Raw genomic sequence first — 56361 nt, 5'->3', positions numbered from 1 at the left:
TTCAGGGAGGCGGCGGCGAAGACAGTGACGGTTCCCGCGAGCTGGCCGGTGGACGTGGACGGTGATGCCGCCGGCGCCGTGGAAGCCGGGGCGCAGGCGGCGAGGCCCAACAGGATGGCGGCGGAAACCATGGCGGTTTTCATGTGCGTGCGGGTGCTCATGCGGAGCCCTTTCCCTGCGGGGTTTCGATGATGACGGTGGTGGCCTTGACCACGGCGGTGGCCACGGAGCCGAGTTCCAGGCCGAGGTCGCGGACGGCTTCGCTGCTCATGAGCGAGACCACGCGGAACGGGCCGCACTGGAGTTCCACCTGCGCCATCACTTTGTCCGCGGTGATGCCTGTGACGAGGCCGACGAACCGGTTGCGTGCGGAGCTGCCGCTCCGGTGCGGATCGTCGGGAAGCTGCGCGAGTTTCCGGGCGTGCCGGGCCAGTTCCAGCCCGTCCACTGCCAGCCGGCCGGCGTCGTCTTTTATGGCGGTGAGGGTGCCGTTGTCCGTCCAGCGCCTGATGGTGTCATCACTGACACCGAGGAATYTGGCTGCTTCGGAGACGCGAATAGTGGGCATTTGTCCATATTAGTCCGCATTTGCGGTTTCTGAAGGCTATTTGAGGTTTTCCGGCAGGTGTTCCGGCCCGGGCGGGAGGTTGGTGGTCGCGGGCCCGTGGATGACCGTTCCGTCCGTGACGAATCGGGAACCGTGGCAGGGGCAGTCCCAGGTGGTTTCGGCAGCGTTGAACTCGACGGTGCAGCCCAAGTGCGTGCAAACGGCTGAGAGGGAGTGGAGCTGTCCGTTGGCGTCTCTGTAGACCGCGGTGCTTTCGCCGGCGACGTCGATGACTGTTCCTTCGCCGGGGGCCAGTGTGACCTGGCCGGGCTGCAGGCCGGCTGCATCGGTCAGGGCCGGGGCTTTGTTCGCTTCTCCCAGCCCGCCCGCCCTCGTTGCCGGGACGGTTCGGTTGCTGTTAAACACCGCGGCCCAAGGGTTCTCCCGGCCGCCGATGATGTCTGTGAGGAGGAGGGCCGCAGCTGTTCCGTTGGTCAGGCCCCATTTGCGCAGTCCGGTGATGACATACACATGCTTGGCGTCAGCGGACATGAGCCCAACGTAGGGCAGCCCGTCCGCCGGCAAATTGTCCTGTGTTGACCAGCGGTGGGTGACTTCACTGACGCCGAGCCTGTCACGGGCAAAGGCGGCAAGCCTGCCGTACCGCCCGGCGGTGTCACCTGCCCCGGACGCGGGATGGCCCTCCCCGCCGGTCAGGACATAAGTCTGGCCATCGATGCCGACGGTCAGGATGGAACGCATCGGTTCGTCGACGCTAATGAACGTGGCGTCCAGCGGCGGAGTGTCCACGCGTCCGGCCACGATGTAGGAACGGTGCGGCTGGCACCGGGCGTCGAAACTGCCCTGGTCGGCGAACGGCACATTCGTGGCGACGATGATGTCGCGGGCCCGGACCGTGCCGCCCTCGGTGTCCACCACACCCGGGGCGCCGTCCTGGACCCGCAGCGCCCGGGTCTGTTCGAAGACGAAGCTGCCATCGCCCTGGACTGCACGCGCCAGGCCTTGGAGGTAGTTCACCGCGTGGAACTGTGCCTGCCCGTCGAACCGGACCGCGCCCTGGACCGGGAACGGCAGCGGCACGTCCGTGGTGAAAGTCGAGGGCAGGCCGAGGCTCGCCGCGAGATCCGCTTCGGCGCGGACTTGTTCCAAAGCCTCGTCGGTTTCGGCATAGGTGTGGTTGGTGACGACGCGGAAGTCGCAATCGATGCCCTCCGCAGCCACCACCCGCCGTATGTGTTCGATTGCGCCCCGGTTGGCCTGGCCGTAGATGCGGGCAGTGTCCATGCCGTGATTGCGGGCGAGTTCCGTGTAGACGAGCCGGTGCAGGGACGTCACCTTGCCGGTGGTGTGGCCGGTGACGCCGGTTCCCACCCCTGCCGCCTCGATGACCGCGACCGTACGCCCGGCTCGTTTGAGGGCCAACGCGGCCGTCAGCCCGGCGACGCCGGCTCCGATGATCGCCACGTCCGCCTCGATCTCCCCGTCCAGCGCCGGGTAGCCGGTCTCCCCGGCGGAGGCGAGCCAGAGGGATACCGGTTCGCCTTGCAGCGGGCCACCGCCTGATATCTCCATCGATATCTCCCCTCTCACCGAACGCCTGGCGACATGTGTGCTGATCATCCGCCTTCCTGGGTGGAATATCAACGGTCCGGCATCCCCCCGGCGGGCAGTATCCGCAGGTCAGCGGCCGGCCGCGGAACATCCAGTAGCGGCGGCGCCGGCGGAGGTCATGCGGGCGCGGCCACACCGCCGGTCACCCGCAACGCCGCCTGGGTGGCGGGGCGGAATAGACTCTTCCCATGGCGATTTATCTGGATCCGCCCCTGTGGCCTGCCCACGACACGCACTTTTCACACCTGATCTCGGACACGTCCCTGGCGGAACTCCATGCTTTCGCCGCTGCGGCCGGCGTCCCGGACCGGGCGTTCGACGCCGACCACTACGACGTCCCGGAGCGCCGGTTCGATGGCCTCGTGGCCGCAGGCGCCATACCGGTGGAAGCCCGGATCCTGGTCCGCAAGCTCATCGCCAGCGGGTTGCGAATCCCTGCCAGGCAGCGCAGCAAATCCCTGAAAGTCCCGCTCCTGAAACGCTGGGAAAGCATCATGCCCGGCCACGACGCCCTCTTCCTGGACCTCCTGGACCGGTGGGGTGAGGAGCACCGCAAGTACCACGGCCGCACCCACCTGTTGGCTGTGCTGGAGGCCCTGGATCTACTCACTGATCCCGATGATCCGCCGCGGACCGTGCTGCTGGCGGCCTGGTTCCACGACGCCGTGTACCGCGGGGTCGCGGGCCAAGACGAGGAGGAATCCGCCCAACTCGCCGAGGACCGGCTGGCCGGGGCCGGGCTCCCGGCGGCTGAGGTCGAGGAGGTTGCGCGGCTGGTCATGCTGACGTCGGACCACCGCCCGGAACCAGGCGACGACGACGGCGCCCTCCTCTGCAACGCGGACCTGTCGGTCCTCGGCGGCGAACCGGAGCCGTACGCCCGGTATGTGGCCGCCGTCCGGGAAGACTACGCGCACATCGGGGACGCCGATTTCGCAGCCGGACGCGCCGCCGTCGTACGCCAGTTACTGGAACTGGACCCGCTCTTCCACGGCGAGCGGGCACGGAAGCTGTGGCTCGACGCCGCGCGCCGGAACCTTCAAGGCGAACTCGCCTGACGCTCAGGGGCGCTGCAGTGGCGCCAGCGGGGACCAACGGTCCGGCCGGATGATTCGTCCAGCCGCACCGTCATGGAAAATCCTCAGTCCACGACCCTGACCTGACCCACCATCCCCATATAGTCATGCAGTGCGCAGATGTATTTGAAGGTCCCGGTCTTCATGAACGTGACCTCGAAGGTCGCGCCTGGCGGCATGAACCCCGAGTTGAGGTCGCCACCGCTGAACTGCGTTGGATCGCCCGCAGGGACAAAGATATTCGCTGGTTCAGCGCCGAAGGTGACCGTGTGGGGCGCATCCATTCCCGGGTTGCTGAACACCACTTTGTCGCCCACGTGCACGGTCACAGTCGGCCGGACGAAGCGCATGACCATCGCAACGCCGTCGTCGCCGCCGGTCAAGACCAGATGTTTGCTGGCTTGTTCGGCCAAGGAATCATTTAACCGGTGTCCGTCACGAAGTATGGACCGTTCCTGTGCCCGGGACGAGCGATCATAGTCCCGCTGGGTGTAGGGGTATTCCGCCCCTGCTTCCTGGACATGGACCGTCCCCTTCATGGCCATGCCGTGAACCACGCAGTAATACGTAAAGTCCCCCACCTTCGGGAATGTCAGGCTATAGCTCTTCACGACAGTAAAACCCGGAACTTCAACGTTGGACATGAGCCCCGAGTTGTAATAGGACGTCCCGTCGTAACTCGTCGTGCCCCTCAGCCCCAATTGATTGGGGTCAAACGGATCAAAGGGCTTCAGCGCTTGGCCCGCGGCGACGAACGTAACAGTGTGTATTTCGGCGCCGTTCGCCTCCCAGTTGATCGTGTCCCCTGCGTTGACTGTGATGTCTGTGGGGAGGAAGGCCATGCCCTGAATTGCCTGGTCCCATGATTCGGAGCCGACTTGAACTGTCCAGGAATGCGTCCCCCAGCTGGATGCACCTGCGGGACCGGCGACGGCCACTGATGTTGCCAGCGCAGCGGCGGCCGCAATAATGAACGGGAGTGTGTGGAATCTGGTGCGAATGCCCTTTATATGCTTCATCGCAATGCTCTCTTTAAACCGTGTCCGGCCATCACTGGCCGATGGATCACCGTGACCGGTTCACCCCAGCCGGGAGGCATCCCAAACTGGTCACTGTTTCTCGGCGGGCGGACCTTCGGGCGCTCCTGCAAGAGTGCAGGAGCATGGCAACCAGCAAGATTCACGCGCCGGAAAAGCACCACTTCCGTGGTGCGGCGCAGATTTTCTATTTTGATCCAAGCGCCTTCGCTGGCGTGCGTGATAGCCGACGGGCGGAAGCTGGGACGCAATTATTACACTCCTCCTGCGACCCCAATTTGTCGAGTCTGATGCCCGGCCGACGGCGTCAGCCCGGACCTGCTCTTCCTGAAGGTACCCGAGCGGAAAGAGCTAAGAAACAGGCTGCACCTGGATCTGCGGCCGGGCGATCGGGCTGAGGAAGTGCAGCGGCTGGAAGCCTTGGGCGCCACCCGTGCCTCTGTCGGGCAGGGGCCCGAGGCGACTTGGGTGGTCATGGCCGACCCTGACGGCAACGAATTCTGCGTGCTGCGGCCGTTGCAGTCGGAGGAACTCGAAGCCCAGGGACTGGTGCCTGGGGCGGACGGACCGGGCGTCTGACACCGGGCACCTGACACCGGCCGCCTGACCGCCACCGGCGCAGTCGGATTTGAAAGAATGACCTTTTCCTGACAAACTGTCGGAAAGATGCCGACATCTTGTCAGCAACTTAATTCTTTCACCCAAACCTAGGATTGCCAATGTTCCTTGCACTCCGCGAATTGATCTTCGCGCGTGGCCGCTTCAGCCTGATGGGCGGTGTCATCGCGCTCATCGCCGTACTGATGGTGATGCTCTCCGGCCTTTCCTCGGGCCTCGTCAACGATGGTGTGTCAGGCCTCAAGTCGATGCCCGTGACCGCATTTGCCTTCGACGAGGGCACCAAGACAGACAACGCCTTCTCCCGCTCCGTGATCGATGACCAGCAGCTCACCGCCTGGCGCGGCGTCGAGGGCGTGGCCGCGGCGGAGAAGATGGGCGTCGGCATGGCCAACGCCACCACCGACTCCGGTAAGCAGGTGGACCTCACGCTTTTCGGCATCGAACCCGGATCCTTCCTGGAGCCCTCCCGCTCCGAGGGCGCTGGACTGGGCGCCGCTGACGGCATTGTGGTGTCCTCGACCGCAAAGGCTGAAGGGATCGACCTCGGCACGGTCGTCACACTGGACCGGATCGGTACGACGCTCAGAGTAGTTGGCTTCACCGATGGCCAGGCCACGTTCGGACACGTCGATGTCGCCTACCTGCCGTTGAAGACCTGGCAGTTGATCACTTCAGGCCAGGCCGCAGCCGGAACTCCCACCGCCGCGCAGCTGTCCGCAGTGGACTTCGATACCGCCAGCGTCGTCGCCGTCCAGGCCAAGCCCGGCGCCAAGCTGGACCTTGCCGCGGGCGACACCGCCGCCGGAACGTCCAGCAAATCCCTGTCGGCCGCCTTCAATGCATCTCCCGGTTATGAGGCCGAAACCATGACCCTGAGCATGATCCAGGTCTTCCTCTACGCGATCTGCGCCCTCGTGGTCGGCGCGTTCTTCACCGTGTGGACGATCCAGCGGAAGCACGAGATCTCGGTACTGCGGGCCATCGGGGCCTCCACCGGCTACCTGCTGCGGGATGGGCTGGCCCAGGCCGCCATTCTGTTGGTGGGATTCACCGCGCTGGGCGTAGCCGCCGGCCTGGGACTGGGCGCCGCCATGCCGGAAGCCATGCCGTTCGCTCTCGAGGCCGCTCCGATCGCCACCGCTACGGCTCTCACCATTGGTCTGGGCCTGATCGGTGCCGCCGTGGCCGTGGTACGCATTTCCCGGATCGACCCGCTCAATGCCCTTGGAGGACAGCGATGACCAACCCCACGTTCCCGACAGCCGGCGCAAGCCGGGCCGCTCTCCCAGCGACCGGCCTTTCCATCCGCCACGCGGTGATGGAACTTGGCGACGGCGACACCCGGGTGACCGCCCTTGATGACGTCAGCCTCGATGTAGCTGCGGGCGAGTTCCTCGCCATTGTGGGGCCGTCCGGTTCCGGCAAGTCCTCATTGCTGGCCGTCGCCGGCGCCCTGGCCTCCCCCGATTCCGGAACGGTCACGGTCAACGGCCAGGACCTTTCCCAGCTGAGCCAGGGCAAACGGGCTGCGTTCCGGCTCTCCAACATCGGCTTCGTCTTCCAGTCGGGCAACCTCATTCCGGCACTGACCGCGGCGGATCAGCTCCGGCTGGTCAACCGGCTCGCGGGCGGTCCGACGGCTTTCGACCCTGTTGCCCTGCTCGACTCGGTCGGCATGGCCCACCGTGCCGGCAACCGCCCCGGCCAGCTTTCCGGCGGCGAACGCCAGCGCGTCGGCATCGCGCGGGCACTCGTCTCCGGAGCGAAACTCCTTCTCGTGGATGAACCGACCGCATCCCTGGACAGGGCCCGCAGCCGCGAGGTTGTGGAACTCCTCGCACGGCAAAGCCACGAGCACGGCGTCGCAACCGTCATGGTTACCCACGACCATGACGTCCTGGGCTACTGCGACCGCGTCCTTGAAATGGTGGACGGCCGCTTAGGGGCCCCAGCCCTGGTCCCCTAACACGCCCGGCCCCGGGCACGACGACGGCGGCCTGCTCAGCAGGCCGCCGTCGCGCGCCGTACCCTTGATGGGTAAGTCAGCCAGTGTCAAAGGATCCCCGAATGCCCAGAATCAGTGCCGCCACCGTTGCGGAGCACCGCGCCGCGCAGGAACGCGCGCTACTGGACGCTGCCCACGAACTCCTGCAGGAAACCTCGGAAGCGCCGACCATGGCCGAGGTCGCCTTGCGGGCCGGACTCTCGAGACCCAGCGTCTACCAGTACTTCGACTCCCGGCAGGACCTGCTCCAGGCCCTGGTCCGGGACATCTTCCCGCGCTGGACCGAGCGTGTCACCAACGCCATGGCCAACGCCCCCACCAAAGCAGACCGCATCCTGGCCTACGCCACGGCCAACGTGGACCTCGTCGCCGAAGGAGCCCACGCCGTCGGGGCGGCGCTAGCCGCGCTGACCCCGGGGGCCGAACTCAACGAGCAAGCCACCCGGATGCACCGCCAGCTCCAGGAACCGCTCGTAGAGACGCTCACAGAGCTTGGGGTTGCTGATCCCGCATCCCTGGCCGAAATGATCAACTCGGTCGTCCACGCCGGCACCCGCATGCTCGAATCCGGGCAAACACTGGAGCAAGTCCACTCCCACCTCAGGACGCTGCTCGGGCCGTTCGTGACGAAACACCAAGGCGCCTAAAGCCGCTGGGAGTTGAGTCCCTTCCGGACACCGCGCCGTACCGGCTTAAGGGTTAATGACGGTAGGCCGTGATGAATGGGGTGTTGGTGGGCACAATCTGCTTGCCCAGCGGCATCAGGCTCACTGGGATGAGCTTCAGGTTGGCGATGGCCAGCGGGATACCGATGATGGTGACCGCCATGGCGAAGGCCGTCACCACGTGACCGATCGCGATCCAGATGCCTGCCACCACCAGCCAGATGACGTTCCCCAGCAGCGAGAACACGCCGGTTCCGCCAGGCTTGTCCACCACCATCCGGCCGAAGGGCCACAGCGTGTACGCCGCGATCCGGAACGAGGCGATGCCCCAGGGGATGGTCACGATCAGCAGGCAGCAGATGATGCCCGCCGCGAAGTAGCCCAAGGCGAGCCAGAATCCGCCGAAAACGAGCCAGATGATATTGAGCAGTGTCTTCATCTGTCCATTGTGCCCTGCAGGGACGGACAAAAATGTAGGGGTCTGCCCTGATTGGTCCCTGAAATAATGGCCGGAATCGAAGTGGTGGCCTAGTCCTAGGGTCAGCCCTTGGCGGCCTTCACGAACGCTCGGATCTTGTCCAGATCCTTCACGCCACGTGAAACCTCGACGCCGGAGGAGACGTCCACGCCCCACGCGCCCGCGGCTGCGGCGGCCTCGCTGACGTTGCCGGGATTCAGCCCGCCAGCCAGCAGCCAGTCGCGGCCCTCAAGCTCTGTTACGTCCAGCATGGAGGCGTAGTCCCAGGTCTCACCGGATCCGGGGACGGCGGCGTCGATCAACAGGATGTCCTCGCCCCAGTCGGCGAACGCGTCCGCAGTGGCCGCCATGGTGACCGCCCTGATCAGCTTCATGCCGGCGTCGTGCACTGTGGTGACGTCTCCCGGGGTGAGGTCCCCGTGGAGTTGGATCCACTCGAGTCCGGCGGCGCGGGCGATTGCCACGGCATCGACCACGGGCTCATGCCGGAAAACGCCGATGGCGGTCACCCCGGCAGGCACATCGGCGAGGAGCGCGGCAACCTGCGACGGCGAGACTGCGCGGGGGCTCGCAGTCAGGACAAACCCGACGGCGTCAGCCCCGGCCTCCACGGCGACACGGACCGATTCCGGCGTACTGAGACCACAAATCTTGACGAACATTCCCGGCTCCTTCAGGCTTTCTTCGCGATGTCCCCCGGGAGGACACTAGCAGGAATCGGGGTCCGCGCCGGTGGCGAATGTGAACTCAGCTGTCTGCCAACACACGCGCCACCATGTTCCTTCCGGATTGTTCAAAGGCGGCATCCCCAACCTGGTTCGCCCATACGACGGTGCCGATGGCTTGATTGATGTTCTCCAAACGCCACATATCGGCCTCGGCGGGCGTCACGATCTTGCCCAGGCCGTCATGGAAAGCTGCCGCCAGTCCGGGCCGGCCAACGAACTGCTGATGGCTCAGACGGAGGTTTTGGCGGTCAGGGCCTTGGCGTACTGGGAGGAGGCGCCAGCAGCCCGGTGGATTTTCGTCAGGAGTGCCCTGGCTTGGCGATACGTTTCAGGGTCGTCCTTGGCTGCCGTCCCCTCCACCAGCGTTCCGGGCAGGAACCCGGTCACCAGGATCCCGGCCTCCGCCGAGGCGTGCCGCAACTCGGGCACGCGGCCGGCCAGGTCTTCGAATCCAACGCCATGGGCTGCGATTTCGCGGCGGATGTGGTGGCTGGTGGTGCTAGCCTTGACGATCAACTCTTCGCCCGCTTGCGACACAACGTGGAGGACGGTGGTGTCCTGCAGGGGCCAGCTGTAGTCGCACACCACCTCGTAGGAGCCGAGCCACATGACCAGCCGGCGGCTTTGTTCGTCCGTGATCCCGTGGCGCATCCACCCAGCATGCCACGCGCGCCCCGTCCGTCCATCGAACCGGCCGGACAAACTAGGCTGGACGGATGGAGATCATCCGCTTCGCAGAACTCAGGTCCGAACCGTGGCGCAACGGCGGCGGGGCAACCCGCGAACTGGCCAGCCATCCCAAGGCAGCCTCCGCGCAGGACGGTGCCTGGGACTGGCGCGTCAGCATCGCCGATGTCACCAAGGCCGGGGATTTCTCGGCGTTCCCTGGCATGGAGCGTGTGCTGACCGTGGTGGACGGCGAGCTCCTCCTGCTCACCGTGGACGGCGCCGAGCATCCGCTGGAAAAGTATCGGCCCTTCAGGTTCTCCGGTGACGCTGCTGCGCACGGTGCGTTGCCCACCGGTGACATCCGGGACCTCAACGTCATCACCCGGGCCGGTTCATTCAAGGGCTTCACCTCCATCATTGAGCTCTCCAAAAAGCGCGCGCATCCCGTTTTTGCGGGTCAGCTCGCGGTGCTTTTGCAGGGCCAGGCCACCGTCAGCCCCGGAACTGCCGGGGCCGACGCCGCTGCCAGCGCCGAGGCAGGCGCCGACGGCGAAGCTGCCGCGGCCCCCACGGCACCCGAGGCACTCAACCGCTATGACGCCGTCGTCGGTTCCGATGACCACTCCCCCGAGGTCCTGGGCCGCGGCTTCCTGGCCGTGGTGTCGATCGACCGCGTGGCGGGCTGACGGGCTGCAGGCCAGCCGTCATCGACTACACATTTGGCGAGCTGGAGCCTGCCGTGTGGTGCGAGAAAAGCGTTAGGGTGGGACACGAAGACCTCCGTTTGTGGAACTGGACTCTAGACAAGCCCCACTCCACTCGGAGGTCTTCTTCATGTCACCCCACCACGCCGAACGTCACTAACGTCCGTGGTCAATACAACTAGGTAGCAGCAGGTGTCGTTTTGAGAGCTCATAACGACATCTACTGCTACCTACTTGGGCCCGGACCCCGGCGGTGAGGTTGGCCACCACCTTGCCACCCGCCGTCGGGGGTTTGCTACGCTGGAAACAAGGCCCCGCAACGGGCCTCCGGACGACGGTTCAGTACCCGGCACGCGACAAGACTGGCCAAAGGATCTGTCATGTCGTGGTTAATCCTCGTTCTTTCCGGGTCACTGGAGGCCGTCTGGGCCGCCGCCCTGCACCGGACCTCCCAGGTCACCGGCCGGCGCCGCATCGGCCCCGCGCTCCTCTTCCTGGCCTCCGTCCTCGCCAGCATGGCTGGCCTCGCCCTCGCCATGCAGACCATCCCCACCGGCACCGCCTACGCCGTCTGGGTCGGCGTGGGCGTGGTGCTGACCTCCGCCTACGCGATCCTCACCAAGGCAGAACGCCCGACGACGGCCCGCCTGCTGCTGCTGACCGGCATCGCCGCGTGCGTGGTCGGCCTGAAGGTGGTGGCGTGATGAACCCGCGTTCCCTTGCGTGGCTGCTGCTCCTCGGCTCCGCCGTCCTCGAGGCCGTCTGGGCCACCGCCCTGGGCCTGTCCGACGGCTTCACCCGCCCCCTGCCCACCGTTGTCTTCGCCGTGACGGCCACGCTAAGCATGATCGGACTGGGACTTGCGATCCGCAGCATCCCGCTCGGCACCGCCTACGCCGTCTGGGTGGGAATCGGCGCTGCCCTCACGGTCGGCTGGGCCATGGCCACCGGCGTCGAACCCTTCAGCCTGTTGAAGGTGCTGTTCATCGCCGGGATTGTGGGCTGCGCCGCAGGACTCAAGTCCCTGCCCGCCGATGCCAAGGTCCGGGAGGACCAGCCGGTTTAGGCTTTTGCCATGGACTCCTCCGAAATCGCCGCTGCGATCGACACGCTGAGGCACAGGCTCCACGACGGCCGCCGGACCTTGCTGGGCATCACCGGGGCTCCCGGGTCCGGCAAATCCACGTTTGCCGCCCGCCTGCAGCAGGAGATCGGCCCTGAGGTTGCCGTTGTGGTGCCGATGGACGGCTTCCACCTGGGCAACGCCATCATCGACGGCACACCGCTGCGGGAGCGCAAAGGGGCCATGGACACGTTCGACGTCGGCGGTTACCTGTCGCTGCTGCAGCGGCTGGTCCGGCGGGACGAGTCAGTGGTCTACGCGCCGGAGTTCCGGCGCACCCTGGACGAACCGGTGGCCGCGTCCATCGCTATCCCGGGGTCCGTGCCGCTGGTGATCACCGAAGGGAACTACCTGCTGGCGGAGACACCTGAGTGGAAGGATGTGCGGGAGCAGCTGGATGAGGTCTGGTTCCTGGACACGCCTCCTTCAGTCCGGCTGGCCCGGCTGGTGGACCGGCACGTGGAGTTCGGCATGGAGCGGACCGCCGCGGAAGCCTGGGCCTCGGGCCCGGATGAGAGGAACGCCCGGCTCATCGACGCCACACGCCAGGCAGCGGACCGGATCATCCCTTGGGGCTAGGAAGACTGCTGTGGAATACTGCAGCCGGTGAAGGGGTTCTTGGCTGCGAGACGAGCACACATGGAATGGAGAGAGATCATGACTGCACCATCGGTTCACCTCGGCGACGGCCTCAACGTCAGCCCCCTCGGCTTCGGCGGAATGGCCCTCACCCCGGTGTACGGCGACGTGGACCCGGGCGAGGCCCTCAAAACCCTGCACCATGCCGTGGACGCCGGCGTCAGCTTCATTGACACCGCGGACATCTACGGGGGTGGCAGCAACGAGGAACTCATCGCGCAGTTGCTCAAGGACCGCCGGCGCGAAGTCCAGCTCGCCACCAAGTTCGGGCTTGTGGGCACGCCCACGGACGGCTACACGGACATCCGGGGCGATGCCGCCTATGTCCGGCAGGCCGTCGACGCCAGCCTGAAGCGGCTCGGCACGGACGTGATCGACCTTTACTACATGCACCGCCGTGACCTCCGCGTTCCGATTGTGGAAACCGTGGAGGCCCTGGCGGGGCTGGTGCAGCAGGGCAAGGTCAAACACCTTGGCCTGTCTGAGGTGACCGCGCAGGAGCTGGCTGAAGCACACGCGGTACATCCGATCGCCGCGGTCCAAAGCGAATGGTCCATCTGGAGCCGCGACGTGGAACGCAACGTTGTTCCGGCCGCGGCCAGCCTGGGCGTGGGCTTTGTGCCGTATTCGCCGCTGGGCCGGGGATTCCTCACCGGCACCGTGGACGGGTCGAGCCTGGGGGCCAGCGACTTCCGACGCCGGATCCCCCGTTTCGCCGAGGAGGCCGCCGACGCCAACCAGGCAGTAGTGGCGGCAGTCCAGGCCGTGGCCACGGAACTGTCCGCAACCCCGGCCCAGGTGGCGCTCGCCTGGTTGCTGGCGCAGGGAAAGCGGCTGGGCCTGCCCGTGGTCCCCATCCCCGGCACACGCAAGGCGCAACGGATCGATGAAAACCTGGGCGCCTTGTCCCTGGTCCTGACCCCGGCGCAACTGAACGCGCTGGACGAGGCCGCGGACGCCGTCGTCGGCTCCCGTTCGGCTGACCCGAAATGGGTGTCCGAAGGCCGCGAATAAATGGGCCGTGAATAAACTGGGGCCCATGGACACCCTCATTCACGACTTACAGGAAATCACCATCCGCCGGATTGCGGTCAGCGAGATGGACAACAACGTGTATCTGCTGACCGCCAAGGAGTCTGGCGCGCAGCTGCTGATCGATGCCGCGGATGATCTCCCCGCCATCCAAGGACTGCTGCAGGACGCGGCCGCGGATACCGCGGCAACGCCCAAACTTGCGCTGATCGCCACCACGCACCAGCACTGGGACCACGTCCGGGCGCTGAAGGAATTGGTGGCAGCAACGGGTGCCCCGACCCTAGCCGGAACGGACGACGCCGATGCGCTGCCAGTATCCGTGGACCGGACCCTGGATCACGGGGACACCTGTGCCGTGGACGGCTTCGAGCTCACCGCAGTGCACCTGCGCGGGCACACACCGGGGTCCATCGCGTTTGTGTATCGGGACCCGGCCGGGCCCACCCACATCTTCTCCGGGGACTCACTCTTTCCCGGGGGTGTGGGCAACACCCAGAAGGATCCTGCACGCTTCAGCCAGCTGATTAATGACGTCAGTGAGCGGCTGTTCGATGCCTACCCGGATGACACCGTGGTGCACCCGGGCCACGGCAACCCCACCACCCTCGGCGCGGAACGCCCGCACCTCGAAGAGTGGCGCGCCCGCGGCTGGTAGGTGCGGTTAACAACCAATCGAGTGCTCCGCAACTGCCGTTATGAACCTTCTAAACGGCGGTTACGGAGCACTCGATGGTGGTTAATAGCCCTTAGCGGCTGCGGCGTTCGTTGGAAGCCGGAGCCGACGCGCGGCGGGGGCCGCTGCGTGCCGGACGGCCTTCACCGGAACGGCCGCCGCCGTTGCCCGCGTAGGATCCACCCGACGTACCGCCGGTGTTGGAGGACCAAACGGCCTTGTTGCCGCTGGCCGCGCCTGCACCTGCAGAGCGCTGTCCGCCACCGGTCCGGGCACCCGCACCTGCGCCTGCAGTGCGTGCGCCGGCTGCGCGCTGGCCGGTTGCCGGGCGGCCGTTACGCTGTCCGCCGGACGACGCCGGACGACCGGAGGAAGCCGGGCGTCCGGTTCCGCCGCGGGGAGCATCGCTGCGGGTGATTCGGGAATCTGTGCGTCCATCAGCGCTGCGTCCGTCCGAACCGCGGCCAGCCGCTGCACGGCCACCTGCTGCGGGGACGTCGTTGCGATGCGTTGAACCAGCGGCGCCACGGGCGTTGCGGCGTGCAGCTGCGGCCGCAATGGCGCGATCCTCATTCTGCTCAGCTACACGGTCGAATGCTGCCCGCGCCTCGGTGCGGCCTTCGTAAGCCACGGCGCGGCGCTCTGCACGGGGCAGGTCGGTGCGGGGAGCCTCAGCCGAGACGCGTCCGCGGCCGCCACGTCCACCACGGCCACCGGCGGTGGGGCCGTCCTGGCTGCGGCGGGCGCGCTTGCGCTCGGCGTTGGCGCCGGTGGAGGTGCCGCCACCCTGCTGCTTGGCCTTGGTGGCCAGCAGTGCCGCACGGGTGCGGGGATCGATTTTGTCGGCCATTTCGCCCACCAGCTGGGCAACCAGCGGTGAGTTGGCGGTGACCCGCTCGAAGTTGACCTCGACGCCGGCGGCCTTCATCAGCTTCTTGACGTCGGACTGCTGCTCCGGGAGGGTCAGCGTCACAACGGTGCCGTCCGACCCTGCGCGGGCGGTGCGGCCTGAGCGGTGCAGGTATGCCTTGTGCTCTGTGGGCGGATCCACGTGGATCACCAGTTCGACGTCGTCCACGTGGACGCCGCGGGCTGCGACGTCGGTGGCCACCAGGACGCGGACGTCACCGGAGGAGAACTCGGCCAGGTTGCGGTCACGGGCATTCTGCGAGAGGTTGCCGTGCAGGTCGACGGCGGGGATCCCGGCGTCGGTCAGGGTCTTGGCAAGCTTGCGTGCGTGGTGCTTGGTCCGCATGAAAAGTACGCGGCGGCCGGCACCCGAGGCGAGCTCGACGATCAGCTGCTTCTTGACGGTCTGGTCGTTGACCACCAGCACGTGGTGTTCCATGGTGGTCACCGCGGCCTGCGGATCGTCCACGGAGTGGGTCAGCGGGTTGGACAGGTAGCGCTGGACGATCTTGTCCACGCCGTTGTCCAGGGTCGCGGAGAAGAGCAGGCGCTGGCCCTGGCTGGGCGTCATGTCCATCAGCTTCTTGACCACGGGCAGGAAGCCGAGGTCGGCCATGTGGTCGGCCTCGTCCAGGACGGTGACCTCAACGGCTTCGAGGGTCAGGATGCGCTGGCGGATCAGGTCTTCCAGGCGGCCCGGGCAGGCAATGACAATGTCGACGCCGGCGCGCAGGGCCTTTTCCTGGCGGGCCTGGGAGATGCCGCCGTAGACCACGGTGGTGTTCAGGCCCATGGCCTTGGCCATCGGCTCGATGGTGGCGTTGAGCTGGGTGGCCAGCTCGCGGGTCGGTGCGAGGACCAGGCCCATGGGGCGGCCGGGCTTGCGGAAGTGCTTGGCTTCCCGCTCAGCGAGTCGTGCTACAAGCGGGATGGCGAAAGCGATGGTCTTGCCGGAGCCGGTGCGGCCGCGGCCCAGGACGTCGCGTCCGGCCAGGGTGTCCGGGAGGGTCTTCACCTGGATGGGGAACGGCTCAAGAATTCCTTGTGCGGTGAGGGTATCGGCAAGTTCTTTGGGCGTGCCGAGGGCAGCAAAAGTAGTCATAGATTCAAGGTCTTTCAGGCGGTATCCGTGCGGATATCGGCCCCCGATGCCGGTTGGCTCAAGGGTTTCGCCGAAGAAAAGTCAGGTGATCAACCGGGCTGCTGCCCAATTCAGGGCGGCGGCTGGGACCAAATGGAACGCGTTCATCGACGCAGGATGTGCCTCTCACATGAAAAAACCCGCTTCCCAAGAAGTTTGGGACTCCACAAATCCGGGAGCAAGCGGGCATCACTGCACATCAAGTTCCCTAAGCATACCATCCCGCCGCGTCGAGCCCTGCTTTGTCACCACCCGCCCCGATGTAGGTAGCAGCAGATGTCGGTTTGAGGCCTCATAAGAGCATCTGCTGCTACTCAGTTGGGCTGTGAGGTCGCAGGACCGGGACCGTTGCCTTCGAAGGCGTGCCGGGGCAGGCTTGAGGCATGACGCAACAAGGCGAGGGCCACCACCATGGAATGCACGACGGCGACCCTCGCGAAGGGGATCAGCGGCAGCAGACTGCCGCTGAGGCCTGGGACGAAAGATACGGCAGCAAGCCGCAGATCTGGAGCGGCAAACCCAACCGCCAGCTGGTCCGCGAAGGTGCCGGCCTGCGTCCGGGCAAAGCACTGGACCTGGGTTGTGGCGAAGGCGCCGACGCCATCTGGCTCGCGCAGCAGGGCTGGACCGTCACCGCTGTCGATGTTTCCGCCGTCGCACTCGAACGCGCAGCCAGGCACGAAAAAGATGCCCTGGACCGCGAAAGCGTGCACGCGGGTCCTGGCGCCATCGCCAGCCGCATCCACTGGGAACAGTGCGACCTGGACGAGTGGCAGCCTACGGAGACTTACGATCTGGTGTCGTCCCACTTCCTGCATGGCCCCCAGCTGGTATGGCAGGGCCCGCTGCGGACGGCGGCTGCCGCCGTCAAGCCGGGTGGAACGCTGCTGGTTGTCGGCCACCACCCCCACCGCCTGCCACCGTGGGGAAACCACACAGCACCGGAAATGTTCTACACCCCGGCCCAGCTCGTGCAGGAACTGGGCATCGAGTCCCCCGGCTGGCAGGTGGAAGTCAGCACCACGCGGGAACGGGTCGCGAATGGCCCGGACGGGCAGGAAGCTGTCATCGCCGATACGGTGCTCCGGGCCACCCGGCTTTCTTGATTATTGAGGCGGCCGCGCCTTCCCTGCTCCCCCAACCCGCGGCGCGACGGCAACCGCGGCGACGGCCACCACCGCTGCCAGGGCGAAGACCCCCGCAAACGATTCCGCCGTCGTCGTAAATGCCGCAAAAACGATGCCCGTGGTGGCGAGCGCGAGTGCGCCGCCCAGCGAATCCGCGATGGACATCGCCGAACTGTTGAAGCCCTCGTTCTCCTTCGTGGACAGCGCCAGCGTCATCACACTCAGCCTGGGGTAGAGCAGCCCCATGCCGCCGCCGGCGAAGGTCCAGCCGGCAATCGCGACGCCTGCAGGCCAGTGGAGGGATGCCGTCGCCAGCGTGAGCACGATGGCCGCCAGCACCAGGGCCGAACCGATGCGGACTGCATTGCGGTCCTGCAGCCGCGGGCCGAGGCGCCCCTGGATCGCGGCGGCACCGGCCCACGCCACGGCACCCGCAGTAAGGGCCAGGCCGGCGAAGGTCGGTGCAAACCCGTACTGGTCGATCAGCAGGTACGGCAGGTACACCTCCGCCCCGAAAAACGCCGCGGCGGCGAGGCCACGCGTGAGGATGACGCTCGGCAGGCCGCGGCGCGCAAGCAGTGTTCCGCGCGGCACGAGCGGGTGCACGGCAACGAGGGCAATCACGACCGCGGCCGCAGCCAGGAGTGCCGGGGCTGCGGGGACGCCCGCGATGGTGACGTCCGCGGAGAGGTTCAGGCCCAGTACGGCGAGCGCGGCGAGCGCAGCCCAGGCGATCCGGCCCACCGCCCACGGCGGGAGCGTTGCCTGCTCCGCCGGGCGGTTCATGCCGCGGAGCACCGGAACAATCATCACCAGCGCCGGCACCACCAGTCCCACCACGCCGAGGAACACCCAGTGCCAGCTCAGGACCTCCGCCACGATGCCTGCCGCGAACGGGCCCACCAGCGACGGGATGACCCACGCGGCGGAGAAGGCGGCGAAGATCCCCGGGTGCAGGGCCGCAGGGTAGACGCGGGCCACCACCACGTACAGCGCCACTGTCAGCGCCCCGCCGCCAAGTCCCTGCACCAGGCGGCCCGCGACGAGCACGGGCATGGACACGGCCGTGCCGGCGATGATCAGGCCGAGCACGAACAGGGCCACGGAGGCGTAGAGCGGCAGGGTTGGTCCCCGGCGGTCGGACCAGTTGCCGGCCGTCACCATCCCGATCACTCCGGTGGCCATGGGCCCGGCGAAAGCCAGCGCATACAGGCCGGCCCCGTTCAGCTCCCGGCTGACGACGGGCATGATGGTGGTCACGGCGAGGGATTCGAACGCCGTCAGGAACACCAGGGAACACGCGCCAATGGTCACCCACAGGTACGGCCGCTGCAGGATCCCGGCGGTGGTCCCTGTTGAGGGGAGGGTGGAGTCTCGCACGGCACCAGCCTGATCAGTAGTTGGACGCCACGGTATCAGGCAGGTGCAGGATCAGGCAGCAGCCACTACCGGACAGCCAGGGCCTCCTGCACGCTCTCGGCGACTGCCCGGGCGCCGGCCTGGCCCATCACGATTGTGTAATGGTTGACGCCGGGCACCTCGCGGACGCGGAGGGACGGCAGTTTCTCCGCCCACTCGTCAAGATAGCCAGGCGAGTACAGTGCTGCCGGCTCGTTGAGCAGGCCGCGCGGCGCCCGGAGCACCTGGGTGTCGACCGCAAGCTCGTCCAGTGCTTTGAGCAGCGACGCGCCCCGGTGCAGTTCGGCGGTGTCCTCAGCCATGGCCTGGTAGCGGGTGGCCGGCTTCAGTTCCGGCTCCTCCCCCGTCAGGTCGTAGTCCACGTACTCCTCCACAAGCGGGGTCCAGTCCGCGCTGAAGGCCGGGTGCTGCCGCCAGAAGGACCGGTAGACGTCGCGGCTTGGGAACGTGGAGTTCAGGCGTTCCGCGGCCGGGCCCAGCACCGCAGCCACCACGTCCTCGTCCGAAATGCCTGCCGGCACCTGCAAAGGAAGCCCGCCGTCCACCAGCACCAAGGAACGCACCCGCTCGGGGAACAGGTTCGCCAGGACCAGCGCGGCAAAGGCCCCCATGGAATGCCCGACGACGGCCACCGGCCCGGTGGTGAGTGCGGCCAGCACGGCGGCAAGATCGTTGGCGTGCGTGGGCATCCCGTAGGGCCCCGGCAGGGTGTTGCTGCGGCCGCGGCCCCGCAGGTCCGGCGCGATGATCCGGACGCCGGGAAGCGCCTCAGCCAGGTACGGCCATGCCTTGTGGGACGCGGTCACGCCGTGGACGGCGAGGATCGTGGGCGCCCCGGGATCCTCCGGACCCCAGAGGGCGGTGTGCAGGGTGCCGCCGCGGACCTCGACGTCGGTGGTCCGGTAGCCGGTGCTGCTGGCTGCTCGCGTCATGGGGCTTTCCCTTCCTGGGGCGGGGTGGTGGTGGTTTGGGTTGCCCCGGGTGTTGGCGCGAGTGCCCGCTCGATGAACTGCATCATCTCCTCGAACACTTCTTCCGGCACGTCGGGCCGCGCTCCCGCGACGGGGTCGGCGCCTTCCTCGTCCCAGAGCACCCAGCGCATGCCGATGAGTTCGCCGATGCCCATCAGGGCCCAGGCCGCCACGGTGGGATCCATCTCCCGGACCTCGCCGCTGAGCTGGGCGGCCTTCAGCCCGGTGATGTAGCCCTCCACGATCCGGGTGTAGTGCAGCCGAAGGGCGCCGGGGGAAACAAACTCGGCCTGGCGGATGATCCTGTAGAGCGCCGGATGTTCTGCGGTGAACCGGAAGAACGCCCGGAAGCCTGCCCGTTCGGCCTCGAGCCGGGTGCCGGCGCTGCGGGCGGCCTCGGTCATGGCGTGCCTGACCCGCCGGTTGAGGTCCTCCACCACTTCGTCAAAAATGGCCTGCTTGCCGTCAAAGTACAGGTAGAAGGTTCCGAGTCCGACGCCGGCCGCTTCAGTTATTTTGACGATGGAGGCTTCGTGGTAGCCCACCGAAGCAAACACCGTTTCGGCTGCTTCGAGCAGCTTGGCCCGGGTGCGGGTGCCGCGGGCGGTGCGTGGTTGGGCGCTCATGGGCGGCCGCCTTCCGCGTGGGTCATCGGGACGTGGGTCGGCTGGACGGGCTCCCTGCCGGCGATTTCCTGCCGCAGCCGGGCGCGGAGCACCTTGTTCAATGCCGTGCGGGGCAGCGCCCCGACCATCGAGATGGTGGTGGGGACCTTGAAGGCGGACAGTTGGGCGCCGCAGTGTTCCAGCAGTTCCTGCTCGTCGGTCGCCATTCCGGCGCGCACCACAACAAACGCCATGCCGCTCTCGCCCCAGCGCTGGTCAGGCACACCCACGACGGCGGCCTGCGCCACTGCCGGGTGGTTCAGCAGCACCGCCTCGACCTCGGCCGGTGCGACGTTTTCGCCGCCGGAGATGTAGATGTCCTTGAGCCGGTCCACCACCCGGATGTATCCGTCGGCGTCGCGTTCCACCAGGTCACCGGTGTGCAGCCAGCCGCCGGCGAGCACGGCCGCGGTAGCGGCGGGGTCGCGGAAATACCCCGCGAACATCCCGGGGCCGCCGACCAGGAGCTCACCGGTGGCGGCGCCGTCGTAAATTTCACCGGTGACCGGATCGGCAACCGCAACCGCGACGTGCGGGTACGCCTTGCCGGAGTAGCCCACCATGCGTTCGGCGTCCTCGTTGGCCAGGCACAGCACGTTGGGCGAGGCCTCCGTGAGCCCGTAACCCTGGCTGAGTGCCACTCCCCGCCGGTGCCAGATCCGCAGCAGCGGCGCCGGCATGGGCGCGCCGCCCACCACAGCATGGCGCAGGCTGCTGAGGTCGCTCTGCGCGAAGTCCGGGTGCTCGGCCAGCATCAGGTACTGGGTGGGGACGCCCATCAGCATGGTGACCCGGCGCTCTGCGATCAGTTGCAGGACCCGGCCAGGTTCAAAACCCCGTTCCAGGACCACCGTGGCGCCGGCCCACCAGGCCAGCAGCGGCTGGATGTTCCACCCGCCCACGTGGAACTGGGGCAGCACTGCCAGCACAACGTCGGTGCTGGCCATATCCAGGGTCCGGGAAAGCGAGAGATTGGTCCAGAAACAGTTCGCGTGGGTCAGGACAGCGGCCTTGCTGGCGCCTTCGGTACCCGAGGTGAAAATCATCAGGAGGGGGTCATCGTCCCACACTGCCCTCCCCCCGCCCGGCGCCGCGGGCAGCACCCGCGAGAGGTCGGCGTGCGAGGAGACTGCGCGTGAGGGTGCGGGCACGGACTTTTCGACGCCGCCGGGGCCGGGCGCAGCGGTCCGCGGCGGCTGGGGCACCAGGGAGCACGCCGCGGCGGCCAGGGCGTCGAGGTCATCTTCGACCAGCAGCAGCTGCGGATCGGCAAGCCCCAGCTGAGCGGAGAGTTCGCGGGGCGAGAGCCGCCATGAGAGCGGCACCAGAACCAGCCCGGCCTTGGCACAGGCGAAGAACACCACCACGTGGTCCGAGCTGTTGCCCGTCAGGGTGGCGATCCTGTCGCCGGTGACATAGCCGGCAGCCTGCAGCGCTGCGGCGAGGTTGGCGGCCCGCCGTTCCAGCTCGGCGTAGCTCAGGGTGAGGCCGCGGTCGTCGATGGCAATCCGGTGCGGGGTGGCGAGGCTGCGGTCGGTGGTCCAGCGGCCCAGCGTGTGCAGCCCGTCCTGCTGGCCCGGCCCGGCTGTGCTCATCATGCTGCTTCCTCCAGGATCTCGCGGGACTCCTGCATTTTGCTGCCGCCGCCCCGGCTGCGGCGCTGGGCCAGCCGCTGGGCGGCACCCGTCAGGCCGCCGGGCAGGAACAGCACCACCAGGATGAACAGGGTGCCCAGGATGAAAAGTGGTTCTGACAACGGTACGCGCAGGATGTCCGGCAGCGCGTTGATGGCGTCAGAATTCGCCAGCGCCGTGAGCCGCTGGTCCAGGATTGTGTAGAAGACCCCGCCGATCACCGCGCCCCAGCGGGAGCCCACACCGCCCAGCACCACCATGACCAGCAGGGTGATGGTGAGGTCGGCGGACACGGCGCGCGGCACGGCGCCGCTCTGCAGCAGCAGAAACACCATGCCGATGAGGCAGACCAGGACGGCGGAGACCACAAAGATCAGCAGCTTGACCAGATAGGGCTGCAGGCCGAGCACCCGGACTCGGAGCTCGTTCTCGCGGACGGCCGCAGCGACGTGGCCGGCACGTGAGGACTGAACCCAGGTGACGATGATGAACACGGCCACCAGCACGGCCAGCGCCAGCCAGTACAGGTTGCGGGTGTTGACCACGCCTACCAGGAAGTCGGGCAGGTTGTCGGTGCGCAGCGTGAGGCCTTCGTCGCCGCCGGTGGCACCTTCCGGGTTGCGGCCCACCACTACGGAACCGGCCTGGGCGAAGGCCAGGGTGACCATGGCGAAGGGGATACCGCTGACCCGCAGGCTGATGCTGCCCACCACGTGAGCCAGCACAATGACTACCAGGAGAGTCAGGCCCATGGCCGGTAGCAGCGGGATGTCCAGGTTCTGCAGGATGATCGCCAGCCCGTAGACCCCGGCACCGAAGTAAAGGGCATGCCCGAAGGAGAGCAGTCCGGCGACGCCGAGCAGCAGGTGGTACGTCAGGGCGGCGGCGGCCATCAGCATGCACATGGCCAGCAGCTGAAGTGAGCCGGGGGTGTAGGTGGGGCCCGGCAACACGCCGGGCACGGACAGGTTGAGCAGCGGCAGCAGGACCAGAAACACAATCCCCACGATGCCGGCTGCGGCGCCAACCATCCTGCCGCGGGTCAGCCGCAGGCGTGAGCGGCCGCCGTCGTCCGCTAAACCACGGTTCGCTTTACGACGGCGACACAACCCCGCGGGATCTGGAGACTTGCCCTGCGTTTCCTGGGTTTCTGTGGCGTCGGTTTCAGTGGTCATGAGGTTCTCCCGAGCAGGCCGGAGGGGCGGAACAGCAGCACAAGCGCCAGGGCCAGCACCACAACGAAGTCGCCGGTGCCGCCGAGGTAGAAGTTGGCGAACTGCTGCAGGACCGCGACGGCGACGGCGGCGATGGCCGCGCCCGTCAGGGAACCGAGTCCGCCGATGACGGTGACGATGAAGGCAAAGATGAGCAGTGAGCCGCCCAGCAGCGGGGAGACGTAGCCGAAGTAGTGCGAGGCCAGGACCCCGCCCAGGCCCGCCGCGGCGCCGCCGATGGTGAACACGAGGGTGAAGGCTTTGCGGACATCGATGCCGAGGGCGGTCACCATGGAGCGGTTCTCGCCGCCGGCCCGGATGATCATGCCGTACCGCGTGTTCTTCAGGAAGAAGACCAGGGCGAGCAGCACCAGCACGGCGGCGATGATGCAGATGAACCGGTCATTGGGGATGCGGGCGCCCAGGATTTCGGTGGTGTCCTTGAACCAGGCCGGGCCCTGGATGAACACGGGATCGGTGCCCCAGATGCCGTCGAAGAGGGCAACTGCTGCCAGCGACAGGCCCACCGTGATCAGGACCTGCTCGATATGCCGCTGATACAGCCGGCGGATCAGGACGAACTCGGTGAACGCGGCAAACACGGCTCCGGCGACGGCTCCGACCAGCAGGGACAGAAGGAACGTCCACCAGTTGTCGGCGCCGGTCCGCCGGGCTATTTCCCAGCCGGCAAAGGCGCCGAGCGTCAGGAACGCGCCGTGTGCAAAGTTCAGCACGCCCATCAGCCCGTAGATCAGGGACAGGCCGGCGGCCACCAGGAAGTAGAGGGCCCCGAGGCCCAGACCGGTGAACAGCAGGAGGACGACGGTACTCACAGGGCCGCGCCTTTCTCGTGGGATGCCGTTGCATGGGGAGCCGTCCCGTGAGCGGCAGCCTCATGGGGTGCCGTCTCGGTCGAGACGCCCAGCAGCCGTTGTGTCAGCCCGTCGTCGTCCAGGAATTCCAGGGCGTTGCCTGTGTGGACCACCTTTCCACCGGAGAGGACCACGGCGCCTTCCGCTAGCTGGCGGACCACCTGCAGGTTCTGCTCCACCAAAAGAATGGGAACGGTTTTGGCCGCTTCGGCGAGTGTTTCGGCGACTTCGGCCACGATCTTCGGCGCGAGGCCCTTGGTGGGTTCGTCGACGAGGAGGATCTTGTTGGTGTTCAGCAGCGCGCGGGCCAGCGATACCATCTGCTGCTGGCCGCCGGAGAGGGTGCCGGCCATCTGGCCGGAGCGGGCCAGCAGGTCGGGGAAGAGTTCCTCGACGAGCTGCCGCCGGGGCGCGGCGTCGCGTTCGGCCATGCGGAGGTTTTCGGCGACCGTGAGTTTGGCAAACACTTCGCGGTCCTCCGGGACGTAGCCCACGCCGCTGCGGATGATCTTGTAGGTTGGCTCTTTCTCGACCCGGACGCCGTCGAGTTCCACCAGGCCGCTGCGGTCGATCAGGCCGATGATGGCCTTGATGGTGCTGGTCTTTCCGACGCCGTTGCGGCCCAGCAGGGCCGTGATACCGGTCGCCGGCACAGTAAAGGACACGTCCTCCACCACCTGCTGGCCGGCGCTGTGGGCGTTGAGCCCTTCAATTCTGAGAATGGGCTTGCTGGGGACAGGGTCTCTGGGGCTGGGGCGCGGGGCCGTTCCGGGGGTCATACGGGTTCTCCAAGGTAGGCGCTCTGCACGGTGGGATCGGCCATCACGGCGTCGGGGCTGTCCAGGGCGAGCAGGCTGCCGTGGTGCATCACAGCCACCCGGTCCACCAGGCCCAGGACCACGTCCATGTGGTGCTCCACCATCATCACGGTGCACCCGCGGTCGCGGTGCATGCCGCGGATAATCGCGCTGAGGGACGGAACGTCCCCGGACGCGACGCCCGCCATCGGCTCATCAAGGAGGACGACGGCGGGATCGGTCGCCAGGAGCACGGCGATCTCCACTTTGCGTTTCTCGCCGTGCGAAAGGTCCCCCGCCGCCGTCGTGAGCTGGCCGGTAAGCCCTACTTCACTGATGGTGCCGCGGGCAATCCGGGTGGCTTCGTCCGAGGCGGACGGGAAGCGCAGGAGGTTGAAGCTGCCGCCGATCTTCGCCTGCGCGGCGAGGCGTACGTTCTCCAGAACGCTGAGCCTCGGAAAGAGATTGGACGTCTGGAAGGTCCGCCCCAGCCCTGCCTTCGCCCTGCGGTGGATGGGCGCAGCCGTGATCTCCCTGCCGTTCAGGCTGACGCTGCCTTCGGTAGGCCGCATCACCCCGGAAACCAGGTTGAACAGGGTGGTTTTGCCGGCCCCGTTGGGGCCGATGACGCCGATCATTTCGCCGGCGCCGACGGCGAAGCTCACATCCTGGAGGATGCGGGCGCCGCCGATCTGCAGACCGAGGCCGTCCACCGCGAGGGCAGGCAGGGCTGGGGTATTCATTCGCCGGCCCTTTACTTCTTCTCGGGCGGTGCCACCTGGTCGCCCGCGACCACCTTGACGAGCTCGGGCGCCCAGGCGCCGCCCTTCTGCACGAGCTTGACCTGGTACATGTCCTGGACCAGCGCGTGGTCCGAGGCCCGGACAGTCTCCTTGCCCTTGGGGCCGTCGAAGCTGAAGCCCTCCAGTGCCTTGACCATCGCGTCGGCGTCGGAGCCGCCTTCCTTGATGGCCTGGACGATCATCTGGCCGGCCACGAAGCCGTCCGGAGTGAACAGGTCGGCTTTCTGGCCGGCCTTTTCGACGGCGGCGATCATCTTTTTCTCCACCTCGGTACCGGAGGCGCCCGGGAAGTAGTGGTTCAGGAAGCTGATCTTGCCGGTGGCTTCGCCGTAGGCGCCGAAGGTGGACGCGTCGCCGAGGCCGGTGACCACGGGGGCGGCGTCGAAGGCGCCCTGCTGGCTGAGCGTCTGCCACATGGTGCCGGAGGTTGCGCCTGCCCAGGCCACGAAGACGATGTCCGGCTTGGCGTCAACGAGCTGGCGCGCGAACGGGGTCAGCTCCTGCCCGTCCGGGACGAGGACCGATTCCACCGTGGCGCCCTTGGCGCCGAGGACGGCCTTGACGGCGGCAACGTTGCCCTGGCCGAACGCGTTGTCCTGCGCGAAGACCACTACCTTCTTGCCCTTGGTGTCGATGAAGGAGCCGGCGGTGGCAACGTCCTGCAGGCTCTGGCGGCCGGACCGGAAGGTGTACTTGTTGATGCCCTGGATGGCGTCAGTGGCAGCGGGGCCGGAGATGTAGAGAACCTTGTTCTGGGCTGCCTGCTCGGCCAGCTTAAGCGCGATGCCGGAGACCACGGTGCCGCCGATGATCTTGTAGCCCTTGCCGATCAGGTCCTTGGATGCCGTTACTGCCTTGTCCGGATCGCCGCCGTCGTCAGCGTAAGTCAGGTTGATCTTGGCGCCGTTGACCTCGCCGGTCCCGCCCGTGGCGTGATCGATGCCGGCCTGGAGGCCCTCGTAATACGTGGCACCGTAGGCGGCGAGCGGACCGGTCTTGGAGTAGATGATGCCAACGTCCACCGGCTCGGCGGACTTCGTGCTGCCGGACTCTGCCGGCGCGGCGGCTCCGGGGGTGGGCGCGCAGGCGCTGAGGGCAAGCCCCGTGGCCATCACGGCGGCGAGCAGGAACCTCTTTGTATCCTTCACGGGATGCCTTTCCTATTAAAACCGGGGATCTGAGAGTGGGTGCGATGAAAACCATGAGTGAACCTGAAAGGTGATTCACGTTACGGCAAATCTAGGGTGCGGCTCAGTCACTGTCAATGGATTTTCCGGCCGGATGTGCAACGTTCCGGCAACGGTGAGGCAGGAACCGTCGGCGGGAAACGGCTCAGGGACAGGAACGGCTAGGCGTCGATGTACCTGTTCCGGCCGGCGCGGAAGCCGAACACCGCGGCCAATGAACCCACCACCAGGAACAGCAGCCCTGCGGCCGTGAAGGAGCCGGTGGACTGGTGCAACTGGCCTACCAGGAGGGTGCCGGTGGAACCCAGCCCGTAGCCCACGCCCTGCATCATGCCGGACAGGTGCGCGGCGGTGTGCCCGTCGCGGGTCCGCAGCATGATCATGGTCAGGGCCACCGCCGTGAGGCTTCCCTGCCCGAGGCCCAGCAGCCCGGCCCACACCCAGATGAGCTCCATCGGCCCGAAAATGCTCAGCGCGAAGCCGCCTCCGGTCATGAGTGCCACCACCACGTTGATGGCGCGCTGGTCTTTGAACCGTGCCGCCAGGGCAGGGGCGAACAGGGAGCCCAGCATCTGCAGCACGATCGACGCGGACACCATGAGCCCGGCAGTTCCGCCGTCAACCCCGCGTTCACGAAGGATCGGCGCCAGCCAGGCGAACACGCTGAAGGACATCATGGCCTGCAGCACCATAAAAATGGTCACCTGCCAGGCCACCGCGGAGCGCCACACGTTGACGCCGTCGGACACGGCCTGGTGCCGGACGGGGTGCTGGCGGAGCGCCACCGGAAGGAACAGCAAAAGGACGACGGCGGCAGGCACCGCCCAGAACCACAGTCCTGCCGTCCACTCCCCCGTCGCCGTGAAGACCGGGTAGGTAAAGCCGGCGCCGAGAGCGGCAGAGGCGCAGATCGCCGTGGTGTACAGCCCGCCCATGAGGCCCAGCCGGTGCGGGAAATCGCGTTTCACCAGCCCCGGCAGGAGTACGTTGCACAGGGCGATGGCGGCCCCGCAGGCGGCCGTTCCCACCAGCAGCGTGGGGAGGTGGCCGGCGCCCGGCAGCAGTCCGCCAATGTCCGCGGGCCGGAGCAGCAACCCGGCCGTGAGTACTGCCATGGCGCCCAGCAGCACCCGTTCGGCTCCAAATCTGCGGGCCAGGAGGGGGGCCAGCGGCGCGAACACGCCCAGGAGGGTGACAGGCGCGGTGGTAAGCACCACTACCGCCCAGCCCGGCAGGCCGGCGTCGGACGTGATCTCCGGAAGCACCGCCGCGAAACTGGAGAAAACCGTACGGAGGTTCAGGCCTATGAGCACCAGGCAGAGGCCAAGGTAGGCCAGGGCACGGCGGCTGCGGCGCCCGTCCGGGAGCGCGGTGGGGGACGCCGGGGGGACATCGTCGATTTCGGCGTCGACGAGCAGTCCGGGTACGTCAACGTTGTCAGCACGGGTCACGGCACCCATTGTGTCATTGCCCGTTAATGCGCCCGGCAAGCGGAGGAGCCCCGGAGAGGCGGCCAGATGCCGCGGGTATTCTTGAAGGGATGAGCGAATCCCCAGAAACTCCCCAGCCTCCGCATGTCCCGCGGCCGGTGACGCCCGGAACCCAGGCGTCTTTCGGCACGTACGGCGGCAGGCCCGTCAGCTTCGTGCGCCGCGGAACCCGCCTTCAGGGCCGGCGCCAGGCGGCGTGGGTAGAGCACGCCGACCGCTGGGCCGTGGACGTGCCGCGGCACATTGCGAACACGTCGGTCCACCCGGACTACACGTTCGACGCCGAGGCTGAGTTCGGCCGCAAGGCACCGCTGGTGGTGGAGATCGGGTCCGGGCTGGGAGACGCCATCTGCCACGCCGCCGAGCAGAACCCTGGCACCGATTTCCTGGCGGTGGAGGTTTACACGCCGGGCCTGGCCAACACCATCATCAAGATCAACAGCCGCGGGCTAAGCAACGTCCGGGTGGTGGAAGCCAACGCGCCCGAGGTGCTGGCCACCATGCTGCCGGCAGGTTCGGTCAGCGAACTCTGGGTGTTTTTTCCCGACCCCTGGCACAAGTCACGGCACCACAAACGGCGCCTCATCCAGCCGGAATTCGCCGAGCTCGCCGCGCGCGCGCTCGCCACGGGCGGACTGTGGCGGATTGCCACTGACTGGTCCAACTACGCCGTCCACGTCCGTGATGTCCTGGCGGACTCCCCGGACTTCGAAAACCTCCACACCGGTGAACGCCACGGCCCGGAGAGTCCGCTCACCCAGGTTTGGCAATCCGGCGTCGAATCCCTGGTGGGCGGCGCGCCCGTCCGCGAGGGCAGGGCGCCAGTCAGCACGGAGCAGACCGGCCCCAACGAGGGCGTGGATGAAACCGGAGGCTGGGCACCGCGCTTCGAGGGCCGGATCCGGACCAGCTTCGAAGCCAAAGCCCATGAGGCCGGACGGCTGATCTTCGACCTTTGCTACCGCCGGCGCTGACCTTCCACATGTAGGTAGCAGCTGGTGTCGTTTTCAGCGCTCAAAACGACACCTGCTGCTACTTAGTTGGGTCAGGCCACGCTGATGGACGACACGATCTCCTTCAGCATGCCCACCCGTGGTTCAATCTCCGGGTTCACGGAAGGCCAAATCACCACCACACCGATAAACCGGTTGTTCTCCCAGACGCCGACGGTGGCCGCCACCCTCGCCGCACCTTCAGGGTCCGAGTAGCCCACCAGGACGGCGTATGCCGACTTGCCCGGCAGGTTCAGCTCACCTTCGGTCAGCAGGGTACCGGCGCGTTCGCGGTAGAAATCTGACATGACATGGGCCCAGCCGTTGGCGCCGGGGGCATCCGTGACGGAGTTATCATCCTTGATCACGGTGACCAGGACGCCTCCCAGGAGGCCATACTGTTCGGTGTTGGGCCCGGCGGCGGAATCCTCGAGGATTTGCGTGTGCTCGGGAAAGTCTGCGGTAAAACCCAGGGGGGATTCGATGTGCACTGACATGGTTGCTCCTTAGCGGTAAGTCTTGGGATCAGGCACGGCCACGTCAGAGCCGCTCGAGCTTGGTGTCGTTCGCGACCTTAGAGTACGTGGACACGTTGGTGGTGGCCTTGTTCTCCGTCTTGAGCTCCACTTCGCCCGCCTTGAAGTCCACGCCGGCTTCATTGGACACTGTTACCACGTTGTTGACCTGGACGGTGGCCGAGCCTGCCTCGTACAGCTTGGCGGCATCCGCGGCTGCCGCATGGTTGTTGCCAAGCGCCACGTTGCGCATATAGCTGTCGATCACGGGCGCGTTGTCCGGTGTGTAGGCAACGTCGATCTTGACGGTGCTCTGCGTGCCGACCGTCACGTTGGACTCGAGCTTGGCGCCCTGGAGGTCCGGACCGGCGCTGGCGCCCTGCGCTACGGTGCCCTCCATGGACACCGCGATAGATTTGATGCTGCTGTCCTTGTCCAGGTTCACTTCCAGGCCGCCTTTCCCGGAGGCAGTGAACAGCTGGCCATCCAGGTCCAGCTTGCCCTGGGCGGACACTTCGCCGCTGGCCTTTGCGGTGCCGTCGGTCAGGTTCCGCTCGTAGGCAAGGTCCAGTTTCGCGGAGCCGGACGCCGGGCCGGCATCGCCCTTGGCTTCAACAGAGAACGTTCCCTTGACCTTGTCAACAGACCCGGCGCTGCCGTTGTCATTCGCGGCGTCCTCGATGGTGGCCGCGAGGTAGACCGGCGCATTGCTGGCGACCTCCTTGACCTCCCCGATACTGTCCGGCGGAAGGTCCCTGTACATCTGGTTCCGGGCGGCCATGGCCTCTTCAATACTGCCGAATTTGTACTCGCGTGATCCCTCTCCGTTGAGCGTGACGCCAGCAGTTCCGGTGTGGTCATTGACGCCCACCCCGATATTTCCGTAGACCTTGAGCGTGGCTGAACCATCAGCGTTCCCGGTCACCACGGTGCCCACTTCGGCACCTGCGTGGAACCAGGCTATCCGGCCGTCGATGGTGGCCTTGCCGCTCTCGGTATAAACAGCGGTGTCTGAAAGGGCAAGCTTCTGGAGATGGTGGGCAGCCTGCTCCTGGGCGGATTCAGGGATGCCGCCGTCCATCTTCATCAGCTCGGCGGCGAGGGGTCCGTGCTCGCCTTCGCCTTCGATCAGGTACTGCCGGTCCGCCTCGGACAGACCCGCCCACCATTTCGCCTGTTCCTCCGGGCTGCCCTTGAGCGCCTCGTTAAGGCCCTGTTCGAGCTCCTGGCGGTGYGCCTGCGCCTCGGCAGCTTTCTGCATCTGTTCTACAAGCCATGCCTGGGCTCGGCCACCCAAACCCGTGAGCTTGTCCAGGAAGTTGCCGCCGCCGCTCCCGCCGCCGGGGGAATCGGATGCCTTTTCCTGCTCGTTCGCGTGCTGTAGGAGCAGCTTGGAGTTCTGGCGCAGGCTGGACGCCACGCGCTCCAGCGTGGGGCGGTGGCTTCCGGTCCATTCCTGCCGGAACCGCTCGCCGTCGAGGCCTTTCCAAGGCGCGGACTGGATCTGGCCCTGCAGGGAGCTGGCCCGGCTGCTGAGCAGCGTCGCCGCTTTGTCAACGGCCTTCGCCAGCTCACGCAACTGGCTGACGTCCGCGCCGTAAAAAGTCATGGTTTCTCCCCCGAGAGTGATACGAGTGGGTTTATCGCTGAACATATGGTCGCACGGCGGCCAGGGCCCCGCGATGGGGATCACTGCCCATCGGCGCAGCGGGACGGCGGACTGTTGGAGGCAGTCTTTGCGTGGCACGATGGGGATTGTGAGGGAGACACACCATCGCGCCTCCCCGGCGCCGGCCAAAGGAACAGTCATAAAAAGAGAACTCAGGCAGGCCGCGGACGCGGCGGAGGATGTCACCAACTCACACGCTTTGGAACTGCTCGCACGGGCCGGGTTCGCAGCAAGCGGCGTGCTGCACTTTCTGGTCGGGGCCATCGCCATCCGCCTCGCCATGGGCGGCACGGGGAATGCAGACTTCAGCGGGGCTGTATCCGAACTCGCCAGCCAGCCCGCCGGCCCGTTCCTTCTATGGGCAAGCTTCGCCGCCTGCGCTGCATTGGCGGTGTGGCAGGCCAGCGACGCCATCTTCGATTACAACAGGCTTCCCACCAAGAAAAAAGTAAGTGAGAAAGCCAAGGCAGCGGCGCAGGCCCTGGTGTTCACCGGCTTCGCCCTGACGCTCACTGCCTTCGCCACGGGCACAGGCTCAGGGAACGACAACAGGCAAAAAGCGAGCGACCTCACCCTGACCGTAATGAAGGCCCCCGGCGGTGTCGCCCTGCTGGTCATCGTGGGGGCAGGCATCGCCATCACCGGGGCCGTCTATGGCATCCGTGGTCTCAGGAAGTCCTTCGAAAAACACCTGGTCATGCCCTCTTCCCCGGCCGCCCGGACAGCAGTCACCGTCCTGGGCGTCGCCGGTTACATTGCCAAGGGTGCCGTCCTGCTGCTGACCGGGCTGCTGATCGCGATCGCTGCCCTGCGTGCCCATCCGGACGAATCCACGGGCCTCGACGGCGGACTCAAAGCACTCCGTGACCAGCCGTTCGGTGTCTACCTTCTGGCCGCCGTGGGTGCCGGCCTGATCTGTTACGGCCTGTACATGGTGGTCCGGGCCCGGCTGGCGAAGATGTCCAGGTGAGCTAGGGAACGGTGATCACGGCGACCGTCTTCTCGTCGTCGTCCCGCAGCTCCACGGTGGCGATGCTGGCCAGCTGAACCGGGGTGGCACCGGTGACCTTGATCCGGCCGCTGGGCGTCGCCGTCCAGGCGCAGGCGCGGTCCTCCCCACCGGCGCGGTCCCGCACCCACAGGGAGTACGTTCCGGTCAGCGGCATGCTGCTGCCGTTCACCGCCAGTTCCGTGCCCCAATTCTTCCGGGCCAGGTCCACACTGAAGCGCAGGCCGCTGTCGGCCTGGACCGAGTAGCTGGCGTCAGGCTGCGGCGGCCGGTTCAGCAGCGGTCCTGCCGCCACACCCAACGCGAGGCACGCGGCGGCGACGGCGCCCACCAGCCCCACCCACCGCCGTCGTGATTTACGACGGCGGGTGGCCAGTTCAGCAAGGACCGCGAGGGGCACGGAGGTGGCCGGCTCTGCGGTGGCGGCGATGCGGGAATTTCCCGTCAGTGCCACCGCGTCCGGCACCGGAAGCGCGTCCAGCAGCGCAGGCATGCTTTCCAGTTCGGCGAGGTCCGCGCGGCAGCGGGCACAGTCCTGAAGATGTTCCTCGAAGCGCTCCGAATCGGCAGAATCCAGTCCGCCGAGCACGTAGGCGCCCAGCAAGTGGTGCAGGTCAGCGGCGTTCACCGTTCCACCCCCATCTCATCCAGGATGGTCCGCAGGGCCCGGACCGCGTAGTACGCCCGCGACTTCACGGTTCCGCTGGGAATGTTCAGTTGAACGGCGGCCTCGTTGACGGTGAAGCGCCGGTAGTGGAGCGCCACCAGGACGTTCCGGTGTTCGCTGCTGAGCCGGATCAGGGCCTCCTCCATGAGCACCCGGTTGAGCAGTTCATCCACCCGTTCAACGGCTTCGGCGGGATCGGCGACGTCGCGTTCAGTGACCTCGGCTGGCCTCCGCTGGGCTTTCCGGTAGTTGTCGATCATGATGTTGCGCGCCGTCCGGAAGAGGTAGCTGCGCAGGCTGCCGGTGATGTTCGGGGCATGCTGCCAGACGCGGAGCACCGTCTCCTGGACCACATCCTCGGCAAGCTGCGGATCCCGTGAGGCGCTGAGCACGAACCGGCGCAGGGCGGGTCCGTGTTCGCGGTAGATCGCGGCCACCACATCCTCGTCCAGCGGCATGCCTGCCTCCTCTTGTCACTGCCGCCTCAACGCGGCCGCTGATCCCCCGGTTCCGGCTGAGATCACCCTGGTTTCGGCTGATACGACGTCCGCCGCGCGCAAACGGTTCACTGCCCGCTGCCTTCGCCACGTGGCGGCCCGGAAACCGGGGGACAACCACTTGAACCATTCTTCACCTTGGGGCGTCGTACCGGTTAGCGTCCGGCGATCCGAAGCCGGGCCACCAGCCGAGGGAGCAATTCCGTGAAAAAGCATCTTGGCACCAGTCTTGCGGCCATGGCCCTCATGGCCGCGCTGGCAGGCTGCGGCGGCAGCCCAGGAACCACCACCACAACGGCGGCGCCCAGCGTGGCCGCCCCCAGTCCCGCGGCCTCGTCCGCGGGCCCGACCGCCACGGCTGCAGCTCCCGCTGTCGACCTCATGACGGCGTCCTCAAGCGCCGGCAAGATCGTGGTGGACGCAAAGGGCATGAGCCTCTACGTTTTCGCCAAGGACACGAAGGGTGCAGCCACCAGCGCCTGCACGGGAGGATGCATGGCGTCGTGGCCGGCAGCCCTCACCCCCGCTGCCACGCCGTCCGCCGAAGGGGTCACCGGAATGCTGGGTACCATCACAACGCCGGATGGGGCAAAGCAGCTGACCTTGAACGGACGGCCGCTGTACCACTACGCGAAGGACATGAAGCCTGGCGACGTCATGGGTCAGGGCGTTGGCGGCGCCTGGTACCTCTCGGACCCGGCCGGCGAGATGATCGAGCCGGCGGGCTCAGGCTACTAACGGCGAGTGATTGCAGGAGCGCTGGAGCGCTGGTAATGGGGGAGCGCCAAAGCCACATCAACTCGGGGGTGCTGCCACTGCAACTACCGATGCGGCAGCAATCCCGACTACGGCTGGACCGGCTGGACGCCCGGCAGAGTGACTGGAGGGGTGGGCGGCAAGGACAGCGCTGGGGGCTGTCCCTGGCCGTTCGGCACCCGGGCCGGCACCTCCGGAACGCCCGGCGTGAGGCCCGGCGTGAGGTTTGGCGGAGCGGGCAGGTCCGGGAGCGGCGCGGCCGGACCGGAGGACGGCCGGCCGGGCGGCACAGCCGGGGCCTGGCTGGAATGGGAACCCGGGGCCGCCGGTACCGGCTGCGTGACGGCCGGCGCGGCGGGCACTGTTGCCGGCGAAACCGGCCGAGCAGGCAACGGGGCGGGCGTTTCCGTGGGGGCAGGAGCTGACCCTCCGGCCACGTTTGCCACGAAGGAGCTGACTGCCTGGTTCACGTGGCCGATGGAATCACGGAGGCCCTGGTCGGAGGCAACCGCGACGGCGCCGCCGGCCGCCAGCGAAACGGCCACCGACAATGTGGTGAGGGTAATCCGGCGCTTGGCACGACGGCGGGCGGCGAGCTCGTCGGTTGCCGGCGGAGTTGCCACGGCATGCGCATGAACCGGCTGGGCTTGAGTAATGGCATCCGGTCCAGAGGCCGGAGCAGGGACGGCTGCGACGCGACGTGTGTGTGCCGGGACCATCAACGCGGCCACCGCGGCGGAGGCCTCGGGTTGGCCGGCGGCCAGGCCGCGGAGGGTCTGCAGGGCGGAACGGAGTGCAGCGTCGTCGTCGAGTCCGGCGTCACGGAGCAGTTCGTCGACGGTCCCGTCGCTGCTGGAGCCTGCGATGTCACTCATGGTCTGCCTGGTTTCTTCGAAGGGTTTGGTCCTTGAGGTTTTGCAGCGCCCGGCGTTGGAGCTGCTTGATGGCGCCTGGGGATTTGCCCATGATGCCGGCCACCTGCTCGATGGATAAATCAGCCACGACCCTCAGGGCCAGGACTTCCCTGTGGTCGTCGGCCAGGCCCTCGAGCATGCCCGCCGCGCCGCCGGTGTGCTCGAGGGCGTGGTCCTCTGCGGAGGCCGTGCTGCGTGCGTCCTGCAGGGGGTCGTAAGGGGCGAAGGCCGGCCTGCGTTCCACGCGCCGGTAGTGGTCCACCATCCGCGCGTGGGCGATCGAAAACACCAAGGACTTGGCGCCCTGCAGGCCGCCGGTCAGCTCGCCGATTTTGGGGAAGAAGGCCAGGAAGACGTCCTGGGTGACGGCCTCGGGATCGTCGACGCCGCGCCCCTTGAGGTAGCCCAGGACTGCGCCGGCAAAGCTCCGGTAGACAACCCCGAAGAGCACGGCCGGATCAGCGCCGGCAGTGTCTGCAAATATGTCGATGTCTTCTTGGGCCAAAGTGTCTGGCACCAGTGGCTCCTCCGTCCCGGGCGATGGACTGCTTCGTCCCGGCGTTCTGGGCTGCGGGCAACCCCTATGGGGCCGTTTTCCCGCAGTCCAGCCTAGCCGAGAGGGTCCTAGCGGCCCGAAACTACAGGAACGTCTACGTCGTCGCCGGGAACGGCGGTCACGGCGGGCACGGCCGGAGCAGCAGGTACAGCCGGAGCGACGGGAACGCTGTGGGCGCCCGGTACTGCCGGCACTGCGGGAACTGCCGGAAGTTCGGGGCGCTCGGCCTTGACGGTCGCGGCGCCTTCGGCAGCAGCCTTGGCTTCAGCGGCAGCAGTGCCGTGGGCGACGACGTCGGCGCAGAAGGCTTTGACGTTCCCTTCGCCCTTAGCGGCGATAACCAGTGAGGAGAAGCCTTCGGAGGACGCGTTGAGTCCGCCGTTCGTGAAGGCGGTGCACAAGCCGACGGCTGCGGCGCCAGCGGCGTCCACGGCGGTGCCGGCAGCTGCGGAGACCTCGGCCTCGGCTGCAAGCTTGTTTTCTGACACGGTGGCCTTACCGGTCACTGCGGTGTCGCCCTTTACGGCGGCGTCGCCCGAGGCGTTGCCTGAAGATTTCGCGAAGGCAACATCCGTAGCGTCAGCGGTCAGCTTCGGGGCCGGGGCGCCAAGCAGTTCGTGGGCGGTCTGCTGGGTGCCGGCCGGAAGGACGCCGGAAACAGCGGCGATGCCGGTTCCGCCGACGGCCAAGGTGCCTGCGGCGAGGACTCCGGCTGCGACTTTGCTGGTGGCGAGAACAGTGAACAACGACATAAGACACTCCGAAAACTAGAGAACATGTGAGATCCGGTTCCGTGAGGAACCCATCACGCCCTACATCGCTGGCCGCACGGAGAAAGTCACGGCCCTTCGAAAAATTCTTTTCGGTACCCGTCCTGGAGACGGGGACGTCCTGGAGATTCCCGCCACGGGACTGGCCCGGAACACCTCACACAACAGCCGCCGTCKAAATCGCCGGAACGCTGCGGGGCCACCAGAACTCTACGGCGGCCCCGCACCCTCCCGGCGAATTGGGCGAGCTGGGCGGACCGGGTCGCCGGAACTTCCGACGAACCCGGCCGCCCGCGTCAGGTGAGGCGCGCTACGCCTCGATCATCTCGTCGTCGTCCACTTCTTCGAACTCAACGGCGGCGACGATTTCCTGGCTTTCCGGGTTGATCATGAACGCCTCGTCTTCTTCCTCAACCATGAGGAACTCGCCGTGGTCCGTGCTGAAGTGCCAGGCCAGCGTCTTCTCACCGTTGTGGACGTAGTTGGGGTTCCCCATGGTGATTTTTTCGAGGGCGTAGCCGGCCACGTCGCACAGTTCCCGGATGATGATTTCGAAATCGGGGGCCTCGTCCAGCGCTTCCTCATCGGCCCTGGCCTGGCGCTCTTCGAGGTCGGGCAGGAGCTCAACCTGGCGCTCGATGTAGGCGCTGAGTTCCTCGTCGTCCAGCACCAGCAGGCCTTCCTGGCCCAGGAGCCAGGCGGCATTGAGGGCGGTGATGTTCTCGGTTTCGAACAGCTCCTCGAACTCGCCGTCGAGTTCTTCCATGGTGCGTACGGCGTCGTTGGACTCTTCCTCGGCGTCCAGGTCGCCGTCGAGGTAGCGTTCCTCATCCTCCTCGGACAGCGCATCAAACACCGAAACGGTCCGGTTGAAGAGCTCCAGGTGCGCCTTTGCGCCCATGCTTTCAAGGCCCTCGCGGATCAGCGGGTCCACCTCGTCGCGGTCGGCGGTGAACACGTACTGGGCGAAGCCGCCCTCCAGGGACTGGGTGACGTAGAAGTCCACGTAGTAGCTGCGGAGCGCCGAGGGTGCGATTTCGCCGGAGTCGAGCAGGCTCCCGTACATGGCGTTCACCACGTGAACGTTGGCATCGACAACCTCCTCGCTCCCGGCTTCGATGCTGGCCTTGGTCAGGACGACGGGGTTCTGGCTCGTGGTCATGGGATTCCTCACTGCTTCTGAAAACCGGATGATTCTCGGGACACTTTCACGCTACGGGGGCCCGGACAGCGGTGGGTTGAGGCGGAAGTGAACGTCAGGCGAAGTTTCGGGCCCCCGCCGGGCGAACTAAGATGAATCAGATAACCACCGATCGGACACGGCCCCGCCGTGGCCAGCTGAAAGTAGCGCGCACCATGCCATCCCAACCGGACGAGAGTGCGGCACTGGCAATACAGACTCCCGCCATTAACGACCGTTCCCTCGCGGCCGGCCTGGCGTATGCCATGGGCAGCCGCGTTTCCGGTATATCGTTCGACGCCACCACCGGGCTCATGCTGGGCAAGGTCCGGGGAGGCGCGGACGTGCCTTACTCCACCACGGCCAAGCTGGTACGGAAAACGGGCGGCTGGAGCTGCACCGTGGGCGTGTGCAGCTGCCCCGTCCGCAAGGACTGCAAACACGTGGCGGCGCTGCTGTTCGCCGCCGAGGACAACCCTGCCATCCGCGTCCAACTCCTGGCACCGGCCGAGGTCTCCCGGCTTTCCCGCCAGCCCGCCAGCCTGGACCTGGCCGACTGGGAACAGGCCCTCAGCCCGCTGATTTCGCAGCCCGGCATCACCCAGTCCAGCAACGGCATCCCGCTGGCCCTCCAGTTCGAGATCGAGGAACCCGCCCCGCACTTCTCCTACACAGGCCGCCGCGACCCGCTGCGCAGCGTGCGCCAACTCAAGGCCCGGCCCGTGATCATGGGCTCCAAGGGCAAATGGATCCGCGGCGACGTCTCCTGGAACACCCTGAGCTACCTGAACTTCCGGCGCGAATGCAACGAGGCGCACATCGAGTGGATGCAGACCTTCCTTGCCGCGCACACGGCGGCCGCCAACCGGGTCCACAACTCCTCCGCGCTCTGGCTCGGCCTGAACACCTTCGCCGGCAAGAACATGTGGGGGCTGCTCGCCGACGCCAAAAAGATCGGCCTCGCCCTGGTCCACAGCCGCGGCAGTGAGCCGGTGCGGCTCGCGGAGTCTCCCGCCGCCGTCGGGCTTAACCTGAGCCGTTACGGCGCGCCTGCACCTGCCGCGGAGGGTGCCACGGGCGTTACTGCAAAAGCAGCCGACGACGGCGGGCTGGAGCTCGCGCCCACCATCACCGTGGAGGGGGAAGAGGTTGATCCGGCGTCGGTGGGCACCATCGGCCGCCCCGCGCACGGCATTTTCCTGACCACCGGCGGCGAGGCGCTGCCCGGGGTGGCTGCGGACAATGTGATTACGCTGGCCCCGCTCGAAAGTGGCCTGAGCGAGGAGCTGTTGACCTTCGTGACCGCCGGCAGCACCCTACACATACCCGCGAAAGATGAGACCCGCTTCCTCACCGGCTTCTACCCGAAGCTCAAGCAGACGGCCCGGGTGACTGCCAGGGATGAATCGGTGCAACTGCCGGCCCTGGCCGTCCCCACGTTGTCGCTGCTGGCCAACTACGGCGCGGACCACCGCGTGCGGCTGCACTGGGAATGGCATTACACGTCCGGAAACATGGTCACCGCCCAGCCGCTCTGGCGGCATCCCGGCGACCACGGCTACCGTGACGACACCGCCGAGGCCCGCATCCTGGAAGGCATCGGCCAGCCGTGGGACGTTGTCCCGGCCTTGGGTGAATCGGCCACCGGCGGCTGGGGTACGCCGCGCCTGTCGGCTTCGGCAGAACTGAGCGGCCTGGACACCCTGGCCTTCACCGAGGAGGTTCTGCCCCTGTTACGCCAGGCGCCGGACGTTTCCGTGGACACCGCGGGCGACATCGCAGACTACCGGGAGGCCGAGGAGGCGCCGGTGGTGTCCATTTCCACCAAGGCCACGGAGCAGCGCGACTGGTTTGACCTTGGCATCCAGATTTCGCTCGAGGGCCAGCCGGTGTCCTTCGCCGCCGTGTTCTCCGCGCTGGCGGCCGGCCAGACCAAGATGCTCCTGCCCAGCGGCGCCTATTTCTCCCTGGACCTGCCGGAACTCCACCAGCTGCGGGCCCTGATCGAGGAAGCCCGCTCGCTGCAGGACAACAAGGATGCGCCGCTGCAGATCAGCCGTTTCCAGGCCGGGCTCTGGGACGAACTCGCCCAGCTGGGCATCGTGGACGAGCAGGCCGCGGCGTGGCGCTCCGCGGTGGGCGGGTTGCTTGAGGGCGGGATCGAAGGGCTGCCGCTCCCACCTTCCCTGAACGCCGAACTGCGGCCGTACCAGCTCGAAGGTTTCAACTGGCTGAGCTTCCTCTACAAGCACAGCTTGGGCGGAGTCCTCGCCGACGACATGGGCCTGGGCAAGACCGTGCAGGCCCTCGCGCTGATGTGCGCGGCGAAGGAGCAGGCTGCGGAGCTTGCGGCCACCACAGCGCCCGGCGTTCCAGCGCACGGCGTTCCAGCGCCCGACGGCGGCACTCCCTTTTTGGTGGTGGCGCCCACCAGTGTGGTGGGCAACTGGGCGGCTGAAGCCGCACGCTTCGCGCCGGGCCTGACGGTCCGCACCGTCAGCGAAACTTTCGCGAAGAACGGGCAGGATGCCGCGGTTGAACTCGGCGGCGCGGACATCGTCATCACCTCCTACGCCCTGTTCAGGATCGACTACGATTCCTACGCCTCCAAGGCCTGGGCGGGCTTGGTGCTCGATGAAGCCCAGTTCGTGAAGAATCACCAGTCCAAGGCCTACCAGTGCGCCCGCAAGCTGCCTGCGGCGTTCAAGCTGGCCATCACCGGCACGCCGCTGGAGAACAACCTCATGGAGTTCTGGGCGCTGACCTCCATCGTGGCGCCGGGCCTGTTCTCGAGCCCCAAGCGGTTTGCCGAGTACTACCAGAAGCCGGTGGAAAAGAACGGCGACAAGGGGCAGCTGGAGAAGCTCCGCCGTCGGGTCCGTCCGCTGATGATGCGCCGCACCAAGGACCAGGTCATCAAGGACCTGCCGCCCAAGCAGGAGCAGATCCTGGAGGTGGTGCTGAACCCGCGCCACCAGAAGGTCTACCAGACGCACCTGCAGCGCGAACGGCAGAAAATCCTGGGCCTGATCGAGGACGTCAACAAGAACCGCTTCACCATCTTCCAGTCGCTCACGCTGCTGCGGCAGCTGAGTTTGGACGCGTCCCTGGTGGATCCGTCGCTCTCCGCCGTCCGCTCATCGAAGCTGGATGTGCTCTTCGAGCAGCTCGAGGACCTGGTGGCCGAGGGGCACCGGGCGCTGATCTTCAGCCAGTTCACCGGCTTCCTCGGCAAGGTCCGCGAGCGGCTTGTGGAGGAGAAGATCGAGTTCTGCTATCTCGACGGCGGCACCCGGAACCGTACCGACGTCGTCAATGAATTCAAGAATGGCAGCGCGCCCGTATTTCTGATTTCACTGAAGGCCGGCGGCTTTGGGCTGAATCTGACCGAAGCCGATTACGTCTTCCTGCTGGATCCCTGGTGGAACCCCGCGTCAGAGGCGCAGGCTGTGGACCGGACCCACCGGATCGGACAGGCCCGGAATGTGATGGTGTACCGGCTGGTGGCCAAGGACACCATCGAGGAAAAGGTCATGGCTCTGAAGGCGCGGAAGTCGCAGCTGTTCGCGGACGTCATGGAAGGTGATGCCCTCACCGGCGGCGCGATCACGGCCGAAGACCTCGCTGGGTTGTTCAAGGACTGAGGTGCCTGATCTCCCACTGGCGGGATAGGTCACCGCCTACCCGCAGGTAGCTAGAATCCCGGCGATTGCGTCATGCTCGGCCTGGGTGGCCCACAGTTGATACTTGGCCTTGACGGCGGTCTGGCGGGCAACATATTCGCAGCGGAACGCTGTGTTTGGCGGGAGCCAGGTGGCCGCATCCTTGTCGCCCTTGGCTCCATTGGTGGGCCCGTCCGCAGCCATGAGGTTCAGGGGATCGTTCGCCAGCTGTCTTCGCTGATCGGCGCTGAGTTGCTGGGCGCCCTTCTGCCAGGCGTCGCTGAGGGCGACGAGGTGATCGATCTGGACGGCGGTGCTGGTGCCATTGCCGCGGACAAAGTTGATGGTGGCGCCGGTGTACTTGTCGGCCAGCGTGCCGGTGGCAACCACACAGTTCTGCGTGCCCGGCTTGAACGTCTCTCCTTCCAGGTCCCTGGCGAGGATGTCGTTTCGGGTGTCACAGCCGTTTCGGTCGACGTCGGCCCAGGCAGGACCGAATTCCTCGCGGGTGTAGCCGGTCTTGGGTGCGCGTCCCTTCACCGGGATGGTTTCCAGCTGGGCGAGGGCCGTCGCCACTTCGGCGGCGCTTACAGATGCGGCGGCGGAGTTGTCCGACGGTGCCCCTCTGACCCCTTCGGCCATCTGGCTTGCGGCCTGCCCTGCAGCTTGGGCGGCGGCGTCACAACCGGCGAGGGAGCCTGCGAGGAGCAGACTGGTGAACAGGGTCAATGCCTTGGTGGCGGCGGAACGGTTGATCTTCGTGTCCTTCAGGAGTCCTGCGGACGCAGGAGTGCGGTGGATGCAGCAGTGCGGTGGACGCAGCAGTGCGAACGCAGCAGTGCGGTGGAGGTGAACAGGCTACTAGCGCCGCCCGTCCTGACCTGACAGGCCAGTGCGTGGAGTCCGTCACGCTCCGGTGCGGTGCCGGCGCGCCAATGCTGTCGCTGCGGCCAGGATCAGGGCGCCCAGCAGCATCGACCTCGATGCGGGAGGCCCAGTCATTGAAAAGATCACGAGATTCTTTTTGGGCTGGTCACACTGCGGACCTTAAATGTCGTACCCCCTCGACATGATGGAAACATGGAAAGCACAGCAGCGGACGCGGTGTCAGCAGGCGTAGTGTCAGCGGACGAGCGCCCAGCAGACGCGATGCCAATCGCCGCTGCATCTGCGGATGCGGCGTTTGAGGCCGTCGTGGCTGCTGTTGCCGAGCTGGACGAACTTCGTCGCCAGCATGAGGATCCTGCCGGACCGGATCCGTTGCGCCGGGGTGTCGACGACGCCCTGGACCGCCTGGCCGTAATCTCCCGGCTCGAAGCAAGCACCGCCGCGCTGAAAGTCCTCACCACCGCGGAATTCGCGGACCGGACAAAGGCGTTAACGCCCCCTGCCTTGTCCCCGCAGGAGCTCACGGCCCACGAAATGGCCGCCGTCGCGGAGGTCGCCTGCGTCCTGACCGTCAGCGAACCCAACGCCGCCACCCTGCTATCCGCATCCCACCGCCTCACCACCGCACTGCCGCTGACCCTGGCCGCCCTGGCGGCCGGGACCATTTCCTGGCAGCACGCCCGGATCGTGGTCGATGAAACCCTCAATCTTGATCATGCCGGCGCGGCAGCCCTGGAAGCGCACTTCCTGGACCCTGACGCGCCTAACCCGGCCCGGGGCCCGGCCGGGGAAATGGTCCCGTCCCGGTTCCGGGCCAAAGCCCGCACCTGGCGGGAACGCCACCACCCGGACAGCATCGAAAAACGCCACACCAAGAGTGCCTTGGACCGGCGCCTCGAGTACTCCCCGGACCGGGACGGGATGGCCTGGCTTTCGGCCTACCTGCCCGCCGACACGGCAGCCGGGATCTGGGAGCGGACCACCACCGCCGCCCGGGCAATGCAAGGCCCCACAGAGGCCCGGACCCTCACCCAACTCCGCGCCGACACCGTAGCGGCCTGGCTCCTCGGAGGACAAGCAGGCCTGGTCCCGTCCCCGAAAGCCCAGGTCCTGATCACCGTGCCGGTGTTCGCACTGATGGGACTGACCGAGGAGCCCGCCATGTTGGACGGGTACGGGCCGATCCCGCCATCCATGGCCCGCACCCTCATTGCCGATGGTGCCCAGTCGTTTCACCGCGTCCTGACCGACCCCCGGAACGGGGCGCCGCTGGAGATCGGGAGGACCAGCTACCGGATCCCCAAAGCCATGCGCCAATGGCTCCGCCTACGGGACGGCAAATGCCCCTTCCCCGGCTGTTCCAACCAGTCCCTGGACAACGAAGCGGACCACGTCCTTGCATGGGCCAAAGGCGGCACCACAGGAATCTCCAACCTCGGCCAACCCTGCCGCAAACACCACCGGCTCAAACACACCACGCCTTGGACACCCACCGAAGCCACCCAAGACAAACCACCAGGCTGGATCTCACCCTCCGGCCGCCACTACCAAAGCGAACACCCCGACCGGGAACCACCCCACTGGCCACAGCAACTGAAAGATCCCGTGTTTGATGCCGCCCTTCACATTGATCAGGACTTGCGGGGCCCCAATCGGGGCTATCCCCTGTCCTCCGACACCCTGCGTCGGGACAGCAACATGCCTGTGGGTCCTTTCGATGGCTGGGCCGCGAAAGAAGATTCGCTGTCTGAGCATCTTCCCGAAGATCCATTCCCGGAACACAGCCTGCTCCACTTTCCGCTGCCAGAAGATGATCTTCCGGAGTATGTACTGTTCCCCGACGACTCACTGCCGGGACGGCCTCTCCCCCAAGATCCCTATCCGAGCTGGGCGGCACTCACGACCGTGGGCCGAACCGCGGAACTATAAGCCAGCAGGCGCTGGCACCGGTCCGCAGTTCGGCCCTCGGCCGGACTCGTGATCTATTGATTTGTTGAGCTGTCAGGGTTGACCTGTACGGGGCGACCCCGCGATCAGGGCGAGCTGTATCAGACCCGCTGCGGCGAACCCAGCTGCACAGGGTCTTCGTCCGTCAGGTAGGCCAGCTCCGAGTGGGCAGCGAGGTCGATGCCCCGGAGCTCATCTTCCGGCTTAATACGCAGGCCGACTACACGGTCCAGGATCTTCGCCAAGATCCAGGTCACCCCAAACGAGTAGGACAGAACGGAGACGGTGGCGATCGCTTGGATCCCCAGTTGTTCGAGGCCACCGCCGTAGAAGAGACCGCTCACTCCGTTCGGAGCCTTGTCGGTTGCGAAGAGCCCGATCAGCAGCGTGCCGATGATGCCGCCCACCAAGTGGACGCCTACAACGTCGAGTGAGTCGTCGTAGCCCAGCCGGAACTTCCATTCGATGGCGAGCGAACAGACTGCGCCGGCGATGGCCCCGATGGCCAGTGCGCCCAGCGGGCTGACGGCACCACAGGCCGGAGTGATGGCAACCAGCGCGGCTATCAGCCCGGATGCCGCACCCATGCTGGTGGCTGCCCCGTGGCGGAGCCGCTCAACCAGTGCCCAGGCGAGGAGCCCGGCGGAAGCCGCCACTGCCGTGTTCAGGAAAACAACGGAGGCCGACTGGCCGGCTGAAAGGGCGGAACCGGCGTTGAAGCCGAACCAGCCAATCCACAGCAGCCCGGCGCCAATGAGCACCAAAGGCCTGCTGTGGGGTTTGGTGTGTTCCATCTTCGGCCAGCCGGAACTCTTGCCCAGAACCAGTGCCAGTGCCAGTGCGGCCGCGCCGGCGTTCATATGCACCGCGGTGCCGCCGGCAAAGTCGATGGCCTTGATGCCGTTGGCAATCCAGCCGCCGGTGACGCTCCCGTCCGCAGAGGAGAAGGCGAACACCCAGTGCGCTATGGGGAAGTAGACGATCGTGGCCCAGATGCCCGCGAACAGCATCCAAGCACCGAACTTCATCCGCCCCGCGGCGGCTCCCGCAACCAGGGCCGTGGTGACACAGGCGAAGAACAGCTGGAACGCGGCGAACAGGATCCCCGGGATGGGTGCCGAATCATCCTTGGCCAGCAACTGTCCCATGCCCGGGAATTCGGTGATGTCACCGATCAGTCCCAGGCCCCCCACGGAGTTGCCGAAGGCCATTGAGTACCCGAAGAGCGCCCAGAGCACCGCCACCAGGCTCGCGCCACCGAAGCACATCATCATCATGTTGAGAATGCGACGAGACCCCACCATGCCCCCGTAGAACAGGGCCAGGGCGGGAATCATCATACAAACCAGCGCGGAGCTGGCCAGAATCCAAGCGACATTTCCCGAATCCATGGGAAACCCCTTTCGTGATGCGAAGAGAAAACGGAAATTGCCCGTCGAGGCCGCGCCGGAGGAGGGACGCGAAGTCAGTACCACGTTCATTGGATGGCAGCTATTTGCCGTCTGATTCCAACTGTAGGGCTGCCGTTTCGCCGTAGGTTTCCGGCCGGTTAAATCAACGTTTCCGGCATCCTCAGGCGAGTCCCAGATGTCACTCCAGCCCTTCGTCACCAAAGCACAACGGCCACGGACCTTGTTGGTCCGTGGCCGCTGTGAAACGTGCTGTTTTTCGGGGGATGCCTTAGATGAGCCCCTGCGCCAGCATGGCGTCCGCTACCTTGACGAAACCGCCAATGTTGGCACCCAGCACGTAGTTGCCAGGGTCGCCGTATTCGTCCGCGGTGGAAGCGCAGCGGTCGTGGATTCCCACCATGATTTCAGTCAGGCGCTGCTCGGTGTGCTCGAAGGTCCAGGAGTCACGGCTGGCGTTCTGCTGCATCTCAAGCGCCGATGTTGCAACCCCGCCTGCGTTAGCCGCTTTGCCCGGTCCGAACAGCACTCCAGCGTCCTGGAACACCGACACGGCGTCACGGGTGGAGGGCATGTTGGCGCCTTCACCGACGGCGACGAGACCGTTGCGCACCAGCCGCGCGGCAGCAACGCCGTCGAGCTCGTTCTGCGTGGCACAGGGCAGAGCCACTTTGGCGTCCACGTCCCACACGGACCCGGCCTCCACGTAGGAGACGCCGGGACGGCGGAGGGCATAGTCTTTGAGTCGTCCGCGCTCCACTTCCTTGACCTCTCGCAGAAGTCCGACGTCGATTCCCGCCTCATCCACGATGTAACCGGAGGAGTCGGAGCACGCCACCACGCTGGCACCGAGCGTCTGGGCCTTGGCAATGGCATTAATGGCCACGTTTCCGGAACCGGACACCACGACGCGCTGGCCATCGAAGGACATTCCGCGGGTCTTCAGCATCTCCTGCGTGAAGATGACGGTGCCGTAACCTGTGGCTTCGGGACGCACCAGGGAGCCGCCCCAGGAGATGCCCTTGCCCGTCAGGACGCCGGATTCGTAGCGGTTGGTGATGCGCTTGTACTGGCCGAAGAGGTAGCCGATTTCACGCCCGCCCACGCCGATGTCGCCGGCGGGCACATCCGTGTACTCGCCGATGTGGCGGTACAGCTCCGTCATGAACGACTGGCAGAACCGCATGATTTCAGCGTTGCTGCGTCCGCGGGGGTCGAAGTCCGAGCCGCCCTTGCCGCCGCCAATGGGCATGCCGGTGAGGGCGTTCTTGAAGATCTGCTCGAAGCCGAGGAACTTCACGATGCCGAGGTAGACCGAAGGGTGGAAGCGCAGGCCGCCTTTGTAGGGGCCAAGGGCTGAGTTGAATTCAACCCGGAAACCCCTATTGATCTGCACACGGCCGGAGTCGTCTGTCCAGGGAACGCGGAAGATAATCTGGCGCTCGGGCTCGCACAGGCGCTCCAGGATGGCGGCCTCGAGCAGCTCAGGGTGCCTGTCGTGGACGGGGCCCAGGCTCTCGAAAACCTCGGTCACAGCCTGGTGGAATTCGGCCTCGCCAGGGTTTCGCGCCAGTACCGTATTCCGGATGGCTTCAAGCCGCGCGTCCACACTGTCTCCTCAAATTTGTTAAATGTTCAACATGAAATGATAACAACCGAATGTTGCTGCCCAGGTCTTTGTGTCGTTCGCCCTAAAATCCACTACTCGCCGTCGCCTCGTTTGGGTCGGTGGGCACCAGACGTGAAACCATACCGAGCATGGCCCAGAAAATTGCGTACCAGGGTGAACCCGGCGCCAACTCAAATATCGCGTGCATGGACATGTTCCCCGAGCTTGAAAGCATTCCGTGTGCCAGCTTCGAGGACGCTTTCGAGCTGGTATCAAGCGGTGAGGCTGAGCTGGCCATGATTCCGATTGAGAACTCGATTGCCGGCCGGGTGGCTGACATCCATATCCTGCTGCCCCAGTCGAACCTGCAGATCGTGGGCGAGTTCTTCCTGCCCATTCACTTCGATCTGCTGGGCATCCCGGGCAGCACCATCGAAGGCGCCACCGAGGTCCATAGCCATATCCACGCACTGGGGCAGTGCCGCCGCCTGATCCGCGACGCCAAGCTCCGCCCCGTCATCGCCGGCGACACCGCCGGTTCAGCCCGGGAGGTCCGGGAATGGAACGACCCCACCAAACTGTCCCTCGCTCCCCCGCTCGCCGCCCAGATCTACGGCCTGGAAGTGCTGGCGTCGCGCGTCGAGGATGATCCTTCCAACACCACCCGTTTTGTGGTGCTGGCACGGGAAAAGGATCTACCCACCCGGGAAGAGTTGACCGGACCGGCAGTGACCAGCTTCGTGTTCCGCGTCCGCAACGTCCCCTCAGCGCTCTTCAAGGCGCTCGGCGGGTTCGCCACCAACGGCGTGAACATGACTCGGCTGGAGAGCTACATGGTGGGCGATGAGTTCGCCGCCACCATGTTCATGGTGGACGTGGAGGGCCACCCCGAGGACCTCCCCCTGCGGCTGGCCCTGGAGGAGCTCGATTTCTTCACCACCGAAGTCCGCATCCTGGGCGTCTACCCCGCCGCCGACTACCGGACGGCCCAAGCTGTCAGCAGCTGACGCGGCAGTTACTCCTTGACCGGCCCGTCCGCGTCGTCCGCTGCGGGCTCAATCTTGGTGATGGAGCCCGTGGCAGGCGGCACCGGAGGCGTGAGCACCGAGGCGTAGTCGTGCTGGGTGGAGTAGGTCAGGAACCCCAGGTGGGCCTCGTAGCGGTCCAGGACGTCGTCGATGATCTGCTGATGGGTCACGCCCATCAGGTCATACCCCTCCGAGCCGGTCTGCGCGAACACCTCCACGCGGTAGTAGACGTCGGTTTCGCGGGACATGCGGCCGCCGAACATCGGGACCGGCGCCTCCACAGCCTGGACCTGGTACTGGAAATCGCGGTGGTTCGGGATGCTGACAACCAGGGCGTGGCTGGAGATGTTGGCTTCCTCGTTGGGAATGATGTCCAGGGTTGCCTGGTAGCCCTGCTTCGTGAACTCCCGGAGCACGTCAGCCAGCGCCGGCTGCACAACGCGTTCCATGAACTGGGCGACCTGCTTCTTCGAAGGATACGAACGCATCCCGGCCAGCCGTTGCCGCCAGGTGCGGTCCGGCACCATGCCGCCGTGCGCCGCCGTCGACTGCCTGCGCAGGACCTGGCCCTCGCGTTCGGCGCGCTCCATGCGCAGTGCCTTCGAGAAGGAAGCCATCACCAGCCAGGCGATGATGGTCACGGGCAGGGCAAAGATGAGAGTGGCGTACTCCATGGTGGTCACGCCGCCGGCAACCAGCATCGCGATGGTCAGCAAAGCGGTGAGGACCGCCCAGAAGATGCGGAGCCATTTGGCACCGTCCTGGGACGGGTCAGGGATGGAGGAGGAGAAATTGGACATCACCATGGCACCGGAGTTGGCGCTCGTCAGGTAGAACAGCAGGCCGGACAGCGTGCCCAGGCCGATCAGGAAACTGGCCCCGGGGAACATTTCCAGCAAGGCATACCAGCCCTGTTCCGGGCTGTCCATGGCCAGTTGGGCGAAGTCCTTGTTTCCGCTCAGGACCTCGTGCATGGCGCTGTTGCCGAAGATGCTCACAATCAGGAAGTCGCACAGAACCGGGGCGGTAATGGCGGCAATCACGAACTCCCGCAGCGTCCTGCCACGTGAGATACGGGCCAGGAAAAGGCCCACGAACGGGCCCCACGCCAGCCAGAAAGCCCAGAAGAAGAGCGTCCAGCTGGCCATCCATTGAGACCCGCCATTCTCATAGGCGAAGGTCTGCAGGGTGCGGTCGGGCAGGGTGAAGAGGAACCGGCCAATGTTCTCCACCATCGAGTTCAACAGGAATGAGGTCTGGCCGGTTACCAGGATGTACAGCAGCATGGCCGCGGAACTCCAGATGTTCAGCTCGGAAATCCAGCGGATTCCTTTATCAACACCCGAGGTGCACGCGGCGATGGTCAGAACGACGGCGACAATCACCAAGGCGATTTGCAGCGCCAGGCCTTGCTCCAGACCGAATATCAATGCGAAGCCCACATTCAGGAGCACCACACCGATGCCCATGGACGTGGCAACACCGAAGACGGTTCCCACCAGGGTGACGATGTCGATGGCGTCGCCAATGCCGCCACGGACCCGCTTGCCCAGCAGCGGGTAGAGGGCTGCCCGGATGGACAGGGGCATGCCCCACCGGTAGGCGAAGTACCCCATAGCCATGCCGAGGAGGGCATACATGGCCCAACCGGCCACCCCGTAGTGGAACATGGTCCACACCACGGCATCTGCGGCGGCCGCCGGTGTTTGTCCCTGGCCTGAAGGCGGCGACATGTACTGGCTGATGGGCCCGGTGACCGAGAAGAAAAGCATGTCGATGCCCACGCCGGCGGCGAACAGCATGGCCACCCAGGTGAAGAGCTTGTACTGGGGCCGCGAGTGGTCCGGGCCGAGCCGGACCGAGCCTTCCTTGGAGAAGGCGACCCACAGGACAAACCCGATCACTACAGTCACGGTGAGGACGTAGAACCAACCCACGTTCTCCGCGATCCAGGCCACCACCGTCTTCATGGTGGACTGTGCGGTCGCCGGCACCAGCATCGCCCACACCGAGAACGCGACGATGATGACCGACGCGATCACGAACACGCGCCAGTTGACCTTGGGCTGGGGCTCCTCGAAAAGTTCGGCGGGGCCGCGACTAAGCTCCTGGCTGGAAACCGGCGGGCGGTTCTCGAATTCCGGGCCGCTGCGCTTGCGATCTGTACCGCCAAGCTGACTGCGTGGAACCAGCGCCTTCGGTGGTCCATCTGCCGGGCGCCGCGTGTCTTCTTGTTCAGCCATGGAATCTCATGCTAGTACACCGCACCAAAACGGGGCCTGGTCAGCGGCACCCCGCTCGGCTGCTTCAAGCAGGCAATTTCACCGGGACTGAGGCTTTTTTGGGCGCTGCCCTTGCTCCGTTTTGCAGTCGGTCAGGAGGGTTTCCGCCCTGGCAGGAGGGGCGCGAAGAAGGCGGCGAGCTCCGCCGTCGCTGTCAGGGGCAGCACGTTCGCCACGTACTGGTCCGGCCGTACAACCACCACCACACCGTCACGGTGAAGGCCCCGAAGGTCGAAGATGTCTGTTTTGGGATCGGTGGCGTAGACCTTTTCGTAGTCCGTGAGCTTGAACGGCCCAACATGCGGCTTGAACGCCGCCGGCACGGCGCCTATTTCCACTGTGGTGTGGTCCTGCTGGTAGATGACCTTGACGTCGAACCACGCGTCCGGATCAGCTCCCGACGGCGTTGCCGCGAGCGGCGATTCGGCTGAATTCGCGAGCCACCCGGCCAGGTCCGTGGTGGGTGATGGGGAGCCTGCGGCGGCCGCATCTGCGAAGACGTAGATGCGCCAGCGGCCGTCAGCTGTGGCGTGGTGGCCGAGGTGAATGGGGTTGGCGTCGCAGACCCGCACCACGGGCGCCGACCTGAAACGCTTGCCGATCGGGAAGCCCGCGGCCAGGTCCTGATATGCCGGTTCGGCGGTGATGAGGGACGGCGTGTACTGGGTCATAAACCCCGCGGGGAATTCGGCCGTTCTGACGTAAAAGTCCTCGAGTTCGGAGGGGCTATCAAACTCCTCCGGTTTCTTCGCCATCATGGTGGACCATACTTTGTCGAAGTCGATGAGATTCTTCGCCACAACCTGGCGCTCGGCCGAATACGTGGCCAGCAGGCCGGCGGGACTGCGGCCCTCGAGCACGTGTCCAAGCTTCCAGCCAAGGTTGAAGCCGTCCTGCAACGAGACGTTCATGCCCTGGCCGGCCTTGGCGCTGTGCGTGTGGCAGGCGTCGCCCGTGATGAACACCCGCGGCGTCCGCGTGCCGCGCTGGTCCGGAAGGACGTCGTCGAACCTGTCCGTGAGGCGGTGGGCGACCTCGTACACGCTGTGCCAGGCGACGTTCCGGACGTCAAGCGAGTACGGGTGCAGGATGGCGTTCGCGTGGCCGATGATCTGCTCGATCGTGGTGCTCCGCACGGCACCCTTATTGTCCGGGTCCACCTCGCCGAGATCAACGTACATGCGGAACAGGTGGCCGCCTTCGCGAGGGATCAGCAGGATGCTGCCACCCGAGCCGGACTGGATGGCGCATTTTGTCCGGATATCGGGGAAGTCCGTGACGGCAAGGACATCCATGACGCCCCACGCGTGATGGGCCTGGTCACCGGCCATGGTACAGCCGATCGCGTCCCGCACCTTGCTGCGCGCGCCGTCCGCACCGACAACGTATTTGGCCCGCACAACGCGCTCTTCGCCCTCGTTCGGACCGGCCGCATGGGCGAGGGTGACGGTGACTGGGTATCCTCCCTGGCCGACTTCCAAGCCGCGGAACTCGTAGCCGTAGTCCGGCGCCATCCTCGTGGGCGCATCCGCCATGTATTCGGCGAAATAGTCCAGGACGCGGGCCTGGTTGACGATCAGGTGCGGAAACTCGCTGATCCCCATCTCGTCATCAACAGCCCGGGCGGCACGGACGATCCGGGAGTGGTCCGCGGGGTCGGGTTTCCAGAACGCCATCTCCGTGATGCGGTAGGCCTCGGCGATGATCCGTTCGGCGAAGCCAAAGGCCTGGAAGGTCTCGACGCTGCGGGCCTGGATGCCGTCGGCCTGGCCGATGACGAGCCTTCCTGCACGGCGCTCCACGATGCGCGTGGTGATGCCGGGAAACTGGGAAAGCTGGGCCGCGGCGAGCATGCCTGCGGGGCCGGTGCCCACGATGAGCACGTCAACCTGGTCGGGGAGTTCCGCCGGGCGGTCAAGGCCGACGCCGGCGGCAGGCCGGATGCGCGGATCCCCTGATACGTAACCATGGTGATGGAACTGCACGGGCTTTCCTCACTTCGTTGTGTGAATGTACTCGATAGTACGCTGGACGGCCCGCGATTTCAGGGCCAAGGCCCGGCGCACTATTGCGTACCCGATGAGGAGGTCCGGACTAACCCATCGCCGGCGCCACCCGGGTCCCGTGACTGAACTGGCGCCGGCCCCAGCGGGCGAGTTTCTTGCCCTTGCCCTTCCACCAGCTATCCTCGTCCTTGTCATGGTGGAGGCGGAAGATGATGGCCACCATCACGAACGTGGACATTCCAACGTCCGTCCAGGACCAGGACAGCGCGGCGATGAGCGCACTCATGCCCGTGGCGATGATCGACGGGATGGCCAGCGTCCGGAAAACCGTGCTGGCCACGTACCGGCGGTGCGATCTGGGCACCGAGAGTGCCCGCACCATGTCAAAACAAGCACAGACCACCACGACGGTCTGCCCGATGGCGAGCAAGAGCAGCCCAGCGCTGGACCCTGCAAACATTACGACTGAAGAACCGAACACGTGAAACCCCCAGAGGCTCGAACTTGCGCTGTGAGACCAGCAACGGTTCCATTCAAGACACCGGGGGCGGACGGGTCACGAGTAGTGTGTACTCTAATTTTCCGAGTACTTGCTTGCCGGAGTGCTTGCCTCCAGCATGCTTACTCGCCCAGTGCCCTGGGCCGCCAGACCACAACAGCCTGCGAGCGTGCGCGGGGACGCTGGCCGCGTGCCAGGCTCACCACATCGCCCGCCGCGCCGGCGGCAAAAATCCTTGAGTCCAAGGGATCACGACGGCGGGCCACTTCCTCGGTCAGCTCGCTGACCTTGCGCTGGAGTGCGGCCACCTGGTTCTCAAGCTGGAGGATACGCTTGATACCCTCCAGCGAGACGCCTTCGTGGGAGAGCCGCTGGACCTCACGCAGCATGTTGACGTCCCGCTGCGAGTAGCGGCGGGACTTCCCCGGCGCCCGGCTGGGCGAAACAATCCCCAGCCGGTCGTATTGCCGGAGCGTCTGCGGGTGCATATCCGCCAGTTCAGCCGCCACCGAGATCACGAAGATCGGCTGGTCAGCACTGATATTCACGGTCTGCTCCGCTGCTTACAGCCGGGCCTTGGCGGCCAGGCCCTGCCGAACATCGGCGTCGGCAGTGGCCTCGGCGAAGGCCTTCACGGCCGCCTCAGCCTCTTTGTTCAGGTTCTTGGGAACCGCGACGTCGATAGTCACCAGGAGATCGCCTGTCACCTTCGAAGTCTTCACGCCGTGGCCCTTGACCCGGAGCGTGCGGCCCGAGGGCGTCCCGGCCGGGACGCGTACCTTGACCTTCTCGCCGTCGATGGTGGGAACCTCGATGTCAGCGCCCAAAGCAGCTTCCGGGAAGGTAACCGGAACGTGGATGCGGAGGTTGTCGCCGTCGCGCGTGTAAAAAGCGTGGGGCTGGACCGCAACGGCAACCATCAGGTCGCCGTTGCCTGCCGGCGACGGCTGGCCCTTCCCGCGGACGCGCACCTTCTGGCCGTCTTTGATGCCGGCGGGGACACGGACATCAATGACTTCGCCGCTGGGTTCCCGCAGGCCGATGGTGGTGCCGCGGATCGAGCCGGCAAAGGAGATGCTGGTACTCGCGGTGCGGTCGGCACCCTTTTGGGGTGCACGCTGGAAGCCGGTCTGGCCGCCAAACCCGCCGCCGAACAGGTCCGCGAACTCGGGCGGGATGCCGCCCGAGGTACTGAAGCCGCCGGCGTGGCGGCCGGCGTTGCCGGTGAACAGGCCACCGAACATGTCCTCGAACCCACCGTTGCCGCCCGCGGCGCCGCCCGGTGCAAACCTGGCGCCTCCGCCCATGGCCCGGATGGCGTCGTACTGCTGGCGTTCGTCCGGATCGGAGAGCACCGAGTAGGCCTCGGAGATGTCCTTGAACTTCTTCTCCGACGCAGCGTTCCCCGCGTTGGTATCCGGGTGGTGCTGGCGGGCAAGTTTCCGGTACGCCTTCTTGATGTCGGCGTCGGAAGCGTCCTTGGCGACACCAAGGATCGCGTAAAAGTCCTTGTCCACCCAATCCTGGCTAGCCAATGGCGTTTCCTTTCTAATTCTTCTTAAGTTGTACCGACGCTCTCCGCGGTACAAGGGCCCCCGCCCCTACGCTGGGTGGCTAAGGATCTGCGATCCTTAGCCACCCAGCTTCGGTAGGCCCGATGCCACTCCCGGGGCCCATGTACCGCTCCGAGCTTTGCAGTTAACTCACCTTAGGCGAGGCAACCGCTGAGCGACGGACGGATGAGGGGGCCAGGGAGTGGCATCGGGCCTACCGGAGCGTGGAGGCATAGTCCGTGAGGACTTTGCCTCCACGCGAAGGGGCGGGGCCCCTCATCCGTCTGGCGCAGGTGAGCAGAAACTACGCAGGAACCGCGACGATAACCTGTGCGGCGCGGAGGACTCGGTCGCCGGACCGGTAGCCGGAGCGGAGTACCTGGCTGACGGTGTCAACCTCGATGTCTTCGCCCGGCTGCTGGATCAGGGCCTCGTGGATGTTCGGATCGAACTCCACGCCGGTTTCGGCGATGCGGACCAGGCCGTACGTCTTCAACGTGGTCTCCAGCTTGGTGGCGATGGCCGCGAACGGACCGTCCGCGAGGTCACCGTGCTGGCGTGCGGCGTCAATGTCGTCCAGGACCGGGAGCAGGGAGTTCAGGACGCCGATAACGGCCATCTCCCCTGCTACGGCCCGGTCGCGTTCAACGCGCTTGCGGTAGTTGACGTATTCGGCCTGGAGGCGGAGGAGGTCGTTCTTCAGCTCGGCCGCCTCAGCATGCCCTGCTCCCTGGGCCACAGATTCCTCGGCCGGCACCTCGACGCCGTTGAGGATTTCCTCGGCCTGGGCGAGGGCGTCGCCGTCAGAGTCAACCGGGGACTCGCCCTTCGGCGCCTCAGCGTGCTGCTCACCCTCCGGGTGCCGGGCCTGCCCGGTCACCGGGTCAACCTTGCGGTTGTCCCGGATGACCGGCTCCGGGCTAGTGGATGGGTTGTGCTCTTCCTCGTTACCGTGGTGCGGCATGGCTACTTCTTCGCTTCGTCTTCGTCGATGATTTCGGCGTCGACGATGTCTTCATCAGCTGCCTTCTCGCCGCCTGCGGCACCTTCAGCACCTGCAGCGCCCGTGGCGCCGTCCGGGGAACCGGCCTGGGCGTAGATGGCTTCGCCGAGCTTGCCCTGGGAAGCCTGCAGCTTCTCAAACGCGGTCTTCACGGCTGCGTCGTCGGTGCCTTCGAGCGCCTTCTTGAGGGCGTCAACGTCGGCCTGGACCTCGGTCTTGACCTCTTCGGGCAGCTTGTCGGCGTTGTCGGCGATGAGCTTGTCCACGGAGTAAGCGAGCTGCTCGGCCGTGTTGCGGGTGTCGGTTGCCTCGCGGCGGGCCTTGTCCTCGGCTGCGTGCTCCTCGGCGTCCTTGACCATGCGGTCAATGTCTTCCTTGGACAGGGCGGTGCCGCCGGTGATGGTCATGGACTGTTCCTTGCCGGTGCCCTTGTCCTTCGCGGAGACGTGCACGATGCCGTTGGCGTCGATGTCGAAGGTGACCTCAACCTGCGGGACGCCGCGCGGGGCCGGCGCGATGCCGGTCAGCTCGAACGTGCCCAGCGGCTTGTTGTCGCGGGTGAACTCGCGTTCGCCCTGGAAGACCTGGATGGCCACGGACGGCTGGTTGTCGTCTGCGGTGGTGAAGGTCTCGGAACGCTTCGTGGGGATGGCCGTGTTGCGCTCGATCAGGTGCGTCATGACACCGCCCTTGGTTTCGATGCCGAGGGACAGCGGGGTGACGTCGATCAGCAGGACGTCCTTGCGCTCGCCCTTGAGGACACCGGCCTGGAGTGCGGCGCCGACTGCGACGACCTCATCGGGGTTGACGCCCTTGTTGGGCTCCTTGCCGCCGGCCAGTTCCTTGACCAGGTCGTAGACGGCGGGCATACGGGTGGAACCGCCGACGAGCACGATGTGGTCGATCTCGGAGAGCTTGATGCCGGCTTCCTTGATGACGTCGTGGAACGGCTTCTTGGTGCGCTCGAGCAGGTCCTTGGTGAGGTCCTGGAACTTGGCGCGGGTCAGCTGTTCGTCCAGGTGGACCGGGCCGTCGGGGGTGACGGAGAGGTACTGGAGCGAAACGTTGGTGCTGGTGGAGGGGTGGAGG

The 56361-nt window shown here is 66.3% G+C and carries 54 protein-coding genes, 1 pseudogene and 1 riboswitch (1 of these 56 only partly in view); of the genes and pseudogenes, 18 read left to right on the top strand and 37 right to left on the bottom strand.

Translation table 11 applies throughout. From position 1 onward, the window contains the following. The 3 genes in view from modA to AC1DIM_RS11335 are tightly spaced (at most 36 nt apart) and all read right to left on the bottom strand, a layout consistent with a single transcriptional unit that may run on beyond the window. On the bottom strand, positions 1–161 hold the 5' end (the start) of the coding sequence (gene modA / locus AC1DIM_RS11345) for a molybdate ABC transporter substrate-binding protein (RefSeq protein ID WP_477710582.1). 637 nt of this gene lie to the left of the window's left edge; only the first 161 of its 798 coding nucleotides appear in the window; it begins with the start codon at positions 159–161; its stop codon lies off the left edge, out of view. After that, entirely contained in the window at positions 158–568 is a 411-nt protein-coding gene (locus AC1DIM_RS11340) for a TOBE domain-containing protein (protein WP_477710581.1), read from the bottom strand. The genes modA and AC1DIM_RS11340 overlap by 4 nt, the downstream gene beginning before the upstream one ends. A gap of 36 nt (positions 569–604) precedes the next feature. Next, positions 605–2140 (bottom strand): FAD-dependent oxidoreductase, encoded by a 1536-nt coding sequence (locus AC1DIM_RS11335; RefSeq protein WP_477710580.1) that lies wholly within the window; start codon positions 2138–2140, stop codon positions 605–607. A 227-nt stretch (positions 2141–2367) separates the two neighbouring features. On the opposite strand from AC1DIM_RS11335, the gene AC1DIM_RS11330 reads away from it, so the two are divergent. Then, on the top strand, positions 2368–3237 hold the full coding sequence (locus AC1DIM_RS11330) for a DUF4031 domain-containing protein (RefSeq protein WP_477710579.1): 870 nt from the start codon (positions 2368–2370) through the stop codon (positions 3235–3237). A gap of 83 nt (positions 3238–3320) precedes the next feature. Here AC1DIM_RS11330 and AC1DIM_RS11325 read toward each other — a convergent pair whose 3' ends face one another. Next, a complete protein-coding gene (locus tag AC1DIM_RS11325) occupies positions 3321–4097 on the bottom strand; it encodes a cupredoxin domain-containing protein (RefSeq protein WP_477710578.1) in 777 nt (258 codons plus the stop codon). 507 nt (positions 4098–4604) lie between these two features. Here AC1DIM_RS11325 and AC1DIM_RS11320 point away from each other — a divergent pair. From AC1DIM_RS11320 to AC1DIM_RS11305, 4 genes and pseudogenes are all read left to right on the top strand, one after another. Beyond that, positions 4605–4871 (top strand): annotated as a pseudogene (locus AC1DIM_RS11320) (VOC family protein); the annotation flags it as partial. Between the two features lie 140 nt (positions 4872–5011). After that, on the top strand, positions 5012–6154 hold the full coding sequence (locus AC1DIM_RS11315; RefSeq protein ID WP_477710577.1) for an ABC transporter permease: 1143 nt from the start codon (positions 5012–5014) through the stop codon (positions 6152–6154). Beyond that, positions 6151–6879, top strand: coding sequence for an ABC transporter ATP-binding protein (locus tag AC1DIM_RS11310; RefSeq protein WP_477710576.1), 729 nt, complete (start codon positions 6151–6153; stop codon positions 6877–6879). The genes AC1DIM_RS11315 and AC1DIM_RS11310 overlap by 4 nt, the downstream gene beginning before the upstream one ends. Positions 6880–6980: 101 nt before the next feature. Next, positions 6981–7565: a TetR/AcrR family transcriptional regulator gene (locus AC1DIM_RS11305; RefSeq protein WP_477710575.1), complete on the top strand. Its 585-nt coding sequence runs from the start codon at positions 6981–6983 to the stop codon at positions 7563–7565. A 52-nt stretch (positions 7566–7617) separates the two neighbouring features. Here AC1DIM_RS11305 and AC1DIM_RS11300 read toward each other — a convergent pair whose 3' ends face one another. The 4 genes from AC1DIM_RS11300 to AC1DIM_RS11285 all read right to left on the bottom strand — a co-directional run bounded on the left by AC1DIM_RS11300 (position 7618) and on the right by AC1DIM_RS11285 (position 9440). Continuing rightward, complete coding sequence (locus tag AC1DIM_RS11300) at positions 7618–8022, bottom strand: YccF domain-containing protein (protein WP_477710574.1); 405 nt, start codon at positions 8020–8022, stop codon at positions 7618–7620. Between the two features lie 101 nt (positions 8023–8123). Beyond that, positions 8124–8723 (bottom strand): phosphoribosylanthranilate isomerase, encoded by a 600-nt coding sequence (locus tag AC1DIM_RS11295; RefSeq protein ID WP_477710573.1) that lies wholly within the window; start codon positions 8721–8723, stop codon positions 8124–8126. Positions 8724–8808: 85 nt separating this feature from the next. Then, the gene (locus AC1DIM_RS11290; RefSeq protein WP_477710572.1) at positions 8809–8952 is read right to left on the bottom strand and encodes a hypothetical protein; all 144 of its coding nucleotides are present in this window, start codon (positions 8950–8952) and stop codon (positions 8809–8811) included. A 65-nt stretch (positions 8953–9017) separates the two neighbouring features. Further along, on the bottom strand, positions 9018–9440 hold the full coding sequence (locus tag AC1DIM_RS11285) for a hypothetical protein (protein WP_477710571.1): 423 nt from the start codon (positions 9438–9440) through the stop codon (positions 9018–9020). A 65-nt stretch (positions 9441–9505) separates the two neighbouring features. On the opposite strand from AC1DIM_RS11285, the gene AC1DIM_RS11280 reads away from it, so the two are divergent. The 6 genes from AC1DIM_RS11280 to AC1DIM_RS11255 all read left to right on the top strand — a co-directional run bounded on the left by AC1DIM_RS11280 (position 9506) and on the right by AC1DIM_RS11255 (position 13614). Next, the gene (locus AC1DIM_RS11280; protein ID WP_477710570.1) at positions 9506–10144 is read left to right on the top strand and encodes a HutD/Ves family protein; all 639 of its coding nucleotides are present in this window, start codon (positions 9506–9508) and stop codon (positions 10142–10144) included. Between the two features lie 324 nt (positions 10145–10468). Beyond that, positions 10469–10533: riboswitch (guanidine-III (ykkC-III) riboswitch) on the top strand. A 9-nt stretch (positions 10534–10542) separates the two neighbouring features. Next, the gene (locus AC1DIM_RS11275; protein ID WP_477710569.1) at positions 10543–10866 is read left to right on the top strand and encodes a DMT family transporter; all 324 of its coding nucleotides are present in this window, start codon (positions 10543–10545) and stop codon (positions 10864–10866) included. Next, a complete protein-coding gene (locus AC1DIM_RS11270; RefSeq protein ID WP_477710568.1) occupies positions 10866–11228 on the top strand; it encodes a DMT family transporter in 363 nt (120 codons plus the stop codon). Before AC1DIM_RS11275 ends, AC1DIM_RS11270 begins: the two co-directional genes overlap by 1 nt. Before the next feature lie 9 nt (positions 11229–11237). Then, positions 11238–11864: a nucleoside/nucleotide kinase family protein gene (locus tag AC1DIM_RS11265; RefSeq protein WP_477710567.1), complete on the top strand. Its 627-nt coding sequence runs from the start codon at positions 11238–11240 to the stop codon at positions 11862–11864. A gap of 78 nt (positions 11865–11942) precedes the next feature. After that, positions 11943–12938: an aldo/keto reductase gene (locus AC1DIM_RS11260; protein ID WP_477710566.1), complete on the top strand. Its 996-nt coding sequence runs from the start codon at positions 11943–11945 to the stop codon at positions 12936–12938. A gap of 25 nt (positions 12939–12963) precedes the next feature. Continuing rightward, a complete protein-coding gene (locus AC1DIM_RS11255; RefSeq protein WP_477710565.1) occupies positions 12964–13614 on the top strand; it encodes an MBL fold metallo-hydrolase in 651 nt (216 codons plus the stop codon). A gap of 91 nt (positions 13615–13705) precedes the next feature. Here the strand turns inward: AC1DIM_RS11255 and AC1DIM_RS11250 are convergent, their stop codons facing one another. Then, positions 13706–15643: a DEAD/DEAH box helicase gene (locus AC1DIM_RS11250; protein ID WP_477710564.1), complete on the bottom strand. Its 1938-nt coding sequence runs from the start codon at positions 15641–15643 to the stop codon at positions 13706–13708. Positions 15644–16065: 422 nt separating this feature from the next. On the opposite strand from AC1DIM_RS11250, the gene AC1DIM_RS11245 reads away from it, so the two are divergent. Continuing rightward, a complete protein-coding gene (locus tag AC1DIM_RS11245) occupies positions 16066–16788 on the top strand; it encodes a class I SAM-dependent methyltransferase (protein WP_477710563.1) in 723 nt (240 codons plus the stop codon). On the opposite strand, the gene AC1DIM_RS11240 is transcribed toward AC1DIM_RS11245, so the two are convergent. From AC1DIM_RS11240 to AC1DIM_RS11195, 10 genes are all read right to left on the bottom strand, one after another. Further along, positions 16789–18189, bottom strand: coding sequence for an MFS transporter (locus AC1DIM_RS11240; protein WP_477710562.1), 1401 nt, complete (start codon positions 18187–18189; stop codon positions 16789–16791). 65 nt (positions 18190–18254) lie between these two features. Beyond that, the gene (locus tag AC1DIM_RS11235) at positions 18255–19160 is read right to left on the bottom strand and encodes an alpha/beta hydrolase (protein WP_477710561.1); all 906 of its coding nucleotides are present in this window, start codon (positions 19158–19160) and stop codon (positions 18255–18257) included. After that, positions 19157–19825 (bottom strand): TetR/AcrR family transcriptional regulator, encoded by a 669-nt coding sequence (locus AC1DIM_RS11230; RefSeq protein WP_477710560.1) that lies wholly within the window; start codon positions 19823–19825, stop codon positions 19157–19159. Before AC1DIM_RS11230 ends, AC1DIM_RS11235 begins: the two co-directional genes overlap by 4 nt. Beyond that, entirely contained in the window at positions 19822–21462 is a 1641-nt protein-coding gene (locus tag AC1DIM_RS11225) for a class I adenylate-forming enzyme family protein (protein WP_477710559.1), read from the bottom strand. The genes AC1DIM_RS11230 and AC1DIM_RS11225 overlap by 4 nt, the downstream gene beginning before the upstream one ends. Then, positions 21459–22529, bottom strand: coding sequence for a branched-chain amino acid ABC transporter permease (locus AC1DIM_RS11220; RefSeq protein ID WP_477710638.1), 1071 nt, complete (start codon positions 22527–22529; stop codon positions 21459–21461). The genes AC1DIM_RS11225 and AC1DIM_RS11220 overlap by 4 nt, the downstream gene beginning before the upstream one ends. Positions 22530–22669: 140 nt before the next feature. Then, positions 22670–23545: a branched-chain amino acid ABC transporter permease gene (locus AC1DIM_RS11215; RefSeq protein WP_477710558.1), complete on the bottom strand. Its 876-nt coding sequence runs from the start codon at positions 23543–23545 to the stop codon at positions 22670–22672. Beyond that, entirely contained in the window at positions 23542–24363 is an 822-nt protein-coding gene (locus tag AC1DIM_RS11210) for an ABC transporter ATP-binding protein (RefSeq protein WP_477710557.1), read from the bottom strand. Before AC1DIM_RS11210 ends, AC1DIM_RS11215 begins: the two co-directional genes overlap by 4 nt. Continuing rightward, positions 24360–25124: an ABC transporter ATP-binding protein gene (locus tag AC1DIM_RS11205; RefSeq protein ID WP_477710556.1), complete on the bottom strand. Its 765-nt coding sequence runs from the start codon at positions 25122–25124 to the stop codon at positions 24360–24362. Before AC1DIM_RS11205 ends, AC1DIM_RS11210 begins: the two co-directional genes overlap by 4 nt. Positions 25125–25135: 11 nt before the next feature. Then, positions 25136–26332, bottom strand: coding sequence for a substrate-binding domain-containing protein (locus AC1DIM_RS11200; RefSeq protein WP_477710555.1), 1197 nt, complete (start codon positions 26330–26332; stop codon positions 25136–25138). A 200-nt stretch (positions 26333–26532) separates the two neighbouring features. After that, complete coding sequence (locus AC1DIM_RS11195) at positions 26533–27831, bottom strand: CynX/NimT family MFS transporter (protein ID WP_477710554.1); 1299 nt, start codon at positions 27829–27831, stop codon at positions 26533–26535. Positions 27832–27911: 80 nt separating this feature from the next. On the opposite strand from AC1DIM_RS11195, the gene trmB reads away from it, so the two are divergent. Then, positions 27912–28835 (top strand): tRNA (guanosine(46)-N7)-methyltransferase TrmB, encoded by a 924-nt coding sequence (gene trmB, locus AC1DIM_RS11190; RefSeq protein WP_477710553.1) that lies wholly within the window; start codon positions 27912–27914, stop codon positions 28833–28835. Positions 28836–28906: 71 nt separating this feature from the next. Here trmB and AC1DIM_RS11185 read toward each other — a convergent pair whose 3' ends face one another. Next, positions 28907–29350, bottom strand: a complete 444-nt coding sequence (locus tag AC1DIM_RS11185; protein ID WP_477710552.1) for a hypothetical protein — start codon at positions 29348–29350, stop codon at positions 28907–28909. A gap of 43 nt (positions 29351–29393) precedes the next feature. Continuing rightward, positions 29394–30977 carry a hypothetical protein gene (locus AC1DIM_RS11180; protein WP_477710551.1) on the bottom strand — a complete coding sequence of 528 codons (1584 nt, stop codon included), beginning with the start codon at positions 30975–30977 and terminating at the stop codon, positions 29394–29396. A 139-nt stretch (positions 30978–31116) separates the two neighbouring features. Here AC1DIM_RS11180 and AC1DIM_RS11175 point away from each other — a divergent pair, with 139 nt between their 5' ends. Further along, a complete protein-coding gene (locus AC1DIM_RS11175; RefSeq protein ID WP_477710550.1) occupies positions 31117–32007 on the top strand; it encodes a DUF1206 domain-containing protein in 891 nt (296 codons plus the stop codon). 1 nt (position 32008) lies between these two features. Here the strand turns inward: AC1DIM_RS11175 and AC1DIM_RS11170 are convergent, their stop codons facing one another. Further along, a complete protein-coding gene (locus AC1DIM_RS11170) occupies positions 32009–32674 on the bottom strand; it encodes an anti-sigma factor (protein ID WP_477710549.1) in 666 nt (221 codons plus the stop codon). Next, positions 32671–33171, bottom strand: a complete 501-nt coding sequence (locus AC1DIM_RS11165) for a sigma-70 family RNA polymerase sigma factor (RefSeq protein WP_477710548.1) — start codon at positions 33169–33171, stop codon at positions 32671–32673. The genes AC1DIM_RS11170 and AC1DIM_RS11165 overlap by 4 nt, the downstream gene beginning before the upstream one ends. A gap of 243 nt (positions 33172–33414) precedes the next feature. Here AC1DIM_RS11165 and AC1DIM_RS11160 point away from each other — a divergent pair, with 243 nt between their 5' ends. Then, entirely contained in the window at positions 33415–33948 is a 534-nt protein-coding gene (locus tag AC1DIM_RS11160; RefSeq protein ID WP_477710547.1) for a COG4315 family predicted lipoprotein, read from the top strand. A 107-nt stretch (positions 33949–34055) separates the two neighbouring features. Here AC1DIM_RS11160 and AC1DIM_RS11155 read toward each other — a convergent pair whose 3' ends face one another. The 4 genes from AC1DIM_RS11155 to AC1DIM_RS11140 all read right to left on the bottom strand — a co-directional run bounded on the left by AC1DIM_RS11155 (position 34056) and on the right by AC1DIM_RS11140 (position 37368). Further along, positions 34056–34841: a hypothetical protein gene (locus tag AC1DIM_RS11155; RefSeq protein WP_477710546.1), complete on the bottom strand. Its 786-nt coding sequence runs from the start codon at positions 34839–34841 to the stop codon at positions 34056–34058. Beyond that, complete coding sequence (locus AC1DIM_RS11150) at positions 34834–35397, bottom strand: RNA polymerase sigma factor (protein ID WP_477710545.1); 564 nt, start codon at positions 35395–35397, stop codon at positions 34834–34836. The genes AC1DIM_RS11155 and AC1DIM_RS11150 overlap by 8 nt, the downstream gene beginning before the upstream one ends. Before the next feature lie 107 nt (positions 35398–35504). Then, the gene (locus tag AC1DIM_RS11145; RefSeq protein ID WP_477710544.1) at positions 35505–36188 is read right to left on the bottom strand and encodes a protein tyrosine phosphatase; all 684 of its coding nucleotides are present in this window, start codon (positions 36186–36188) and stop codon (positions 35505–35507) included. Between the two features lie 328 nt (positions 36189–36516). Further along, positions 36517–37368 (bottom strand): DMP19 family protein, encoded by an 852-nt coding sequence (locus AC1DIM_RS11140; protein ID WP_477710543.1) that lies wholly within the window; start codon positions 37366–37368, stop codon positions 36517–36519. A 194-nt stretch (positions 37369–37562) separates the two neighbouring features. Here AC1DIM_RS11140 and AC1DIM_RS11135 point away from each other — a divergent pair, with 194 nt between their 5' ends. After that, positions 37563–41030, top strand: a complete 3468-nt coding sequence (locus AC1DIM_RS11135; RefSeq protein WP_477710542.1) for a DEAD/DEAH box helicase — start codon at positions 37563–37565, stop codon at positions 41028–41030. A 36-nt stretch (positions 41031–41066) separates the two neighbouring features. On the opposite strand, the gene AC1DIM_RS11130 is transcribed toward AC1DIM_RS11135, so the two are convergent. Beyond that, positions 41067–41777, bottom strand: coding sequence for an HNH endonuclease family protein (locus AC1DIM_RS11130; RefSeq protein WP_477710541.1), 711 nt, complete (start codon positions 41775–41777; stop codon positions 41067–41069). Positions 41778–42197: 420 nt separating this feature from the next. Here AC1DIM_RS11130 and AC1DIM_RS11125 point away from each other — a divergent pair, with 420 nt between their 5' ends. After that, positions 42198–43865, top strand: coding sequence for an HNH endonuclease signature motif containing protein (locus AC1DIM_RS11125; RefSeq protein ID WP_477710637.1), 1668 nt, complete (start codon positions 42198–42200; stop codon positions 43863–43865). Positions 43866–43984: 119 nt separating this feature from the next. On the opposite strand, the gene AC1DIM_RS11120 is transcribed toward AC1DIM_RS11125, so the two are convergent. Together AC1DIM_RS11120 and gdhA are read right to left on the bottom strand one after the other, a co-directional pair. Continuing rightward, on the bottom strand, positions 43985–45274 hold the full coding sequence (locus tag AC1DIM_RS11120; RefSeq protein WP_477710540.1) for an ammonium transporter: 1290 nt from the start codon (positions 45272–45274) through the stop codon (positions 43985–43987). 289 nt (positions 45275–45563) lie between these two features. After that, positions 45564–46901 (bottom strand): NADP-specific glutamate dehydrogenase, encoded by a 1338-nt coding sequence (gene gdhA, locus AC1DIM_RS11115; RefSeq protein WP_477710539.1) that lies wholly within the window; start codon positions 46899–46901, stop codon positions 45564–45566. A 149-nt stretch (positions 46902–47050) separates the two neighbouring features. Between gdhA and AC1DIM_RS11110 the strand changes: the two genes are divergently transcribed. Further along, positions 47051–47908 carry a prephenate dehydratase gene (locus AC1DIM_RS11110; protein ID WP_477710538.1) on the top strand — a complete coding sequence of 286 codons (858 nt, stop codon included), beginning with the start codon at positions 47051–47053 and terminating at the stop codon, positions 47906–47908. An 8-nt stretch (positions 47909–47916) separates the two neighbouring features. On the opposite strand, the gene betT is transcribed toward AC1DIM_RS11110, so the two are convergent. The 7 genes from betT to AC1DIM_RS11075 all read right to left on the bottom strand — a co-directional run. After that, positions 47917–50172, bottom strand: a complete 2256-nt coding sequence (gene betT, locus AC1DIM_RS11105; protein WP_477710537.1) for a choline BCCT transporter BetT — start codon at positions 50170–50172, stop codon at positions 47917–47919. A 131-nt stretch (positions 50173–50303) separates the two neighbouring features. After that, positions 50304–52196 carry an FAD-binding monooxygenase gene (locus tag AC1DIM_RS11100; RefSeq protein WP_477710536.1) on the bottom strand — a complete coding sequence of 631 codons (1893 nt, stop codon included), beginning with the start codon at positions 52194–52196 and terminating at the stop codon, positions 50304–50306. 109 nt (positions 52197–52305) lie between these two features. Beyond that, positions 52306–52677: a hypothetical protein gene (locus AC1DIM_RS11095; RefSeq protein ID WP_477710535.1), complete on the bottom strand. Its 372-nt coding sequence runs from the start codon at positions 52675–52677 to the stop codon at positions 52306–52308. A 161-nt stretch (positions 52678–52838) separates the two neighbouring features. Beyond that, positions 52839–53264, bottom strand: a complete 426-nt coding sequence (locus AC1DIM_RS11090; RefSeq protein ID WP_477710534.1) for a heat shock protein transcriptional repressor HspR — start codon at positions 53262–53264, stop codon at positions 52839–52841. 15 nt (positions 53265–53279) lie between these two features. Continuing rightward, the gene (locus tag AC1DIM_RS11085) at positions 53280–54251 is read right to left on the bottom strand and encodes a DnaJ C-terminal domain-containing protein (protein ID WP_477710533.1); all 972 of its coding nucleotides are present in this window, start codon (positions 54249–54251) and stop codon (positions 53280–53282) included. A 322-nt stretch (positions 54252–54573) separates the two neighbouring features. Next, entirely contained in the window at positions 54574–55233 is a 660-nt protein-coding gene (locus AC1DIM_RS11080; RefSeq protein WP_477710532.1) for a nucleotide exchange factor GrpE, read from the bottom strand. 2 nt (positions 55234–55235) lie between these two features. Beyond that, the coding region (locus AC1DIM_RS11075) for an Hsp70 family protein (RefSeq protein ID WP_477710531.1) at positions 55236–56361 on the bottom strand (1126 nt) is incomplete at its 5' end.

This window comes from Pseudarthrobacter sp. 01T43 (assembly GCF_056398665.1).
This window is presented reverse-complemented; position numbering and strand designations above follow the sequence as displayed.

Bases quoted from the DNA above. Each gene is read 5' to 3' on its own strand.
- AC1DIM_RS11335 (WP_477710580.1), bottom strand. From the start codon at position 2,140: ATGGAGATATCAGGCGGTGGCCCGCTGCAAGGCGAACCGGTATCCCTC.
- AC1DIM_RS11330 (WP_477710579.1), top strand. From the start codon at position 2,368: ATGGCGATTTATCTGGATCCGCCCCTGTGGCCTGCCCACGACACGCAC.
- AC1DIM_RS11325 (WP_477710578.1), bottom strand. From the start codon at position 4,097: ATGGCCTTCCTCCCCACAGACATCACAGTCAACGCAGGGGACACGATC.
- AC1DIM_RS11315 (WP_477710577.1), top strand. From the start codon at position 5,012: ATGTTCCTTGCACTCCGCGAATTGATCTTCGCGCGTGGCCGCTTCAGC.
- AC1DIM_RS11310 (WP_477710576.1), top strand. From the start codon at position 6,151: ATGACCAACCCCACGTTCCCGACAGCCGGCGCAAGCCGGGCCGCTCTC.
- AC1DIM_RS11305 (WP_477710575.1), top strand. From the start codon at position 6,981: ATGCCCAGAATCAGTGCCGCCACCGTTGCGGAGCACCGCGCCGCGCAG.
- AC1DIM_RS11300 (WP_477710574.1), bottom strand. From the start codon at position 8,022: ATGAAGACACTGCTCAATATCATCTGGCTCGTTTTCGGCGGATTCTGG.
- AC1DIM_RS11295 (WP_477710573.1), bottom strand. From the start codon at position 8,723: ATGTTCGTCAAGATTTGTGGTCTCAGTACGCCGGAATCGGTCCGTGTC.
- AC1DIM_RS11285 (WP_477710571.1), bottom strand. From the start codon at position 9,440: ATGCGCCACGGGATCACGGACGAACAAAGCCGCCGGCTGGTCATGTGG.
- AC1DIM_RS11280 (WP_477710570.1), top strand. From the start codon at position 9,506: ATGGAGATCATCCGCTTCGCAGAACTCAGGTCCGAACCGTGGCGCAAC.
- AC1DIM_RS11275 (WP_477710569.1), top strand. From the start codon at position 10,543: ATGTCGTGGTTAATCCTCGTTCTTTCCGGGTCACTGGAGGCCGTCTGG.
- AC1DIM_RS11270 (WP_477710568.1), top strand. From the start codon at position 10,866: ATGAACCCGCGTTCCCTTGCGTGGCTGCTGCTCCTCGGCTCCGCCGTC.
- AC1DIM_RS11265 (WP_477710567.1), top strand. From the start codon at position 11,238: ATGGACTCCTCCGAAATCGCCGCTGCGATCGACACGCTGAGGCACAGG.
- AC1DIM_RS11260 (WP_477710566.1), top strand. From the start codon at position 11,943: ATGACTGCACCATCGGTTCACCTCGGCGACGGCCTCAACGTCAGCCCC.
- AC1DIM_RS11255 (WP_477710565.1), top strand. From the start codon at position 12,964: ATGGACACCCTCATTCACGACTTACAGGAAATCACCATCCGCCGGATT.
- AC1DIM_RS11250 (WP_477710564.1), bottom strand. From the start codon at position 15,643: ATGACTACTTTTGCTGCCCTCGGCACGCCCAAAGAACTTGCCGATACC.
- AC1DIM_RS11245 (WP_477710563.1), top strand. From the start codon at position 16,066: ATGACGCAACAAGGCGAGGGCCACCACCATGGAATGCACGACGGCGAC.
- AC1DIM_RS11235 (WP_477710561.1), bottom strand. From the start codon at position 19,160: ATGACGCGAGCAGCCAGCAGCACCGGCTACCGGACCACCGACGTCGAG.
- AC1DIM_RS11230 (WP_477710560.1), bottom strand. From the start codon at position 19,825: ATGAGCGCCCAACCACGCACCGCCCGCGGCACCCGCACCCGGGCCAAG.
- AC1DIM_RS11225 (WP_477710559.1), bottom strand. From the start codon at position 21,462: ATGATGAGCACAGCCGGGCCGGGCCAGCAGGACGGGCTGCACACGCTG.
- AC1DIM_RS11220 (WP_477710638.1), bottom strand. From the start codon at position 22,529: ATGGTTGGCGCCGCAGCCGGCATCGTGGGGATTGTGTTTCTGGTCCTG.
- AC1DIM_RS11210 (WP_477710557.1), bottom strand. From the start codon at position 24,363: ATGACCCCCGGAACGGCCCCGCGCCCCAGCCCCAGAGACCCTGTCCCC.
- AC1DIM_RS11205 (WP_477710556.1), bottom strand. From the start codon at position 25,124: ATGAATACCCCAGCCCTGCCTGCCCTCGCGGTGGACGGCCTCGGTCTG.
- AC1DIM_RS11195 (WP_477710554.1), bottom strand. From the start codon at position 27,831: ATGGGTGCCGTGACCCGTGCTGACAACGTTGACGTACCCGGACTGCTC.
- trmB (WP_477710553.1), top strand. From the start codon at position 27,912: ATGAGCGAATCCCCAGAAACTCCCCAGCCTCCGCATGTCCCGCGGCCG.
- AC1DIM_RS11185 (WP_477710552.1), bottom strand. From the start codon at position 29,350: ATGTCAGTGCACATCGAATCCCCCCTGGGTTTTACCGCAGACTTTCCC.
- AC1DIM_RS11175 (WP_477710550.1), top strand. From the start codon at position 31,117: ATGGGGATTGTGAGGGAGACACACCATCGCGCCTCCCCGGCGCCGGCC.
- AC1DIM_RS11165 (WP_477710548.1), bottom strand. From the start codon at position 33,171: ATGCCGCTGGACGAGGATGTGGTGGCCGCGATCTACCGCGAACACGGA.
- AC1DIM_RS11155 (WP_477710546.1), bottom strand. From the start codon at position 34,841: ATGAGTGACATCGCAGGCTCCAGCAGCGACGGGACCGTCGACGAACTG.
- AC1DIM_RS11145 (WP_477710544.1), bottom strand. From the start codon at position 36,188: ATGTCGTTGTTCACTGTTCTCGCCACCAGCAAAGTCGCAGCCGGAGTC.
- AC1DIM_RS11140 (WP_477710543.1), bottom strand. From the start codon at position 37,368: ATGACCACGAGCCAGAACCCCGTCGTCCTGACCAAGGCCAGCATCGAA.
- AC1DIM_RS11135 (WP_477710542.1), top strand. From the start codon at position 37,563: ATGCCATCCCAACCGGACGAGAGTGCGGCACTGGCAATACAGACTCCC.
- AC1DIM_RS11125 (WP_477710637.1), top strand. From the start codon at position 42,198: ATGCCAATCGCCGCTGCATCTGCGGATGCGGCGTTTGAGGCCGTCGTG.
- AC1DIM_RS11120 (WP_477710540.1), bottom strand. From the start codon at position 45,274: ATGGATTCGGGAAATGTCGCTTGGATTCTGGCCAGCTCCGCGCTGGTT.
- AC1DIM_RS11110 (WP_477710538.1), top strand. From the start codon at position 47,051: ATGGCCCAGAAAATTGCGTACCAGGGTGAACCCGGCGCCAACTCAAAT.
- betT (WP_477710537.1), bottom strand. From the start codon at position 50,172: ATGGCTGAACAAGAAGACACGCGGCGCCCGGCAGATGGACCACCGAAG.
- AC1DIM_RS11095 (WP_477710535.1), bottom strand. From the start codon at position 52,677: ATGTTTGCAGGGTCCAGCGCTGGGCTGCTCTTGCTCGCCATCGGGCAG.
- AC1DIM_RS11080 (WP_477710532.1), bottom strand. From the start codon at position 55,233: ATGCCGCACCACGGTAACGAGGAAGAGCACAACCCATCCACTAGCCCG.